This window comes from Sphingomonas sp. UNC305MFCol5.2 (assembly GCF_000712135.1).
In the GTDB taxonomy this organism is placed as follows: Bacteria; Pseudomonadota; Alphaproteobacteria; order Sphingomonadales; family Sphingomonadaceae; genus Sphingomonas.
The window spans coordinates 1-56611 of record NZ_JOOE01000001.1 but is presented as its reverse complement, the minus strand read 5'-3'; the positions used below and the strand labels follow the sequence as shown (position 1 = coordinate 56611).

53 protein-coding genes and 1 tRNA gene (1 of these 54 cut by a window edge) are annotated in these 56611 nt (G+C 65.5%); 26 read left to right on the top strand and 28 right to left on the bottom strand.

What is annotated here, in order from left to right:
* The 5 genes from BR78_RS0100260 to rutB form a co-directional block, all read right to left on the bottom strand.
* Positions 1-1409, bottom strand: partial view of an AAA family ATPase gene (locus BR78_RS0100260; RefSeq protein ID WP_231478059.1) — the 5' portion only. The gene continues 547 nt to the left of window position 1, outside the view; 1409 of the gene's 1956 nt are visible here — the first part of the coding sequence; the start codon lies at positions 1407-1409; its stop codon lies beyond the left edge, outside the window.
* Positions 1410-1663: 254 nt separating this feature from the next.
* Positions 1664-2725 carry a pyrimidine utilization protein A gene (gene rutA, locus BR78_RS0100255; RefSeq protein WP_029934134.1) on the bottom strand — a complete coding sequence of 354 codons (1062 nt, stop codon included), beginning with the start codon at positions 2723-2725 and terminating at the stop codon, positions 1664-1666.
* A gap of 2 nt (positions 2726-2727) precedes the next feature.
* The gene (gene rutD, locus BR78_RS0100250; protein WP_029934131.1) at positions 2728-3501 is read right to left on the bottom strand and encodes a pyrimidine utilization protein D; all 774 of its coding nucleotides are present in this window, start codon (positions 3499-3501) and stop codon (positions 2728-2730) included.
* Complete coding sequence (gene rutC / locus BR78_RS0100245; protein WP_029934129.1) at positions 3498-3881, bottom strand: pyrimidine utilization protein C; 384 nt, start codon at positions 3879-3881, stop codon at positions 3498-3500. Before rutC ends, rutD begins: the two co-directional genes overlap by 4 nt.
* A gap of 2 nt (positions 3882-3883) precedes the next feature.
* Complete coding sequence (gene rutB, locus BR78_RS0100240) at positions 3884-4618, bottom strand: pyrimidine utilization protein B (protein WP_051683132.1); 735 nt, start codon at positions 4616-4618, stop codon at positions 3884-3886.
* Between the two features lie 122 nt (positions 4619-4740).
* On the opposite strand from rutB, the gene BR78_RS0100235 reads away from it, so the two are divergent.
* Positions 4741-7368: a M1 family metallopeptidase gene (locus BR78_RS0100235; protein ID WP_029934125.1), complete on the top strand. Its 2628-nt coding sequence runs from the start codon at positions 4741-4743 to the stop codon at positions 7366-7368.
* Positions 7369-7404: 36 nt separating this feature from the next.
* Here BR78_RS0100235 and BR78_RS0100230 read toward each other — a convergent pair whose 3' ends face one another.
* A complete protein-coding gene (locus BR78_RS0100230) occupies positions 7405-8988 on the bottom strand; it encodes a long-chain fatty acid--CoA ligase (RefSeq protein WP_029934123.1) in 1584 nt (527 codons plus the stop codon).
* A 145-nt stretch (positions 8989-9133) separates the two neighbouring features.
* Positions 9134-12613, bottom strand: coding sequence for a DNA polymerase III subunit alpha (dnaE, locus tag BR78_RS0100225; RefSeq protein ID WP_029934122.1), 3480 nt, complete (start codon positions 12611-12613; stop codon positions 9134-9136).
* Between the two features lie 243 nt (positions 12614-12856).
* Between dnaE and BR78_RS0100220 the strand changes: the two genes are divergently transcribed.
* Complete coding sequence (locus tag BR78_RS0100220; protein WP_156022163.1) at positions 12857-13276, top strand: hypothetical protein; 420 nt, start codon at positions 12857-12859, stop codon at positions 13274-13276.
* A gap of 4 nt (positions 13277-13280) precedes the next feature.
* Here BR78_RS0100220 and BR78_RS0100215 read toward each other — a convergent pair whose 3' ends face one another.
* The 6 genes from BR78_RS0100215 to BR78_RS0100190 all read right to left on the bottom strand — a co-directional run bounded on the left by BR78_RS0100215 (position 13281) and on the right by BR78_RS0100190 (position 19847).
* Positions 13281-13760 carry a glutathione peroxidase gene (locus BR78_RS0100215; RefSeq protein WP_029934120.1) on the bottom strand — a complete coding sequence of 160 codons (480 nt, stop codon included), beginning with the start codon at positions 13758-13760 and terminating at the stop codon, positions 13281-13283.
* On the bottom strand, positions 13757-14428 hold the full coding sequence (gene lepB, locus BR78_RS20720; protein ID WP_051683131.1) for a signal peptidase I: 672 nt from the start codon (positions 14426-14428) through the stop codon (positions 13757-13759). The genes BR78_RS0100215 and lepB overlap by 4 nt, the downstream gene beginning before the upstream one ends.
* Complete coding sequence (locus BR78_RS0100205; RefSeq protein ID WP_029934117.1) at positions 14425-15018, bottom strand: GNAT family N-acetyltransferase; 594 nt, start codon at positions 15016-15018, stop codon at positions 14425-14427. Before BR78_RS0100205 ends, lepB begins: the two co-directional genes overlap by 4 nt.
* Positions 15015-15689: an ABC transporter ATP-binding protein gene (locus BR78_RS0100200; RefSeq protein WP_029934115.1), complete on the bottom strand. Its 675-nt coding sequence runs from the start codon at positions 15687-15689 to the stop codon at positions 15015-15017. The genes BR78_RS0100205 and BR78_RS0100200 overlap by 4 nt, the downstream gene beginning before the upstream one ends.
* A complete protein-coding gene (locus BR78_RS0100195) occupies positions 15682-16932 on the bottom strand; it encodes a lipoprotein-releasing ABC transporter permease subunit (protein WP_029934113.1) in 1251 nt (416 codons plus the stop codon). Before BR78_RS0100195 ends, BR78_RS0100200 begins: the two co-directional genes overlap by 8 nt.
* 443 nt (positions 16933-17375) lie before the next feature.
* Positions 17376-19847, bottom strand: coding sequence for a TonB-dependent receptor (locus BR78_RS0100190; protein ID WP_081855642.1), 2472 nt, complete (start codon positions 19845-19847; stop codon positions 17376-17378).
* A 249-nt stretch (positions 19848-20096) separates the two neighbouring features.
* Between BR78_RS0100190 and BR78_RS0100185 the strand changes: the two genes are divergently transcribed.
* Positions 20097-20564 carry an Hsp20 family protein gene (locus tag BR78_RS0100185; RefSeq protein WP_029934109.1) on the top strand — a complete coding sequence of 156 codons (468 nt, stop codon included), beginning with the start codon at positions 20097-20099 and terminating at the stop codon, positions 20562-20564.
* Positions 20565-20680: 116 nt separating this feature from the next.
* Here the strand turns inward: BR78_RS0100185 and BR78_RS0100180 are convergent, their stop codons facing one another.
* Positions 20681-21355, bottom strand: coding sequence for a peptidylprolyl isomerase (locus BR78_RS0100180; protein WP_029934107.1), 675 nt, complete (start codon positions 21353-21355; stop codon positions 20681-20683).
* A gap of 132 nt (positions 21356-21487) precedes the next feature.
* On the opposite strand from BR78_RS0100180, the gene BR78_RS0100175 reads away from it, so the two are divergent.
* The gene (locus BR78_RS0100175) at positions 21488-22201 is read left to right on the top strand and encodes an ankyrin repeat domain-containing protein (protein WP_029934105.1); all 714 of its coding nucleotides are present in this window, start codon (positions 21488-21490) and stop codon (positions 22199-22201) included.
* 5 nt (positions 22202-22206) lie between these two features.
* On the opposite strand, the gene BR78_RS0100170 is transcribed toward BR78_RS0100175, so the two are convergent.
* Positions 22207-23838: a CTP synthase gene (locus BR78_RS0100170; RefSeq protein ID WP_029934103.1), complete on the bottom strand. Its 1632-nt coding sequence runs from the start codon at positions 23836-23838 to the stop codon at positions 22207-22209.
* A gap of 95 nt (positions 23839-23933) precedes the next feature.
* Positions 23934-24320, bottom strand: coding sequence for a preprotein translocase subunit SecG (gene secG / locus BR78_RS0100165; protein ID WP_029934101.1), 387 nt, complete (start codon positions 24318-24320; stop codon positions 23934-23936).
* 195 nt (positions 24321-24515) lie between these two features.
* Here secG and BR78_RS0100160 point away from each other — a divergent pair, with 195 nt between their 5' ends.
* The 8 genes from BR78_RS0100160 to eda all read left to right on the top strand — a co-directional run bounded on the left by BR78_RS0100160 (position 24516) and on the right by eda (position 31953).
* Positions 24516-24890 carry a MarR family transcriptional regulator gene (locus tag BR78_RS0100160; RefSeq protein ID WP_443027660.1) on the top strand — a complete coding sequence of 125 codons (375 nt, stop codon included), beginning with the start codon at positions 24516-24518 and terminating at the stop codon, positions 24888-24890.
* A 52-nt stretch (positions 24891-24942) separates the two neighbouring features.
* Entirely contained in the window at positions 24943-25200 is a 258-nt protein-coding gene (locus BR78_RS0100155; protein WP_037565841.1) for a hypothetical protein, read from the top strand.
* A complete protein-coding gene (gene argC, locus BR78_RS0100150; protein WP_029934094.1) occupies positions 25197-26138 on the top strand; it encodes an N-acetyl-gamma-glutamyl-phosphate reductase in 942 nt (313 codons plus the stop codon). Before BR78_RS0100155 ends, argC begins: the two co-directional genes overlap by 4 nt.
* Positions 26139-26240: 102 nt before the next feature.
* Positions 26241-27698, top strand: a complete 1458-nt coding sequence (gene zwf, locus BR78_RS0100145) for a glucose-6-phosphate dehydrogenase (RefSeq protein WP_029934092.1) — start codon at positions 26241-26243, stop codon at positions 27696-27698.
* 49 nt (positions 27699-27747) lie between these two features.
* Positions 27748-28455: a 6-phosphogluconolactonase gene (gene pgl, locus BR78_RS0100140; RefSeq protein WP_029934090.1), complete on the top strand. Its 708-nt coding sequence runs from the start codon at positions 27748-27750 to the stop codon at positions 28453-28455.
* On the top strand, positions 28455-30278 hold the full coding sequence (gene edd, locus BR78_RS0100135; RefSeq protein WP_029934089.1) for a phosphogluconate dehydratase: 1824 nt from the start codon (positions 28455-28457) through the stop codon (positions 30276-30278). Before pgl ends, edd begins: the two co-directional genes overlap by 1 nt.
* Positions 30279-30376: 98 nt before the next feature.
* Entirely contained in the window at positions 30377-31345 is a 969-nt protein-coding gene (gene glk, locus BR78_RS0100130) for a glucokinase (protein ID WP_029934088.1), read from the top strand.
* Positions 31342-31953 carry a bifunctional 4-hydroxy-2-oxoglutarate aldolase/2-dehydro-3-deoxy-phosphogluconate aldolase gene (gene eda, locus BR78_RS0100125; RefSeq protein WP_231478058.1) on the top strand — a complete coding sequence of 204 codons (612 nt, stop codon included), beginning with the start codon at positions 31342-31344 and terminating at the stop codon, positions 31951-31953. Before glk ends, eda begins: the two co-directional genes overlap by 4 nt.
* Positions 31954-31963: 10 nt before the next feature.
* Here eda and BR78_RS0100120 read toward each other — a convergent pair whose 3' ends face one another.
* On the bottom strand, positions 31964-32371 hold the full coding sequence (locus BR78_RS0100120) for a winged helix-turn-helix transcriptional regulator (protein WP_029934085.1): 408 nt from the start codon (positions 32369-32371) through the stop codon (positions 31964-31966).
* A gap of 56 nt (positions 32372-32427) precedes the next feature.
* Between BR78_RS0100120 and BR78_RS0100115 the strand changes: the two genes are divergently transcribed.
* A complete protein-coding gene (locus tag BR78_RS0100115) occupies positions 32428-33036 on the top strand; it encodes an NAD(P)-dependent oxidoreductase (protein WP_029934083.1) in 609 nt (202 codons plus the stop codon).
* A gap of 32 nt (positions 33037-33068) precedes the next feature.
* On the opposite strand, the gene mltG is transcribed toward BR78_RS0100115, so the two are convergent.
* From mltG to fabD, 7 genes are all read right to left on the bottom strand, one after another.
* On the bottom strand, positions 33069-33986 hold the full coding sequence (gene mltG / locus BR78_RS0100110; protein ID WP_081855641.1) for an endolytic transglycosylase MltG: 918 nt from the start codon (positions 33984-33986) through the stop codon (positions 33069-33071).
* 73 nt (positions 33987-34059) lie between these two features.
* The gene (gene fabF, locus BR78_RS0100105; RefSeq protein ID WP_029934079.1) at positions 34060-35319 is read right to left on the bottom strand and encodes a beta-ketoacyl-ACP synthase II; all 1260 of its coding nucleotides are present in this window, start codon (positions 35317-35319) and stop codon (positions 34060-34062) included.
* A 160-nt stretch (positions 35320-35479) separates the two neighbouring features.
* Entirely contained in the window at positions 35480-35728 is a 249-nt protein-coding gene (locus BR78_RS0100100; protein WP_025494681.1) for an acyl carrier protein, read from the bottom strand.
* A 99-nt stretch (positions 35729-35827) separates the two neighbouring features.
* Positions 35828-36355: a hypothetical protein gene (locus tag BR78_RS0100095; protein ID WP_029934077.1), complete on the bottom strand. Its 528-nt coding sequence runs from the start codon at positions 36353-36355 to the stop codon at positions 35828-35830.
* 23 nt (positions 36356-36378) lie between these two features.
* Positions 36379-37116 (bottom strand): 3-oxoacyl-[acyl-carrier-protein] reductase, encoded by a 738-nt coding sequence (gene fabG, locus BR78_RS0100090; RefSeq protein WP_025494677.1) that lies wholly within the window; start codon positions 37114-37116, stop codon positions 36379-36381.
* 27 nt (positions 37117-37143) lie between these two features.
* Positions 37144-37560 (bottom strand): GxxExxY protein, encoded by a 417-nt coding sequence (locus tag BR78_RS0100085; protein WP_029934075.1) that lies wholly within the window; start codon positions 37558-37560, stop codon positions 37144-37146.
* A 49-nt stretch (positions 37561-37609) separates the two neighbouring features.
* Positions 37610-38545 carry an ACP S-malonyltransferase gene (gene fabD / locus BR78_RS0100080; RefSeq protein ID WP_029934074.1) on the bottom strand — a complete coding sequence of 312 codons (936 nt, stop codon included), beginning with the start codon at positions 38543-38545 and terminating at the stop codon, positions 37610-37612.
* Between the two features lie 199 nt (positions 38546-38744).
* Between fabD and BR78_RS0100075 the strand changes: the two genes are divergently transcribed.
* From BR78_RS0100075 to BR78_RS0100050, 6 genes are all read left to right on the top strand, one after another.
* Positions 38745-39119: an RcnB family protein gene (locus BR78_RS0100075; RefSeq protein WP_029934066.1), complete on the top strand. Its 375-nt coding sequence runs from the start codon at positions 38745-38747 to the stop codon at positions 39117-39119.
* A 129-nt stretch (positions 39120-39248) separates the two neighbouring features.
* On the top strand, positions 39249-39764 hold the full coding sequence (locus BR78_RS0100070) for an SPOR domain-containing protein (RefSeq protein WP_029934064.1): 516 nt from the start codon (positions 39249-39251) through the stop codon (positions 39762-39764).
* Between the two features lie 255 nt (positions 39765-40019).
* Complete coding sequence (gene rpsF / locus BR78_RS0100065) at positions 40020-40409, top strand: 30S ribosomal protein S6 (protein WP_029934062.1); 390 nt, start codon at positions 40020-40022, stop codon at positions 40407-40409.
* A 14-nt stretch (positions 40410-40423) separates the two neighbouring features.
* Positions 40424-40648, top strand: a complete 225-nt coding sequence (rpsR, locus tag BR78_RS0100060) for a 30S ribosomal protein S18 (protein ID WP_010543816.1) — start codon at positions 40424-40426, stop codon at positions 40646-40648.
* Positions 40649-40660: 12 nt separating this feature from the next.
* Positions 40661-41269 carry a 50S ribosomal protein L9 gene (rplI, locus tag BR78_RS0100055; RefSeq protein ID WP_029934058.1) on the top strand — a complete coding sequence of 203 codons (609 nt, stop codon included), beginning with the start codon at positions 40661-40663 and terminating at the stop codon, positions 41267-41269.
* A gap of 255 nt (positions 41270-41524) precedes the next feature.
* The gene (locus tag BR78_RS0100050; RefSeq protein WP_051683129.1) at positions 41525-42220 is read left to right on the top strand and encodes a CAP domain-containing protein; all 696 of its coding nucleotides are present in this window, start codon (positions 41525-41527) and stop codon (positions 42218-42220) included.
* Between the two features lie 12 nt (positions 42221-42232).
* Here the strand turns inward: BR78_RS0100050 and BR78_RS0100045 are convergent, their stop codons facing one another.
* Positions 42233-42493, bottom strand: a complete 261-nt coding sequence (locus tag BR78_RS0100045; RefSeq protein ID WP_029934053.1) for a hypothetical protein — start codon at positions 42491-42493, stop codon at positions 42233-42235.
* Positions 42494-42601: 108 nt separating this feature from the next.
* On the bottom strand, positions 42602-44416 hold the full coding sequence (mutL, locus tag BR78_RS0100040; protein WP_029934051.1) for a DNA mismatch repair endonuclease MutL: 1815 nt from the start codon (positions 44414-44416) through the stop codon (positions 42602-42604).
* A 147-nt stretch (positions 44417-44563) separates the two neighbouring features.
* Here mutL and BR78_RS0100035 point away from each other — a divergent pair, with 147 nt between their 5' ends.
* The 7 genes from BR78_RS0100035 to BR78_RS0100005 all read left to right on the top strand — a co-directional run bounded on the left by BR78_RS0100035 (position 44564) and on the right by BR78_RS0100005 (position 54052).
* Positions 44564-45604: a rod shape-determining protein gene (locus tag BR78_RS0100035; protein WP_025494655.1), complete on the top strand. Its 1041-nt coding sequence runs from the start codon at positions 44564-44566 to the stop codon at positions 45602-45604.
* Between the two features lie 12 nt (positions 45605-45616).
* Positions 45617-46522 (top strand): rod shape-determining protein MreC, encoded by a 906-nt coding sequence (gene mreC, locus BR78_RS0100030; RefSeq protein WP_037565835.1) that lies wholly within the window; start codon positions 45617-45619, stop codon positions 46520-46522.
* Complete coding sequence (gene mreD, locus BR78_RS0100025; protein WP_331280222.1) at positions 46519-47031, top strand: rod shape-determining protein MreD; 513 nt, start codon at positions 46519-46521, stop codon at positions 47029-47031. The genes mreC and mreD overlap by 4 nt, the downstream gene beginning before the upstream one ends.
* A gap of 1 nt (position 47032) precedes the next feature.
* Entirely contained in the window at positions 47033-49069 is a 2037-nt protein-coding gene (mrdA, locus tag BR78_RS0100020; protein ID WP_029934044.1) for a penicillin-binding protein 2, read from the top strand.
* Entirely contained in the window at positions 49066-50184 is a 1119-nt protein-coding gene (rodA, locus tag BR78_RS0100015) for a rod shape-determining protein RodA (RefSeq protein ID WP_029934042.1), read from the top strand. Before mrdA ends, rodA begins: the two co-directional genes overlap by 4 nt.
* Before the next feature lie 111 nt (positions 50185-50295).
* Positions 50296-50371: transfer RNA gene (locus BR78_RS0100010), tRNA-Lys, on the top strand.
* A 429-nt stretch (positions 50372-50800) separates the two neighbouring features.
* A complete protein-coding gene (locus BR78_RS0100005) occupies positions 50801-54052 on the top strand; it encodes a DUF3857 domain-containing protein (protein WP_051683128.1) in 3252 nt (1083 codons plus the stop codon).
* Positions 54053-54532: 480 nt separating this feature from the next.
* On the opposite strand, the gene BR78_RS21475 is transcribed toward BR78_RS0100005, so the two are convergent.
* Positions 54533-55039, bottom strand: coding sequence for a hypothetical protein (locus tag BR78_RS21475; protein WP_156022162.1), 507 nt, complete (start codon positions 55037-55039; stop codon positions 54533-54535).
* 308 nt (positions 55040-55347) lie between these two features.
* Positions 55348-56611: RHS repeat-associated core domain-containing protein (locus BR78_RS21145; RefSeq protein ID WP_197021244.1), on the bottom strand; the 1264-nt coding region annotated here is incomplete at its 5' end.

Genomic DNA, 56611 nt, shown 5'->3' with positions numbered 1-56611 from the left:
CCGGTCTTGCCCGTGCCCGGCGGGCCGGTGAGCAACAGCGAGATGTCCGCCGGCGCGCCCGGCGCCGCGATGCTGGCGAACAGGGCCGCGATATCGCGGTCTGCCTCGAACAGCGACAGATCGACTTCGCCGTCTGCCACCGGCACCGGCGTGCCCCGCCGCAGTGCGAGGACGAGCGACTCCGCGGCGCGCCCGATATCCTCCGGCCCGCCGGCGAGCTGCCCTGCCCGCGCCGCGACGCGGAGCACCGACGCCGCTTCGGGCGCGGCACCGACCAGCGCCCGCACCGCCTCGGGGAAGGCGACGCCTTCCTCGCGGCCGATGCGATCGAGCATGCCGAGCCCCGCCGCATGCGACGGTGCCCCGAGGTGCAGGACATAGCTCATCCGCCGGACGATCGCGGGATCGAGGTTGCCGATCGCGTTGGTCGTCCACAGCACGGGGACCGGATTGGTCTCGACCAGCCGGTTGACCCAGAGCTTGGATCCCTGACGGCCGCGCATCCAGTCGCCCTTGCCGGGCTGCACGTCGCCGATCAGATCCTCCATCTCGTCGAACAGCAATGCCGCGCCGCCGCGCTCCGCGAGCATGCGGTGCGCGAGGCTGAGGGCGTTGACGCGGTCCCAGCGGGAAGGCTCGTCGCCATCCTCATCCGCCTCGCCAACGCTGTAGAGCGGCACGTCCGCCGCCGCCGCGAGCGTGCGCGCGAGCTCGGTCTTGCCGGTTCCCGGGGGGCCGTGGATCAGCACGTTGACACCGGCCGCGCGCTCGCGGACCGCGCCGGCGAGCAGCCGGACGAGGAAGCCGATATCGGCCTCGCGCCCGATGAAATCGCCGGGGACGAGCCGCGCCTGCTGGCGCGGGCCGACGGCGATCTCGAGCAGCCCCTCGGCATCGCTCGTCGGGCGCTCGATCAGCCGATCGACGGTCCAGCCGATGTCGAGCTCAACCCCGCCGCCGCGCCGCGTGTGAAGGCGCACGAGACCGAGCCGCAGCGGCTGCGATCGGCGCAGCGCGTGGGGCTCGATCCCCGCCAGCTCGGCGAGCATCTGCGAGAGGTCGTACTCCTGCTCGGCGAGGACGAGGCCGAGCGCGCGGGCACGCGGGCAGCGTTCGATCGCTACGGCAATGACGAGCACGCAGCTGTCCGCCGCGTCGAAGCGCAGCGCTTCCGCCAAACGCGCCGCGACCTCGAGCGGGCGCGCGGGATCGCCCGGCGCCGCGTCTGCCGCCGGCGGAGCGCGCAGATCGCGCCAGCCGAGCTTCGCCTTCTCGACGCGCTCGCCGAGCAGCCAGCGCGCATGCGGACGCGCCCAGCCGAGCACCGCCTTGCCCAGCGGCGACGTGCCGGGAACGTCCCGGCCGATCCGGCGCAACATGCCCCGGACGATTTCCTGTTCGTGCATCATAACCCAATCCCGGCCCGGCGAGACGGCGCGCGGACGCGCAGCTTCGCTCAGGGCGTTTCGTTCGTTTGTGGGATTTTCCGCGGGAGAGCAGCTGCCCTCTCCGCGACGCCTGGGTCAGGCGTTTACGGGAGAGTGCGGAGGCTTCCCGGGGCGATCCCCGATAGTGCGTGGAAGTCCAGCAATTCTCTTCTCCAATTCCCCGGGCGGACCCGCGGGATGCGGGGCCCTAGCCTAATCGTTCCGGGTGCGCAAGATCAGCGCTTGCGGCTCTTCATCAGCGGCTGGATGCGCGTGCCGAAATTCTCGACGCCTTCGAGAAAGTCGTCGAAAGTGAGCAGCACGCCGCCGGTATTGGGCACTTCGGCCATCTCGTCGAGCATCCGCGCGACGCTTTCGTAGCTGCCGACCAGGGTGCCCATGTTGATGTTGACTGCGCCTTCGGGGGCGGCGAGCTGGCGGACATTGGTGGTGGCATTGTGCTTGTCGGCCGCGCCCTGGTCCTTGAGCCAGGCGATCGCGTCGATATCGACACCGTCATTGTACGACCTCCATTTGGCCATCGCCTCCTCGTCGGTCTCGGCGGCGATGATCATGACGAGGACGAAGACCGAGACGTCGCGTCCGGTCTTTTCGGTCGCGGCCGCGAGGCGCTCGTTGTTGAAGGCGAAGGCAGTGGGCGTGTTGACGCCCTTTCCGAGGCAGAAGGCATAGTCCGCCCATTTGGCCGAGAAAGCGAGGCCCTCGTCCGAGCTGCCGGCGCAGATGATCTTCATGTCGCCCGTCGGCGTGGGGCGGACGAGGCAGTCGTCCATCTGGTAATAGTCGCCTTTGAAATCGCTGCGGCCGGTCTCCCAGAGTTCGCGCAGGATCTGCGCATATTCGTCCAGCATCTTGTAACGATTGCGAAAATGCTCGTCACCGGGCCACAGGCCCATCTGGCTGTATTCGGGCCGCTGCCAGCCGGTGATCAGGTTGAGCCCGAAGCGGCCATGGCTGATGCTGTCGATCGTGTTGCACATCCGCGCGGCGAAGGCGGGCGGGATCACCAGCGTGGGGCAAGTGGCGTAGATCTTGATCTTTTCGGTGACGGCGGCGAGCCCGGCCATCAGCGTGAAGCTTTCGAGGCCGTACTCCCAGAACTCGGTCTTGCCCCCGAAGCCGCGCAGCTTGATCATCGAGAGGAGGAAATCGAGGCCGTGCTTCTCGGCGCGGATCGCGATCTCCTTGTTGAGATCGAAGCTCGGCATGTATTGCGGCGCGTTCTCGCTGATCAGCCAGCCATTGTTGTTGATGGGCACGAAGACACCGACTTGCATGGCTATTCCCCCAGAAATTCGAGCACGAGGCGGTTAAAGGTGTCGGGATCGGTCACGTTGCAGGCGTGGCCGCCCCAGTCCATCGTCGCCAGCCGCGCGCCCGCGATGCCCTCCGCCAGCCGCTTCGAGCAGTTGCTGGGCACGAGCATGTCATCGTCGGCGGCGAGCGCAAGAGTGGGTGCGACTATTTCGCCGAGGCGCGCGTCCACATCGAAGGCGGCAAGCGCTGCGATGCGCTTCTCATAGGTTTCGGCGCCTGCGAAATAAGCGAGATGAGCCTCGTCCTCCGCGGTCAGCCGATCCGAATGCTCCGAGATCCAGTTGGCAGGGTAGAGGAAAATCGGCTGCGCGCGCAGATAGGCACGCGGGCCACTGTCGCGGAGCAACGCCAGCCGCGTCTCGAAGCAGCGCAGGAAATGCGGATCGGGTGCCGGCCAGCCGTTGACGAGGACGAGCCGGTCGATGCGTTTTGGTGCGGCGAGTGCTGCCGCCAGCCCGGCAACCGCGCCGGCGGCATGGCCGAGGATGCTCGCGCGCTCAAGACCGAGCCCGGCGATCAGCGCGAGGATATCGTCGCCCAGTTGCTCGACCGTCACCGTCCCGGGTAGTGCCCGATCGCTGCGCCCGGTGCCGCGATGATCGTAGAGGATGACGCGGTGCTGCTCGGCAAGCGCGGGCAGGTTCGGCAGCCAGTAATTGCCCGAGCCGCCCAGCCCCGCCGAAAGGATCAGCGGAGGCCCGCTGCCATGTTCCTCCCAGTAGAGCCCGTCGATCAACCGATGTGCGCCACGCTGGCGATCTCGACGAGGCAGTCGGGCTTCACCAGATCGCATTTGATGCAGTAGCGCGCGGGCTTGGCGCCCGGGAAATACTCGGCATAGACCGCGTTGAACGCGGCATAGTCGGCGAGATCCTTGAGGAAGATGTGGTTCATCGCCACGTCCTCGAGGGTGGCGCCGGCGGCCTCCAGTGTGATCTTGATGACGTCGAGCACGTGGCGGGTCTGCGCCGCGGCGTCGCCGACATGGAGCACCACGCCCCCCTCCCCCAGCGCAAGCACCCCCGAGACATAGACGGTGTTGCCCGCCTTTGCTCCGGCCGAATAGGGCGCGATGGGCGTGGGGAATTGCGGCGGGTTTACGGGCATGAAGGGCATGGTCACTCCTTGGGAATCTGGCCGAAGCTGCCGCAGAAATCGGCGGTAGTGCTCACCCAGCCGAAGAACTTCTCGACATTGTAGATCGTCGCCTCCTGCATCATCGGCGGGCCCAGATGGTGCGTCGCGTCTTCCAGCATCACGCCGAAATATTCGAGATGGAAGCCGTCACGCAGGGTGCTTTCGACGCAGACGTTGGTGGCGATGCCGACGAAGACGATCGTCCTTATGCCGCGCGAACGCAGCACACTGTCGAGCTGCGAATTGAAGAAGGCCGAGTAGCGCGTCTTGCCGATGACGATGTCGCCATCCTGTGGCTTGAGCCCCTCGACCAGATCATAGTCCCAGCCGCCACGCGCGAGCAGTTTGCCAGCCAGTTCGGGGCGCTTGCGCATCGTCTTGAGCGCGTTGGACTTGTGCCAGTTGGGCGAGCCGGGCCCGCCGGCCTCGACATAGTCCGGGTCCCAGCCATTCTGCAGATAGACCACCTGTACGCCCGCGCCGCGCGCGACTTCGAGCACCTTGGCGATCTGGCCGATCGTGCCCGCCGCGCCCGAAATGTCGAAGCCGGCCTGGTCGACATAGCCGCCGGGCGAGGCATAGGCGTTCTGCATGTCGATCACGACGACCGCGGTCTCGGACGGCACCACGCGGATCGGTTCGGGCCGCGCAGGCAACGTCACCGCGGCTTCGCTCGCCGCCGCCGTCCCCACCGTCACGCCGCTCGCCTGATCCATTGCACGCCTCGTTTTGCGGCTGCGAAGGTGAACCAAGCACAGGCCGCCCGCAAGGCCCCCGGTGTGACATTGCCATAATGCACTCCCCCGCTTAAGCATCGGCATCCCTTCAAGGAATCCCGATGCGCGTCTTCCTGCTTGCGCTCTGCGCCTTCGTTGTCCCCGCTTCCGCCCTCGCCCAGTCCGCCCCGCCGCTACCGACCGGCAAGCTCCCCGATACGGTCAAGCCGATCGCCTATCGGCTCGACATGACGATCCTGCCCGAGCGGGAGCGCTTCTCCGGTCACACCGAGATCGACGTGGAACTGAAGCAGCCCGCGGCCGCGATCTTCATGCACGGACGCGACCTCAAGGTGGCGAAGGCGGTGGTCAGGATCGGCAAGCGCGAGACGCCGGTGACCTTCACCCAGAAATCGCCCACGGGCCTCGCCGAAGTGGATTTCGGCCGCACGATCCCGGCAGGCAAGCTGACGCTCAAATTCGATTACGATGCGGCCTTCGCGGATGGCCCTTCGGGGCTGTACCGGATCAAGGTAGGTGACGACTGGTATAGCTGGTCGCAGTTCGAGTCGATCGATGCGCGCGCTGCATTCCCATCATTCGACCAGCCCGGATACAAGACGCCCTTCACCGTCTCGGTCACCACCAGACCCGGCCTTGTCGCCGTGAGCAACGCGCCCGAGCAGGGCAAGCCGCTGACCGCGGGCAAATTGGTAAAGCATCGCTTCGCGGCGACCGAACCGCTGCCGACCTATCTGGTCGCCTTGGTCACCGGCCCGTTCGTCACGCTCCAGGGCACCGTGCCTGCGACCCCGCAGCGCAAGCAGCCGCTGCCGCTGCGCATCGTCGCGACCAAGCCCTATGCCGGGCAGATGCAATATGCGCTCGACGGATCGAAGAAGATCGTTGCGTTGCTCGAGCATTATTTCGACCAGCCCTTCCCCTATCCCAAGCTCGACCAGATCGGCTCGCCGGTAATGCCCGGCGCGATGGAGAATGCCGGCGCCGACATCTATGGCGACGGCATCCTGTTCCTGGACGAGAGCGCGCCGACCGAGGACAAGCAGACCTTCGGCATGGTCGTCGCGCACGAGCTTTCGCACCAATGGTTCGGCGACGTCGTCACGCCTGCCTGGTGGGATGACATCTGGCTCAACGAGAGCTTCGCCAACTGGATGGGCTATCGCATCGGCAACGAATGGCGGCCCGATCTCAACATCGGCGTCTCGGCGATCGACGAGGCGTTCGACGCGATGCAGATCGACGCGCTCGGTGCCGGCCGGCCGATCCACGAGAAGATCACCAGCGACGCCAATATCGACGCGGCGTTCGACCAGATCACCTATGGCAAAGGCGGCCAGGTGGTGGCGATGATCGCCGCCTATCTGGGCGAGGAGAAGTTCCGCGACGGCGTGCGGCTGCACATGCAGCGCTACCATCACGGCAACGCCACGACCGATCAGTTCTTCGATTCGCTCGCCAGCGCCGCGCACGATCCGCGCGTGCTGGCATCGCTCAGGAGCTTCGTCGACCAGCAAGGCGTGCCGGTGGTGACGCTGAAGCGCGACGGCAACGGGCTGACCGCGAGCCAGTCGCGCTATGCCTATTTCGGCAGCAATTTGCCTGCCACCCAGTGGATCGTTCCCGTCTGCGTCCGCCGTGCGGCGGTGCGCAGCTGCACGCTGCTCGACAAGGCCGAAGGCGCGATCGAGGCGAAGGGCGACGGCGTGATCGTCCCCAATGCCGGTGGCTGGGGCTATTATCGCTTCGATATGGATCCGGCGGGGTGGAATGTGCTGATCGCCGCCGCGCCGACGCTTCCCGAAGGCGAAGCGCTCGCGGTCACCGACAGCCTGTGGGCGTCCTTCTATGCGGGCAAGGCGACGTTCCCGCAGTTGATGGCACTCACCCGCTCCATGGCGGCGCACCCGGCCTCCAACGCCGCGCTCGACAACGGCTCGCGGCTGCGCGGGATGCTGCGGCGCGGGCTGATCAGCGACGCCGCGCTGCCGGTCTATCGGAAGCTTATCGCCGACATCTATGGGCCCAAGCTTGCCGAACTCGGCTTCGATCCGGCGGTTGGCGCCTATGGATCGGACACTCCGGACAAGAAGAAGTTGCGTAGCGACATGGTCCAGCTCGTCGCGGGCGCGGGCGGTGATGCGGCGGTGCGGGCCAAGCTGATTGCGGCCGCCGACGCCTATCTGGCCGGCGACGCCAAGGCGCTCGACCCGCAATTCGCCCAGCTCGCTTTGTCGCTCGACGTGGAGGAAAAGGGGGTTCCGCTGGCGAAGACCCTCGCCGAAAAGGGTCTCGCGGGGCAGGATCCGACGCTGCGGCAGGTCGCGTTCCAGGCGATCGGCAGCTCGGGGAACCCCGATGTCGCGCGCTGGTTCCTGAACGACTTCAAGGATTCGCGCCTGCCGCAGGTCGGCCGGCTCTATGCCACCGCGAGCTTCCTCGGCTCGTCGAAGACCCGCGACATCGCCTCGGACTATATGCTGACCAATTTCGACACCTTCTCCAAGGCGGCGGGCGGCGGCGGCATCTTCTCGGCGCGCGCGGCGCAGATGTTCAACGTGCTGTGCACCAACGAGGCAGCCGCGGCAGTGGACGCCAAGCTGCGCCCGCAGCTCGCGAACGACAGCACGCTCGATCTCGACCGCGCGCTGGAAGCGATCCGCAACTGTGCGCGGTTCAAGGATGCGAAGGCGAGTGAGGTGAGCGCGGCGGTGCTGGCGGGCAAGTAACCAACAAGACTCCCCTCCCTGCAAGGGAGGGGAACGCTAGGCCGCCGCGAGCTTGAAATCCTTGTACTGCGCGCGGATCGCAGTCTTGAGCAGCTTGCCGGTGGCGGTGTGCGGCAGGCTTTCGACGAAGTGTATCTCGTCGGGCAGCCACCATCTGGCGACCTGCTTCTCCAGATGCGCCTGGATCGCCTCGGCCGTCACTGCGCTGTCGGGTTTGCGGACCACCAGCAGGATCGGGCGCTCGTCCCATTTGGGATGGAACACCCCGATGGCCGCGGCCTCGGCGACGCCCGCGCAGCCGACCGCGGCGTTTTCGAGCTCGACCGAGCTGATCCACTCGCCGCCCGACTTGATCACGTCCTTGGCGCGATCGGTGATCTGCATCGTTCCGTCAGGGTGGAGGACTGCGACGTCGCCGGTGTCGAACCAGTTGTCGGGATCGACCGCGAGCTGTTCCTCGCCGAAATATTGCTTGATGATCCACGGCCCGCGGACCTGGAGGCGGCCCGAGCTCTTGCCGTCGCGCGGTTGCTCGGCGCCTTCTTCGTCGACCACGCGCAGCTCGACTCCGAAGGGCACCTTGCCCTGTTTCGAGACCTGATCGACCTGCTGCTCGAAGGTCAGATCGTCGAAATCGGGCGACGGCGCGCCCATCGTACCGATCGGCGAGGTCTCGGTCATCCCCCAGGCGTGGTTGACGCGGATGCCCATCTTCATCAGCCGCTCGATCATCGCGCGCGGCGCCGCCGAGCCGCCGATGGTGACGATCTTCAGATGCTCGGGCGCGGCACCGGTCGCATCCATATACTGGAACATCGCGAACCAGACGGTGGGCACCCCCGCACTGTGCGTCACCTTTTCGCGGTTCATCAGCTCGCACAGTACCTTGGGCTCGTTGACCGCCGAGAAGACGAACTTCGCGCCCACCGCCGCGCCGGCAAAGGGCAGGCCCCAGCCGACCGCGTGGAACATCGGCACGATCGGCATCGCGATCGACTGGGTGGAAAGGTCGAACTCGGCGGGCTGGAGCTCGGTGATCGCGTGGATCACAGTCGACCGATGGGTGTAGAGAACGCCCTTGGGATTGCCGGTGGTGCCGCTGGTGTAGCAGAGCATGCACGGCTCGCGCTCGCCGCCCTCGACCCAGGCATAGTCGCCGGTCTCGGCGCCGATCAGCGTTTCGAACGCGCCGTCGTCGAAGCAGATATAATGGCGGATGGTGGTCCATTGCGGCTTGAGCTTGTCGACGATGGGCTGGAACGCCTGGTCGTAGAGCAGAACCTGGTCCTCGGCATGGTTGGCGATGAAGGCGAGCTGATCCTCGAAGAGGCGCGGATTGATCGTGTGGATAACCCCGCCCATGCCGATCGTGCCGTACCAGGCGACGAGATGGCGGCTGTGGTTCATCGCCAGCGTCGCGACGCGCTCGCCGGGTTTCACGCCGAGCCGTTCGAGCGCCTGTGCGAGGCGGCGGGCGTCGCGCGCGATACCGGCCCAGTTGGTGCGGGTCTCGGTGCCGTCGGCCCAGCGTGTGACGATCTCGCGCGGCCCATGCTCGCGCGCGGCGTGATCGAGCAGGCGCATCACGCGCAGCTCGAAATCCTGCATCCCACCCAGCATCGCTCTTCTCCAGCTCTTATTTTTGAGGAGAGGGTATGCCCGGAGAGGCGCCGGTGTCGAGAGGCAGTGGCGGGCGGCAATGATTCGTTATCGACGAACGCTCCTTCGTCACCCCGGCCTTGTGCCGGGGTGACGACCGAGCTGATTACGCCGCCACTGCCAGCATTGCCGCGGTACTGGCGAATTCGGCCGAGCGGATTCCGGGTAAGCCGGAGATGCGCGCGAGCAGTTCCTCGTCGATGCGGAAGTTGCGGCCGAGGACGAGCTCTGCCTGCCCCTCGGCGCTCAGCGGCGCCCAGAGCCGGACCGTGCACCGCCCGCCGCGCGCCTCGCCGATCATCTCGGCCAATCGGGGCAACGCATTGGCATCGTCGATGACCAGATCTACGAGCAGCCGCGCGACATTGGCGATGCTCTCGAACGGCTGGACGCGCTTGACCGACACACGCGGCGTATCCTCGCCCGGGCGCTTGTCGAGCTCGACGGTAAGCACCGCGCAGCCCCCGGCGCGCGCGGCTTCTTCCATGTCCGCGGCGGCGAGATCGTCGAAGCAGGTGGTGAGCACCTGCCCGCTCTGGTCCGAGATCGTCGCCATCAGATAGCGGTTGCCGCGCGCCGAGGTGCGCCAGCGGGCATCCTCGATCAACGCCGCGATGGTGGCACCGACGCGGGCGCCGTCCGGGATCGGAACCTCGTTCAGCGAGGCGATTTCGCGCGCGCCCTGGCTGCGGACGAGGTGCGCATAGCGATCGAGCGGGTGCGCCGAGAAATAATAGCCGAATGCGTCCTTCTCGGCGGCGATCTTGTCGGCGAGCGACCAATGCGCGCTGCGCGGCAAGTTGATCGCGCCGCCGCTGGGCTCGGATTCGCCGAACAGGCCGCCCTGCCCGCTCGTCCGGCTGTCATGCGTGCGCTGGGCGACCGCGAGGATCGTCTCGGCCGCGGTATGGACGCCGGCGCGATTGGGCTCGATCCCGTCGAACGCGCCCGCCGCGGCGAGCGTCTCGACCTGGCGCTTGTTGAGCAGGCGCGGATCGACGCGCTTGGCGAAATCGTCGAGCGACTGGAAGCGGCCCTTGGCGTCGCGCTCCTCGACCAGCAGCTCCATCGCGCGCTCGCCGACGCCCTTGAGCGCACCGAGCGCATAGCGGACCGCGAGACCTTCGTTGTGCTTCTCGACATGGAAATCGGCCAAGCTGGCGTTGATGTCGGGCGGCAGGCACTCGATGTTCAGCCGGCGCATGTCGTCAGCGAAGATCGCGAGCTTGTCGGTCTGGTGGATGTCGTACGCCATCGACGCGGCGAAGAATTCGTGCGGATGGTGGGTCTTGAGCCACGCGGTCTGATAGGCGAGCAGCGCATAGGCCGCGGCGTGCGACTTGTTGAAGCCGTAGCCGGCGAATTTGTCGATCAAGTCGAACAGCTCGTTGGCCTTGGCGGCCTTGATGCCGTTCACTTTCTCGCAGCCTTCGACGAAGATCGCGCGCTGCGCGTCCATCTCGGCCTTGATCTTCTTGCCCATCGCGCGGCGGAGCATGTCGGCGCCGCCCAGCGTGTAGCCGGCGAGAACCTGCGCGGCCTGCATCACCTGCTCCTGATAGACGAAGATCCCGTAGGTCTCATTCAGGATCGGCTCGAGCAGCGCGTGCGGATAGACGATCTCCTCGCGGCCGCCCTTGCGGTGACCGAAGCTCGGGATGTTGTCCATCGGGCCCGGGCGATAGAGCGAGACGAGCGCGATGATGTCGCCGAAATTGGTGGGACGTACGGCCGTAAGAGTACGGCGCATGCCTTCGGATTCGAGCTGGAACACGCCGACGGTGTCGCCGCGCTGGAGCAGGTCATAGACTTCGGGATCGTCCCAGCCGAGCGTATCGAGATCGACTTCGATGCCGCGATCGCCGAGCAATTCGACAGCCTTCTTGAGTACCGACAGCGTCTTGAGGCCGAGAAAGTCGAACTTCACCAGCCCCGCCGCCTCGACATATTTCATGTCGAACTGCGTGACGGGCATGTCCGAGCGCGGATCGCGATAGAGCGGGACCAGTTCGGCGAGCGGACGATCGCCGATCACCACGCCGGCGGCGTGGGTGGACGAGTGGCGCGGCAGGCCTTCGAGCCGCATCGACAGATCGATCAGATGGCGGACGTCGCTGTGGTTCTTATACTCGGCGTTGAACTCGCTGACGCCGTTCAGCGTGCGCTCGAGCGTCCACGGATCGGTCGGGTGATTGGGGATCTGCTTGGCGAGGCGATCGACCTGGCCGTAGCTCATCTGGAGCACGCGGCCGACGTCCTTGAGCACCGCGCGCGCCTTCATGGTCCCGAAGGTGATGATCTGCGCCACCGTGTCGCGGCCGTATTTCTCCTGGACGTAGCGAATCACTTCGCCACGGCGGGTTTCGCAGAAATCGATGTCGAAATCGGGCATCGACACGCGCTCGGGATTGAGGAAGCGTTCGAACAGCAACCCGAGCTTCAAGGGATCGAGATCGGTGATCGTCAGCACCCAGGCGACCACCGAGCCCGCGCCCGAGCCGCGGCCCGGACCGACGGGGATGTCGTGCGCTTTGGCCCATTGGATGAAGTCGGCGACGATCAGGAAATAGCCGGGGAATCCCATCTGGATGATGACGTCGAGCTCGAACTCGAGACGATCGACATAGGCCTGACGCTGATCGGGCGCAGTGATTCCGGCCTTTTCCAGCCGCTTTTCCAGCCCCGCGTGCGACAGCGTGCGCAGCATCGTCGCCTCGCCTTCGCGGTCGCCGGCGAGGCTGGGAAGGATCGGCTTGCGCTTGGGTGCGGCATAGGCGCAGCGCTGGGCCACTACGAGCGTATTGGCGATCGCCTCGGGCAGGTCGGCGAACAGCGACTTCATTTCGTTCGCCGGCTTCATCCACGCGTCGGGGGAGGAACGCGGGCGATCGTCGCTGGCGATGTACGAGGAATTGGCGATGCACAGCATCGCGTCATGCGCCTCGTGGAAGCTGTCCTCGGCGAAACAGCAGGGGTTGGTCGCGACCAAAGGCAGGTCGCGGGCATAGGCATAATCGAGCAGCTTCGCTTCGGCCTTGCCCTCGACTTCGTTCAGCCGCCGCACGATCTCGACATAGAGCCGGTCGGGGAACAGCGCCTCGATCTGGCGGGCATAGGCCTCGGCGGCGCTGTCCTGCCCCTCAGCGTAGAGCCGCGCGAGCGCGCCTTCGGCGCCGGCGGTGAGGCAGAGCAGCCCATCGGTACGCCCCTCGAGCATGTCGAGCGTGACGTGCGCCTCCTCCTCGATCGGCCGATCGAGATGCGCCGCCGAGACGAGATGGCAAAGATTGAGATACCCCGTCTCGTCCTGCGCGTAGAGCGCCAGCCAGTCGATCGCGACCGGCGCGCCTTCGGCCAGCTCGGGGCGCTTGACCGCGAGCAGCGTGCCGACGATCGGCTGCACGCCCGACTTCTTGCACGCGTCCGAGAAGGACATGGCGGCATAGAGCCCGTTGCGGTCGCTCACCGCCACCGCGGGGAAGCCCAGCTCGCGCGCGCGCTTCGCGATCGCCTTGGGTTCGATCGCGCCTTCGAGCATCGTGTAGGAGGAGAAGACCCTGAGCGGTACGAATCCCGAGTGCGCCATCGCGATACCCTAGGCGCGCGCCGGCGGCTTTGCCAACGCAGGCGCTCCGCTATCCACAGCTTTCCAAATAGTGACCGGTAACATCCGTACAAATCCCTTGGTGGGAGACGCTTACCGGAACCGACCTGAATGGCGACTCACCCTCAACCTGGCCGAAAGGATGGTTAACGACGATCAACCTTTCGATCGCGATGCTCCCGTTCCGGGTGCGCGTCGCGGTCCGATGCAGGAGCCACGCTCGCGATGACTATCCTTTGCTCCGTGATGGACCATGTGCCTGCGACCAGACGCCATCACAATCAGGGGCTGGAATTCAGCATGTGCCATCGCTGCGGCTGCGATCTGATCCGCAGCGAGGAAGCGGGGGAATGGACGCTGGTGCCTCAGGGCTTCCGTGTCGTGTGGCGCGAATTCGGTCGCTCGGACGACGCTGCGGTCGCGCAGCGCATGCACCGCGTTTCGCCGCCGCGCCGTCGCGCACCGCGCAACGCCCGCCCTGCCCCGCGCCGCGATCCGCGCGGCCGTCCACTGGCGGGCGCCACCTCGATGGTCGCGATGCTCACCAAGCTCGGCAAGCTCGTCGCGGGCGACGAAAGCGAGAAGTCGATAATGGCGAAGAACGGGCAATATGTGATCTGCCTGCCCGGGCCGGCGCTGCGCTGATCGACTAGAGCAACTTCTCGATATCGCCGGCAATGTCCTTGGGCGACGTCGTCGGCGCATAGCGATCGACCACCTTGCCGTTGCGGTCGACGAGGAACTTGGTGAAGTTCCACTTGATCGCCTTCGAACCCAGCAGCCCCGGCGCCTCGCGCTTGAGATGCTCGAACAGGGGCGCGGCATCGCCGCCGTTGACGTCCACCTTGGCGTAGACCGGAAAGGTCACGTCATACGTGAGCGAGCAGAAGTTCGCGATTTCCGCGGCGTCTCCCGGCTCCTGCCCGCCAAACTGGTTGCAGGGAAATCCCAGCACTGAAAAGCCGCGGTCCTGGTACTGGCGCTGCAGCGCCTCGAGATCGGCATATTGCGGGGTGAACCCGCATTTGGATGCGGTGTTGACGATCAGCAGCACCTCGCCGGCATGATCCGCCAGCGTCGTCTCACTGCCATCGGGTTTGCGCACTGGGATTTGCGTTATCTCGGTCATTTCGCGTCTCCTCCGATCGCGTCGAGCCGACGCGCGACTGTGCCCCGCTTCGGCGACCAGGGAATGAAGTCCGCTACGCCGAAGACATCGCTCTCGGGCACCATTCCGATACCGTAGTTCTCGCGCGAATAGCGGCTGTCGGCGCTGTTGTCGCGATTGTCTCCCAGCAGGAACAGGTGGCCTGCTGGCACGACTCTTTCCTCGACATTGTCGCCCGGAGTGGTGCCAGAGTCGAGGATCAGATGCGGCTTAGCCTCGCCGGGGAATTGCTCGATCAGGCGCTGTTCCTGCCCGTCGGATTCGGTCGGCTGCGGTTGTCCAACAGGTCGTTGGGCGATCGGCTTGCCATTGAGGAACACGATGCCGTCCCGCACCGCGATCCGATCGCCGGCGACCGCCGCGATCCGGTCGACGCGCACCTGATCGGACAGGCGGAACAGGATCACCGTTCCGCGCGCGAGATCGCCGGGGCGCACCGCTCGGGGCATGAGCCGATCGTTCACCTCCAGCGTCGGCCGCATGCTTTGCGAAGGAGTGTAGTAGGTCTTCAACTGCCTGCCCGGCTCCAGCACGAAGCGGGCGAGCGGCCAACTCGCCACGATTGCCGCGATCAGCACCAGCACACCGAGCGAGATGCTGGCGATCGACCATTTGGCTCCCGTGCTCAAGCGCGCGCCTCGTGCCGCACCATCAGCAGCTCGAGATTGCGGCGTACCCCCGGCCATTCGTGCGCGAGGATGCTGTAGACCACGCTGTCGCGCAAATGGCCATTCAGGATCAGATGCCCGCGCAGCACTCCGTCGAGCCGGGCCCCAAGCCGCTCGATCGCGCGGCGCGAGGCGTGGTTGAGGAAATCGGTGCGGATCTGCACGCAGTTCACGCCGAGCACATCGAAGGCATGGCCGAGCAGCATGTATTTGGCCTCGGTATTGAGGCCGGTGCGCTGGACGCGTGGCGCATAGAGCGTGCCGCCGATCTCGACGCGGCGATGCGTCTCGCTCATCCGCAGGAAACGCGTGACGCCCGCGATGCGCCCATCGGCGTCGAGCACGGTGAACGGCATGTTGCGCCCCGCCGCCGTGTCGAACATCACGCGATCATACCAGGCGTCGAACGTATCGGCGGTCGGCACGGTGGTGTGGAACAGGGCGTGGAGGCCCTCAAAGGCAAGGAGCAGCCCGTCGCGATCCTCACGGACCATCGGGCGCAGCGTCACATGGCGGCCCTTCAGCGTCGGCGTCTCCCGCCAGGCACTCACTCCAGCCGGCCCTCGTGCAGGCGGACCACACGATCCATACGCTCGGCGAGCCGCTCGTTGTGCGTCGCGACCAGAGCGGCCGAACCCTCGTCGCGCACCAGCTTGAGGAACTCGGCGAAGACACGGTCGGCGGTTGCCTCGTCGAGATTGCCGGTGGGCTCGTCGGCGAGCACCAGCGCCGGCCGGTTCGCCAGCGCGCGGGCGACCGCGACGCGCTGCTGCTCGCCGCCGGAAAGCTGGTTCGGGCGATGCGTGAGTCGCTCCGCAAGGCCGAGCGCCGCCAGCAGCTGACCGGCGCGCGCGTCCGCTTCGGCGCGCGTGGCGCCGTGGATCATCTGCGGCAACACGACATTCTCGATCGCACTGAAATCGGGCAGCAGATGGTGGAACTGGTAGACGAAGCCGAGGCTGTTGCGGCGGACTTCGGTGCGGCCGCCCGCGGGGAGCTTGGCCGCTTCCTTGCCGGCGACGCGGATCGAGCCTTCGAACCCGCCCTCGAGCAGGCCAACTGCCTGCAGCAACGTCGATTTGCCCGAACCCGAGGGGCCGAGCAGCGCGACGATCTCGCCGGGCATGACGTCGAGATCAACGCCGCGCAGCACCTCGATCACTGCTTCGCCCTGCTGGAAACTGCGCTTCAGTCCGCGCGTCTGGAGGGTCGGCTCATTCATAACGCAGCACCTGCACCGGATCGGTGCTCGCCGCTTTCCACGCGGGATAGAGCGTGGCGAGGAAGGTGAAGATCATCGCCATCACGCAGATGCCGATCGTCTCGAACGGATCGGTCTTGGCGGGCAATTCAGTGAGGAAGCGCATCGACGGATCCCAGACCTGCTGCCCGGTCACCAGCCCGATGAACTGGACGACCTGCGCGCGGAAGGTGATGAACAGGAAGCCGAGCAATCCGCCCGCCGCGACGCCCAGCGCGCCGATCGTGGTGCCCACGGTCACGAAGATGCGCATCAGCCCGCCACGCGTCGCGCCCATCGTCCGGAGCACCGCGATGTCGCGCGTCTTGGAGCGCACCAGCATGATCAGCGACGAGACGATGTTGAACGAAGCGACGACGAGGATGATCGAGAGCACCGTGAACGACACGATCCGATCGACCTGCAGCGCCTCGAACAGCTCACGGTTCATCTGGCGCCAGTCGACGATCTGGCCGCTGCTACCCACCTTGTCGACGAGGGGCGAGACGATCCGCTGGACATTGTCGGGATCATTGGTGTCCATCTCGACCATGGTGACCGCATCGCCGAGCAGCAGCAGGGTCTGCGCATCTTCGATCGGCATGACCACGAAGATCTTGTCGAAATCATAGACGCCGACCTCGAAGATCGCCGTCACGGTATAGCTGACCGAGCGATACATGGTGCCCATCGGCGTCGCGGCGCCCGCCGGATTGATGATCGTGATCTTGCTGCCCACGGTCGCGCCGAGCGACTCGGCGAGGCGCGAGCCGATCGCGATCTGCTCGCCGCCCGGCACGAGACGATCCAGCGAACCGATCACTTCCTTGCCCTTGAGCGCGGGATTGTTGCGGATATCCTCGACGCGCATGCCACGGATCTGGGCGAATTCGACGCGACCGTTATAGCTCGCGAATAGCGGCTGCTCGATCAGCGGCGTCGCGCTGATCACGCCGGGTGTCGCCTTGGCCTGCGCGACGATCTGGCGCCAATCGCGCAGTTGCCCTGCATAGCCCTGGACGACGGCATGGCCGTTCAGCCCGGTGATCTTGTCAAAGAGTTCGGCGCGGAAGCCGTTCATCACGCTCATCACCACGATCAGGGCGGCGACGCCCAGCATGACGGCGACAAGGCTGAATCCGGCGACGACGGCGATGAACGCCTCGCTGCGGCCAGGCAGGAGATAGCGGCGGGCGATCATCCGCTCGTAACGCGACAATAGCATGCGGTCGGGGGGCCTGACGTGAGTGCTCGGAGTCGCTCTAGGGCAAGGCGGTGGCGGCTGGCAATGCGCCTGTGAAAATCCCGGTATATCCGCTATGTTGCCGATTCAACACAGGGTGACACCAATCTGCGCCTACTCCTTGTAAACCCGGTGACAAAAGCGGCCGGCCGACGTAGCAAACCAACGTCGAAACGCAGGCAGCAAATGGCCGTGGTTCGGGGAGGGCTTCGCCCCGCTCGTAGGCAAGTACGAGCGCGCGGGCAGAGCCTGACAAAGGGGGCTGACGAGCAGTCGTCACGCAGGCGCCCGGATCGGAAACGGTCCGGGCGTTTGCCGTTTTGGAGCCTCCCGCTTCGTTTTCTTTGGAAAGAGGGAGGCGGTGCGGGCGCCGCCTCCCTCCCCCAGCGTCCCCCGGCCATGGCGAGACGCTAGCGCGTAAACGATCAGAAGGCCTTGCTGATCGTCAAACCATAAGTGCGCGGATCGCCCGGGTTGCCGGCCACCAGGCCAGTGTTGCCCGGGGTCGTCGCGAGCAGCTCGAAATATTCCTGGTCGAAGGCGTTGCGGACCCAGCCGAAGACATTGAAGTCGTCGGTGCGGAAGCCCAGGCGGAAGTTCGCCAGCGTATATCCCTCGATGTCGGTGTAGATCGACCGCGAGGCGTTGGACGAGAATTTGGAGCGGTAATTGGCGTCGCCGGCGACGTAGAACTCGCCGTCCAGCCCGAGCAGCTTGGCGGGCACGTTATATTCGGCGCCGTACGAGAACGCCCATTTGGAGATGCCGGGCAGCCATTGTCCGGAGATGTCGCACACCACCGGGCTCAACTGGCCCGGCACGCCGGGGGTGCCGCCAGGGCTGCCGACCGGCGCCGCGGTGCCCCCCGAGCGCTCGGGCGGGCACGGCGCGTTGGCGAATTCGACATATTTGTGGTCGGTAAAGGCGCCGTTGACATAGGCGTTGAACCGTTCGGTCGGGCGGATCGAGAAATCGGCCTCGACGCCGCGGACGCGAACCTCGCCGGCATTGGCGAGATAGCCGCGCAGCGTCGAAGTCGAGCTGTTGTTCACGATCGCCTGGTAATCCTTGATGATCGTCCAGTAGCCCGAGACGTTGAACGTCGCCTTGCGGTCCCAGAACTGCGATTTCACGCCGAGCTCGAAATGGTCGACCTTCTCGGGATCGATCTGGGCGAGATCGGTCTGCACCACCCCGTTGACCACCGGCACGCCGTTGAGGTTGAGGCCACCCGATTTGAAGGTGTGGGCATAGGTCGCGTAGAGCAGCACGTCGCGCGACGGCTTGTACGACGCGGTAAGATCGTAAGTGAGGTTCCAGGCGCGATAGGCCTCGTCCTGGAACGCCTGGGGCTGGATCGCCTCGCGCTGGGCAGCCTGGCGCGGGGTGCCGCCGCTATAGGGCACCAGATTGCCCTGCGCATCGCGAACGATGCTGACATAGCTGCCGACCTTGTCGTCATAGTTGATGCGCACGCCCGGCGAGAGCGTGAAGGCGTCGCTCACGTCCCAATTGACCTTGGCGAACAGCGCGCCGCTGAAGTTCTTGAGCAGGATGTCGTTGCTCGCGGTCAGCCCGTCGAGCACGGTCGGATCGTTGGAAAGCGGGTTGCTGGGGGCCAGCAGCCAGCGGCTTGCCGCCGATCCCTGTTGCTGCACACCGGTGGTGTGGATCTTCTGGTAGAAGCCGAACAGGCCGACGACATAGTCGAAGCCCTTGCCCTCGCCGGCATAGCGGAATTCCTGAGTGAACTGGTCCTGCCGCGTCGGATTCTGCGAGCGCGTGGTGATCGGCAGACCGGTGAAGTCGCGATCGTTCGCCGGGCCCCAATCCCAGAAGCGCCACGCAGTGACCGAAGTCAGCGTGCCCGAGCCGAGATTGAGCTCGCCGCGCAGCGAGGCGCCGCCGAGCACGTTGAGCGCGTTGAGATCGGCGTCGAGATCGGTCAGCCGGTCGAAAGGATTGGTGCTCGGCACTGCGTAATTGAGCGCCGCGGTCAGCGCCGGATATTGCCGGTTCGCCGCGCGCTGGGTGGGGCCGTAGCGCACATAGATCTGCGCGCAGCATTCGGGATCCTGGCGATTATAGTCGCCCGACAAGGTGAGGCTCAGATTGTCGCTGGCATGCCAGAGCAGCGCGCCGCGCAGGCCGATATTGTCCTGCTCGTTGACGTAATTGTCGCTGGCGACGTTGAAGATCGTGCCCTTGCGGCTGGTGGTCGAGATGCCGAGCCGCACCGCGACCTTGTCGGAGAGCGGCCCGGAGACCGATGCCTTGGCCTGCTTGAAGGCGAGGTTGCCCAGAGTCACTTCGGTGCGCCCCTCGAAATTGAAGCTGGGGGCCTTGCTGGTGATGCTGATCGCGCCGGCGACGGTGTTCTTGCCGTACAGCGTCCCCTGCGGGCCGCGCAGAGTCTCCACCTGCTGGACGTCGAGAAAGTCGAGCGTGGCGACTGCGACGCGGCTGAAATAGACTTGGTCGATATAGACGCCGACGCCCTGATCGATCCCGTCATTGGTGAGGCCGAGCGGCGCGCCGAGGCCGCGGATGTTGACCGACGAGTTGCGCGGGTTCGACGAATAGAATTGCAGCGCGGGCTGCAGCTGCTGGAGGCGCTGGACGTTGAAGCTGCCGGTGCTGTCCAGTTCCTTCACGCCGACCACCGAGATCGGGATCGGCACGTCCTGCACCTGCTCCTCGCGGCGGCGCGCGGTGACGACGATGTCCGAAGCCGCCGAGCTGCGCTGGACATCCTCGGGGGTGCGGTCCTGTTCGCCGGGGATGCTGGGTGCGTCCGTGCCCGGGGCAGTGACGGTCGGCACCTCCTGCGCAAGCGCGGCGCCGGCGGCGAAGGGCGAGACCCCGAGAAGCAGCAGTGAGAGCGAAGAACGGCGCATCAACATCCCCTTGGTTCCAATACCCCTAATGTCGATGGATTTAATGGGTATTAGCCAGCAAGCGAATCTTTGGGAACCCGAAGCTGGGTTTCTCCGCCGCGCGCGGTGCCCGGTTCAGCGCATCTTGAATAAACCACAAGCCGAACCACATTCGTTTTGCCACGGTGCCTGGTGGGCCTGGCAAGCAGCGCCGCGGATTTCCGGGCGCTGCACAAAGAGACGTTCAACTTGCTCACAGGAGAATTTGAAATGCGTCAGTTCGACTTTACTCCGTTCCGTCGCTCCACCGTCGGCTTCGACCGCCTGTTCGACTTGCTCGAAGCCAGCGCGCGTCAGACGGCCAGCGAGAACTACCCTCCGTTCAACCTCGAGCGCCTTGCCGAGGATCATTATCGGATCACACTCGCCGTCGCGGGCTTCAAGCCCGACGAGATCGACGTGACCGCCCAGCAGAACCTGCTGCTGGTCCAGGGCAAGAAGACGAACGAGAACGAGAACAACCAGGGCGCGTTCCTGCATCTCGGCATCGCCAATCGCAGCTTCGAACGCCGCTTCGAACTTGCCGACTTCGTCCGCGTCGAGAGCGCGAACCTCTCTGACGGACTGCTCGTCATCGAGCTGGTCCGCGAGATTCCCGAGGCGATGAAGCCGAAGAAGATCGCTGTGAACGCCGGCAGCCAGCCCGCGACCGCGATCGAGCATCGCGACGCGGCATAAGAACCACCACGGCTCGCGGCGCTTTTCTCCCTTTGGGCGCCGCAGCAGGGGCGCTCGGGCATTGCCCGGGCGCCTCTTGTGCTTCTCAAATCCTCCCTCGCAAAACAGGGGAGGATTTAGTTGGGCTGGATCCAGCGCGTGGGGCCGATCAGCCAGGGCTTGACCCGCCCGGTCGGCCGGGGCGCCCCGTCGAGCCGCACCGCGCGGAGGATCGCTATCGGCTTCGGCTGGATCATCTGGCCGCGCATCGGGCCCCTGCCCCCACCCGTCGGCTGGGCGAGAATCTTGCGGACGACGTCCATCCCTTCGACGACCCGACCGAACGCCGAATAGCCGTTGCGGCCGCTGCCGCGGGCGTCGAGCGACGGATTGTCCCCGACCATGATCGAGAAATTGCCGGTAGCTGAATCGATGTTCGCGCCGTGCGCCATCGACACCGTACCATCGACGTGGCGGATGCCGGTCACATTGGTCGGCTCGAGCGGCGGCGACGGCAGGACGCGCCGGGCATCGCTGGCGATTCCGCCCTGGACGAAGCCGAACTTCGGGTTCCCCTGCCGTCGCGACGCCCTGTAGAAGCCGGTGCCGTCAAGGCGGCCGTCATCGACATAAGCGAGGAAATTGGCGGTGGTCTTCGGCGCGTGTTTTGCATCGAGCGCGAGAATGACGTTGCCCGCGCTGGTCTCGATCCGCACCCGGACCATGCCCGAAATGGGCCGATCCTGCGCGGGAGCAGAACCGATAGCAGCCGGAAGCAACAGGGCCGCGAGCGCGGCAAGCAAGATACGCATCCGGTGCCGTTAGCCGATGCTGCAACGCGGCGGGAAGGGTTTTTGTCGCCCTCGCCGCGGGTCCCCCTGGCACGATTCGCCGTGGAGACTCGTGCCGTTTCGCCGAAAGGCGGATCGAGGTAGGATGCCATCATGGTTTCGAAGACGAGCTTGCGCGAGTCGGTGCGGGCGCATCGTTGGCAGGAAGTCGGGCAGGGGCTGACCGAACGGCCCGACTTGACCGAAATCACCGATGAGCGCGGGCGAAACTGGCTGCACCACGCATGCATGAGTCCCGGCGAGGACGAGCCGAGCGTCCGGACTGCGGAGGTGCTGCTCGCAGCCGGCCTCGGGCTCGACGCCCCCGCATTCACCGAAGGCACGTGGCGCGCGACGCCGCTATGGCACGTGATCTCGCGCGGACGGAATCTCACACTGGCCAAGCATCTACTCGAGCGTGGCGCCGACCCCAATCATTGCCTGTTCGCCGCAGTCTGGAACGAGGACTGCGACGCGATCCGGCTGTTGCTCGCGCATGGCGCGGATATCGAGGAGGGTGCGGATCGCGGCGATACGCCACTGCTCGGCGCGGTGGCGTGGAGCAAGTTCGGCCCTGCCGGCGAACTGCTGGAAGCAGGCGCCGATCCCAACGTCCGCAACGCCCAAGGCGCCACCGCGCTGCACCTGATGCTCAAAAAGGGCAGCGCGCCCAAGCATTTCCTGCTCTTCGCCCGGCACGGCGCACGAAGCGACATCGCCAATGCCGAGGGGCTGACCGCGGATACGCTGCTGCGCCGCAAGCGCGACCCCGGCTATCGCGCGGCGGCGGATAGGATGGCGCGCGCTGACGTCTATCCGAGGCGCTGAGCGCCCTAGACCAGCCGGCTCTGCTTGACCGCCGCTTCGATGAAGCTCGCGAACAGCGGATGCGGATCGAATGGCTTGGATTTCAATTCCGGATGGAACTGGACGCCGACGAACCATGGGTGATCCGGCCGTTCGACGATCTCGGGCAGCGATCCATCGGGCGACATGCCCGAAAAGACGAGACCGCCCTTTTCGAGCAATGGCTTGTAGTGGGTGTTGACCTCGTAGCGGTGGCGGTGACGCTCGCTGATCTCGCTGGCGCCGTAGATCGAGCCGACGACGCTGTTGCCGCTGAGCTTCGCCGGATAGGCGCCGAGCCGCATCGTGCCGCCGAGATCGCCGCCTTCCTCGCGCTTCTGGATGCCCTCGGCGGTCATCCATTCGGTGATCATGCCGACCACCGGCTCCTCAGTCGGGCCGAATTCGGTGGTGGAGGCGTTTTTCAGCCCCTGATCGCGCGCGGCATCGACGCATGCCATCTGCATGCCGAGGCAGATACCGAAGAACGGCACGCCGCGTTCGCGGGCAAAGCGCACGCCGGCGATCTTGCCCTCGCTGCCGCGCTCGCCGAATCCGCCGGGCACGAGAATGCCGTGCATCGGCTCGAGCTTCGAAGCGATCTCCTCCTCGTCCTTCTCGAACACTTCGGCGTCGAGCCAGCGGATGTTGACCTTGACCTGGTTGGCGATGCCGCCGTGCACCAGCGCCTCGTGGAGCGACTTATAGGCATCGGGGACGCCCATATATTTGCCGACCACGCCGATCGTGACTTCGCCCTCGGGATTTTCGAGACGGCGCATGATCTGTTCCCAGCGGTCGAGCCGGGGCGGCTCGCCGGGATCGATTCCGAACGCCTTGAGGACCTCGGAGTCGAGGCCTTCCCGATGATATTGCATCGGCACCGCGTAGATGCTTCGGGCGTCGAGCGCGGGAATCACCGCCGAGGCCGGGACGTTGCAGAATTGCGCGATCTTGGCGCGCTCTCCAGCCGGGAGCTCGCGCTCCGAGCGGCAGACCAGAACGTCGGGCTGGACGCCGAGCGCCGCCAGTTCGCGCACGCTGTGCTGGGTCGGCTTGGTCTTCAGCTCGCCCGCGGCGGAGATGTAGGGAACCAGAGTGACGTGGATGCTGACGGTCTGGCCGCGGCCGAGATCGTTCCTGAGCTGGCGGATCGCCTCGATGAAGGGAAGCGATTCGATATCGCCCACCGTGCCGCCGATTTCACACAGGACGAAATCGAGATCCTCGGTCTCGTCCTGCGCGAACGCCTTGATCGCGTCGGTGACGTGCGGGATCACCTGCACCGTCGCGCCGAGATAATCGCCGCGGCGCTCGCGCTCGATGATCGTCTTGTAGATTCGCCCGGACGTGACGTTGTCCGACTGGCGCGAGGCGACGCCGGTGAAGCGCTCGTAATGACCCAGATCGAGATCGGTCTCGGCGCCGTCGTCGGTCACATAGACTTCACCATGCTGGTGCGGCGACATCGTGCCGGGATCGACGTTGAGATAGGGATCGAACTTGCGGATGCGGACCCGATAGCCCCGGGCCTGGAGCAGAGCCGCGAGGCTCGCTGCCATCAGACCCTTGCCAAGCGAGGAGACCACGCCGCCGGTGATGAAGATATACCGCGCCATGGGAGAAAACGCCTAACGTCATTGGCCGCGCGCCGACAAGCGCGCGACTCACTTATTTTTTCAATCGTGCTCTCCATTGCCGGAGAGCTGCGGGGTTATTGCGCGAGCGGAACCGAGCCGTTGGCCGGGCCCGCGGCGTTCGCGGGAGCCGCCGGCGCAGCGCTGTTGCCGGCCGCGAAAGGCACCGCCGGCGCGCTGGTCGGCACCGTGACCGGTGCGGCAGGCGTACGCTGGAGCGACGTATCGATCGTCGTCGAGTGCCGAGTCGCAGCGATGAAGGCGAGGAGGATGCTCATCGCGATGAACAGCGTGGCGAGAATTGCAGTCGCGCGAGTCAGAAAGTCCGCGGCGCCGCGTGCCGACATCAGTCCCGAAGGGCTACCGCCCGAGGTCAGCCCGCCACCTTCCGAGCGCTGCATGAGGATCACGGTCACGAGAAGTGCCGCGATGATGGTGTGGACGACGAGCAGAAAGGGGAACATTGAGACCGGACCTGTTGCGAAAGCGGCGACATAGGGGAGCGGCGGCCGGGGATCAACCTGCGTCTATCCAGGGTCAATTTCGGAGTGCGGCACCGACCAATAAGACACACACGGTAACATTTCGCCAACGCACTGAAACCACTGGGCCCAAGCTGCGTTTGTGTGATGTCCCCGGACGGGACCGGGGACGTAACGATGAGAAATGCCGTGAACGCGATGCCGGACCAATCGCTATCGTCGTGGAAAAACACGCTGATCGATTATGTGCGTTCGGGCGAGCCCGATCTTACCAATCGACAGATGGCCCTCCTGATGCTTGTGTATCTCGACCCGGGGCCGCATACGGTCCGCGGATTGGCGCGGGCGCTCAACGTGTCGAAGCCCGTAGTTACCCGCGCCTTGAATCGCCTGGGGACGCTCGGCTATCTGCGCCGCCAACGTGACGATACCGACAAACGCAACATCTTCGTTGCGCGTACCGCTGAAGGGGCAGATTTTCTTGCAGAGTTCGGGCACTTCCTCGCTGGCGACAACATCAGCCAGCCAGCCGCCCGCAGGGCCAACGCGTAAGCGCTTTTCGCTTAAGGGCCGCTCTGCGATCATCGATTCGCGTGTCGACGCCGTGCGTCGCGATCTTGCCGACGTGCGGCTCGCGGACAGAGTGTTCGCCCCGCATTATGCCGCGCCGATGCCGCGCACGCTTTCCGTTCCCGCCGATCTCCGCATCAGCGCCGCCGTCGATTCCGAGGTACTGGCGAAGCTCGCCGCGGGCGACGCGTTCGAAGTGCTCGAACTCGCGGGGAGCCACGCCTGGGGCGTGGCTCCCCGCGCGGGGCTCGTCGGCTATATTCCCGCTTCCTCGCTGGCGGATCCGCAATGACTATCCGTATATTCATCGATGGTGCCGTCGGCACGACCGGGCTTGAGATTCGCGAGCGGCTGGATGGCCGCGCGGGTATCGAGCAGCTGATCCTGAACGAAGCTGACCGCAAGGACCCGGCGAAGCGCGAGGACGCGCTCAATTCGGCCGATTTCGTCATCCTCTGCCTGCCCGACGATGCGGCGCGCGATGCGGTGGCGATGATTCGCGCCGACAAAGTGCGCGTGATCGACGCCTCGACGGCGCACCGCATCGCGCCCGATTGGGTCTATGGCTTTGCCGAGCTCGAGCCCGGTCAGACGAATGCGATTGCCGAAGCCCGCTGGGTGAGCAATCCCGGCTGCTATCCCACCGGCTTTCTCGCGCTGGTTCGCCCGCTGGTGCGCGCCGGACTGGTGCCGCTCGACCATGTCTTCTCGGTCAACGCCGTTTCGGGCTATTCGGGCGGCGGCAAGTCGATGATCGCCGAGTTCGAGGATCAGAATTCCGGCAGCTTCACCACGACTGCATTCCGCGGCTATGGCCTGAGTCTCGAGCACAAGCATTTGCCTGAAATGCAGAAGCACGCGCGGATCGAGCATCCGCCGATCTTCCAGCCCGCGGTGGTGCACACTTATCGCGGCATGGTCGTCGAGGTGCCCTTGCCCCTCCACACCTTCACGCGGCGTCCGTCGCTGGAGGCGATCGAGAACGCGCTGCGGGATGCGTACAAGGACAGCCCACTGATCCGCGTGCTGCCCGGCGACGTTTCGACGGTGTCGATCGAGGAGGATGCGGGGACCGACCGGCTGAGCGTCCGGGTGTTCGGCAATGCCGAGCGCGGCCAGGCGCGGCTGGTGGCGACGCTCGACAATCTGGGCAAGGGCGCGGCCGGCGCCGCTGTGCAGAACCTCAATATCATGGCCGGACTCGACCCGACCGCGGGGCTCGTTCTCTAAAACGCCGTCATTCCGGCTTTCGCAGGGATGACGGGCTAACCGGCTTGATCTTTGGCGCCCGTTGGTGTCTCGCGTTCGAATACAGTCGACGAGAGGCCAATAATGCACCAACCCGTGGGCAAATTGCTGCTGTTCGGAGCCACCGGCGATCTTGCGCAGCGGATGCTGCTGCCGTCGCTCTATGCGCTGCACGCCGACGGACTGCTGCCGCCTGGACTGACCATTACCGGCACCGCGCGCTCCGAAAAGGACGACCAATCCTATCGCGAATTCGCCCGCCACGCGCTGGATGAATTCCTCCCCGCCGACCGCAAGGATGACAGCGCTGTCGGGAGCTTCCTCGAACGGCTTTCCTATCAGCCGCTCGACGCCTCCGATATCAACGGCTTCGCGGCGCTGGCCGAGAAGGTCGGCGACATCTCCGGCGGATTGGCGATCTTCCTGTCGACCGCGCCGTGGCTGTTCGGCCCGACGATCGAGGGCCTCAAGAGTGCGGGCCTGGCGGGCGGCAATGTCCGCATCAGCCTCGAGAAGCCGCTGGGCAAGGATCTCGCTTCCAGCTGCGAGATCAACGATCTCGTCGCCGACGCCTTCCCTGAGGAGCGGACTTTCCGGATCGATCACTATCTTGGCAAGGAGACGGTGCAGAACATTCTCGCGCTCCGCTTCGGCAATTCGCTGTTCGAGCCGGTGTGGAACGCACAGGGGATCGATCACGTCCAGATCACCGTCTCCGAGACGGTTGGCCTCGAGGGCCGCGCAGGCTTTTACGACGAGACCGGCGCGCTGCGCGACATGGTGCAGAACCACATGCTCCAGCTCGTCGCGCTGATCGCGATGGAGCCCCCTGCCCGCTTCGACGGCACTGCGATCCGCGACGAGAAGGTCAAGGTATTCCGCTCGCTGCGGAAGATCAGCGCGCAGGAAGCCCCGCAGCTCACCGTCACCGGGCAATATGGCGGCGGCGCGGTAAAGGGCGAGATCGTCCGCGATTATACCAGCGATCTCGAAAAGCCGTCCAACACCGAGACTTTCGTCGCGATCAAGGCGCATATCGACAATTGGCGCTGGCAGGGCGTGCCCTTCTATCTGCGTACCGGAAAAAGGCTGGCCGAGCGGCGCTCCGAGATCGTCATCCAGTTCAAGCCGGTGCCGCACTCGATCTTCGCCGATCGCGGCGGGATGCTGCAACCCAATACGCTGGTGATCCGGCTCCAGCCCGAGGAATATGTCCGGCTGCTGGTGATGGCAAAGCAGCCCGGTCTCGACCGCGAGGGCGTGCGGCTGCGCGAAGTGCCGCTCAATCTCAGCCTCGACACCGAATTCGCCAGCACGCCTCGCCGCATCGCCTATGAGCGGCTGCTGCTCGACCTGATCGAAGGCGATCCGACGCTGTTCGTCCGCCGCGACGAGGTCGAGGCGCAATGGGAATGGATCGACGGCATTCGCGCCGGCTGGGACGCCAACGACATGAAGCCCAAACCCTATGCGTCGGGCAGCTGGGGCCCATCCGCCTCGATCGCGCTCACCGAGCGCGACGGGGTGACGTGGAACGAATGACCCTCGCACCCCATATTGTGACGAACCCACCGAACACGCAGGAGCATACATGACGACCGAAATCGAATGGTGGGACTATGACGACGCCGATGAGATGGCCGCCGCTGTCGCGGGCGACGTGCAGTTCATCATCGAAAGCGCGATCGACGCGCGCGGGGCTGCCGTTGTCGCGCTCGCAGGCGGCAAGACGCCGTTGCCGATCTACGAGAAGCTGGCCCAGGCCAAGCTCGACTGGAAGCGCGTGACGATCGTCCCCGGCGACGACCGGCTCGTACCGCTGGGCGATCCGCTCTCGAACGTGACTGCGATCGGCAAGGTCTTCATCCCGAAGGGCGCACGCGTCATCCCGCTGATCAGCGCCACGGTCGCCGATTACAAGGCCGCCGGTCGCGCGGCCGATGCGATCCTGCAGGATCTGCATTGGCCGCTCGATCTGTGCCTGCTCGGCGTCGGCGGTGACGGGCATTGCGCCTCGATCTTCCCGGGGCCCGATTTCGACGAGGCGTTGAACGGTCCCAAGGAGCGCCGCGCAACCGGAGTCATGCCCGATCCGCTTCCGCCCGAAGCGCCGGTCGCCCGCGTCACGTTGAGCAAGGCGGCGATCGTCTCGGCGCGCGCGCTGATGATCGCGGTTACCGGGCAGGCGAAGCGCGACGTGCTGGAGCAGGCCATCGAACAGGGTGCATCTTCCAATTATCCGGTCGGACGCGTTCTCGCCGACGTCGAGCTGCCGGTCGACATCCACTGGAGCGCCTGATGGCCAGTTTGCATCCGGAAATCGCCGCAGTCACCGATCGCGTGATCGCGCGCTCAAAGGAGCGCCGCGCGGCTTATCTCGACCTGATCCGCCGCGAGCGCGAAAGCGGCGCGGACCGGCCGAAGCTCGGCTGCGCCAACCTCGCGCACGCTTATGCCGGCACCGACGAGCAGCGCGACCTGATGACGCCGGCGAACCGGATGAACATCGGCATCGTCACATCGTATAACGACATGCTCTCCGCGCACGCGGTCTATTATCGCTATCCCGAGCAGATGAAGGTCTGGGCATTGGAGGCCGGCGCCACCGCGCAGGTCGCCGGCGGCGTGCCCGCGATGTGCGACGGCGTGACGCAGGGCTATGCGGGGATGGAGCTGTCGCTGTTCAGCCGCGACACGATCGCACTCTCCACCGGCATCGCGCTCAGCCACCGCGTGTTCGAAGGCGCGGCCCTGCTCGGCATCTGCGACAAGATCGTACCCGGACTGCTGATCGGCGCGCTTCGCTTCGGGCATCTGCCGATGGTGATGATCCCTGGCGGACCGATGCGCTCTGGCCTTGCCAACAAGGAGAAGGCAGCGGTCCGTGAGCGCTATGCCGAAGGCAAAGTCGGCCGCGATGAGCTGCTCGCCGCCGAGATCGCCGCCTATCACTCGAAGGGCACCTGCACCTTCTACGGCACCGCCAATTCGAACCAGATGATGATGGAGGCGATGGGGCTCCACATGCCCGGCGCTGCCTTCGCCAATCCGGGGACCAAACTGCGCCAGGAGCTGACTCGCGCCGCCGTCAAGCGGCTGGTCGAGATCGGCTGGAACGGGAACGACTATCGCCCGATCGGCCATGTCGTCGACGAGAAGGCGATTGTGAACGCCGCGATCGTGCTGCTCGCCACCGGCGGATCGACCAACCACCTGATCCACGTCCCCGCCTTTGCGCGCGCAGCCGGCATCCTGATCGATTGGGATGATTTCGACCGGCTCTCGCGCACGGTGCCGCTGCTTACCCGTGTCTATCCCAACGGATCGGCCGACGTGAACGGCTTCGAGGATGCCGGCGGCCCGAGCTTCGTGATCCGCGAGTTGCTCAAGGCCGGGCTGATGCACGGCGATACGCTGACCGTCGCGAAGGACGGCATGGCCGCTTATGGCCGCAAGCCCGACATCGCCGACGATACGCTCGTCTGGCACGATCACCCCGAGAAGAGCGGCGACGATACCATCGTCCGCACGATCGACGCGCCTTTCTCGCCCGAGGGCGGCTTCCGAATCCTCAAGGGCAATCTCGGTCGCGCCTGTATCAAGGTCTCGGCGGTCGAGCGTGATCGCTGGACGATCGAGGCGCCGTGCCGGGTGTTCGCCGACCAGAATGAGGTGCAGGCGGCGTTCAAGGCCGGCGAGCTCGAGCGCGACGTGGTGGTCGTGGTCCGGTTTCAGGGTCCCCGCGCCAACGGCATGCCCGAGTTGCACAAGCTCACACCGCCGTTGGGCGTGCTCCAGAATCGCGGGTTCCGGGTGGCTTTGGTCACCGACGGGCGGATGTCCGGTGCGAGCGGAAAGGTGCCGTGCGCGATCCATTTGTCGCCCGAGGCACTGGGCGGCGGACCGATCGGCAAGCTGCGCGACGGCGACATGGTGCGTGTCTGTGCCGAACAGGGCGTTCTCGAAGCTCTGGTCGATCCGGCCGAGTGGGCGGCGCGCGAGCAATGCGTGGCGCCGCCACAGGCGGAAGGCACCGGCCGCGAGCTGTTCGCGATGATGCGCCATCACGCCAGTGAGGCCGAAATGGGGGGATCCGCGATGCTGGCGGAGGCCGGACTCTAGACACCCGCTTTACAACACGCGGCCCAACGCAGAGAAGGGCGGCGCACCCGTATGCCAACGTTGACAGGCGGCGGGCATGAGAGGTTCAGGGAGAAGGCATGGAAGTCGTCACGGTCGATATCGGAGGGACTCACGCCCGCTTCGCGGTTGCCGAAGTCGCCGAGGGTCGCGTCGTCTCGATCAGCGAGCCGGTGACCCAAAAGGTCGCCGAGCATCCGAGCCTGCAGCTCGCCTGGCAGGCGTTCGGCGAGACGCTCGGGCGCCCCTTGCCCAAGGCGGCGGCGATCGCAGTCGCCTCCCCCGTCGGTGGTGAGGTGATCAAGCTCACCAACAATCCGTGGATCATCCGCCCCGCGTTGATCCCGGAACGGCTTGGCGCCGATACCTGGACGATGGTCAACGATTTCGCGGCGATCGGTCATGCCGTCGCGCAGCTCGGGGACGACGATTTCCTGCATTTATGCGGGCCCGAAATGCCCCTGCCCGATCGTGGATCGATCACCGTCTGCGGGCCCGGCACCGGACTGGGCGTCGCGCAGGTGTTCCGCCACAAGGGCGGCTACGACATCATCGCGACCGAGGGCGGGCATGTCGATTTCGCCCCGCTCGATCCGATCGAGGACGCTTTCGTCAAGCGGCTGCGGCGCGAATTTAACCGCGTGTCGACCGAGCGGATCGTTGCGGGCCCCGCGATCGTCGCGATCTATGAGACGCTGGCCGAGCTCGAGAAGCGGCCTGTACCGCGCCATAACGACAAGAAGATCTGGGAACTGGCGTTCGAGGGCGAGGACAGCCTCGCCGTCGCCGCGCTCGACCGCTTCTGCCTCAGCCTCGGCGCGGTCGCCGGCGACCTCGCGCTGACGCACGGGCCGACAGGCGTGGTGATCGCGGGCGGTCTGGGCTTGCGTCTCAAGGACCATTTGCTGCAATCGGGCTTCGGCGAGCGCTTCGTTGCCAAGGGCCGGTTCCGGAACCTGATGGCGTCGATCCCCGTCAAGCTGATCACGCATCCGCAGCCGGGCCTCTACGGCGCCGCCGCGGCCTTCGCCCAGGAGCACGCACTTTGACGACGATCCAGGACATCATGCGCACCGCCCCGGTAATTCCGGTGCTGGTGATCGAGGACGCGGCGCACGCCCGCCCGCTCGCCGAGGCGCTGGTGAAGGGCGGGCTGCGCGTCCTCGAAGTCACGCTGCGCACTGGCGCGGCGATCGAGGCGATCGCGGAGATGAAGAAGGTCCCGGGCGCGATCGTGGGCGCCGGCACCGTGGTCAATACCGAGCAGTTCAAGCAAGTGATGAACGCCGATGTCGAGTTCATCGTCTCGCCAGGCCTGACCGAGCGGCTGGGCGATCCGATCGTCGCCAGCGGCGTACCGTTCCTTCCGGGCATCGCCAATGCCGGCGACATCATGCGCGGGCTCGATCTGGGGCTGACGCACTTCAAGTTCTTCCCCGCCGAGACTTCAGGTGGTTTGAAGGCACTCAAGGCGCTGGCCGCGCCTTTCTATCAGGCCCGCTTCTGCCCGACCGGCGGCGTGAACCTTGCGACGGCGCCGGAATGGCTGGCATTCGATCCGGTGCTGTGCGTCGGCGGCAGCTGGGTCACGCCCAAGGGCGCGAGCCTCGAGCAGGTCGAGACGCTGGCGCGCGAAGCGGCGGGGCTGGCGCGCTGACGATCCGGGTTCAGTGCAGCGCCTCGTCATAGACGCGCTGGGCTACGGATACGTCCTCCATATGGGTCTCGGCCCAGTCGATCATCGACTGCAGCGATCCGATCAACCCACGGCCGAGCGGCGTGATCGCATAGGTGACGGTCACCGGCACTGTCGCCACCACCGTCCGGCTCACCAGTCCGTCGCGCTCCAGTGAACGCAGCGTCTGGCTGAGCATCTTCTGCGATACGCCATCGACCCGCCGCCTGAGCATGTTGAAGCGCATCGCCTCCTGCCCCAGCAACAGCAGGATCAGCACGCTCCATTTGTCGGCGATGCGATCCAGCAGTTTGCGCGTCGGGCAGTTCGCCGCATAGACATCGCCGCGCGCACCGGTTTCCTCGAGGGAACCATCTATCGTCAAAGTGCCTTCTTGCATGACCGATACCCATATTCGACTTGGTATCCGTTGGAAACCAAGAAAGGAAATCGGATATGAAGGTAGCAGTTCTCGGCGCGAGTGGGCGCGCGGGCTCGGAGATCACCAGGGAATTGGCGGCGCGCGGCCATGAGGTGATCGCGATCGCGCGCAAACCCGAGGCGATCCCGCAACTGCCGGGTGTCACCCCGCGCGCGGGAGACGCCGCCTCCCCCTCTGCGCTGGCCCAACTGATCCGCGGCACCGACGCCGTGATCAGCGCGCTGCACTTCGACGTCTCCGCCGCCACGCTGCTCGCGGCGCTGCGCGAAGCCGATGTGCCACGCCTGCTCGTCACCGGCGGCGCCGCCAGCCTCGAAGTGGCCCCCGGCAAGCGTGTGATCGACGACCCTGCCTTCCCGGAGGAGTGGAAAGGCGCGGCGCTCGGCGGCATCGCCTTCCTCGACTCCCTGCGTGCGGAGACGGAGATCGACTGGACCTTCTTCTCCCCCGCCGCTTTGATCTTCGAAGGGCCTCGCCTCGGCACCTATCGCAGTGGCAATGACCAATTGGTCACCGACGCGCGCGGCGAAAGCAAGATCAGCTTCGCCGATTTCGCCATCGCGATGGTCGATGAACTGGAGCAGCACCGCCACAGCCGCGCCCGCTTCACTGCGGCATACTGACCACCCCTCAGGGCGCGTCGCACCGGCGCGCCCTACATCTCCCCGCGCGCTCTCCGCAGTGCGTACCATTTCTGCACGTTGGCGTTGTGCTGTTCGAGCGTGTCGGCGAACACATGGCCGCCATCGCCCTTGGCGACGAAATACAACGCAGTCGATTGCGCGGGATCGAGCACCGCATCGATCGATTCGCGGCCCGGATTGGCGATCGGCCCGACCGGCAGGCCGGTCATCGCATAGGTGTTGTACTGGTTCACTGCGCGCACTTCCGACTGCAGAATACGCCGGCCCAGCGGCTTGCCCCTGGTGATCGGGTAAATGATCGTCGGGTCGGCCTGGAGCATCATGTTCTGCCTGAGCCGGTTCGAATAGACCGCGGCGACCATCCGCCGCTCCTCGGGCTTCCCCGTCTCCTTCTCGACGATCGAGGCGAGCGTCAGCGCCTGTGCCGGCGTCGATACTGCGATCCCCGGCTTCCGCCGCGCCCAGGCCTGCGTGAGATATTCGCGCATCGCCTTCTGCATTCGCGCCAGCACCGCCGCGCGGGTCTCGCCGCGATTATAGGCATAGGTGTCGGGCAGCACGCTGCCCTCGACCGGCACCGCGACCTGCCCGCTGAGCCCGTCGGCCTTCATCAGTGCCTCATGGACGAGGATCGAAGGCACGCCTTCGGCAACCGTGATCTTGCGCTGCAGCGTCTTGCCGCCCTGCAGGTCCTTGAGGATGTCCGACTGGCTCTCGCCCGCGAGCAGGCGATATTCGCCCGCCTTGATCTGCCTGCCGCCGCCGAAGACCCGCGCGAGCAGCACGAACTGCCGCGCCGAACGGATCGCGCCCGCTTTCTCCAGCTCGGTCGCGGCCCCGCTGAGCGTCGCGCCCTGCGGGATCAGCACGGACATATTCGTCCGGGAAGGACCGCTGCCCGCCCAGAGCTGAAGCACGCCCAACCCCATCGCCGCGACCAGCAGCAGGACGATGAGGATCGCGCAGCCGCTGGTCCGCCGCGAACGCCGCGGGGGCACGGCTTCAGACAGCCTTCATTACCAGGCTGGCGTTGGTGCCGCCAAAGCCGAAGCTGTTGTTGAGCACGGCCTTGATCTTGCGTTCCTTGGCCTTGTGCGGGACGAGGTCGACGCCCGCGCAATTCTCGCTCGGATTGTCGAGATTGAGCGTCGGCGGGGCGACCTGGTCGCGCATCGCGAGGATGCAGAAGATCGATTCCACTGCGCCGGCGCCGCCGAGCAGATGGCCGATCGCCGACTTGGTCGAACTCATCGACAGCGTACCGATATTGTTGCCGAACAGTCGCCGCACTGCTCCCAGTTCGAGCTCGTCGCCGAGCGGCGTCGAGGTGCCGTGCGCGTTGATGTAATCGATGTCCGCAAAGTCGAGACCTGACTTCTTCATCGCCATCTGCATCGAACGGAACGCCCCCGAACCCTCGGGATGCGGCGCGGTGACGTGATAGGCATCGCCCGACAGGCCGTAGCCGATGACTTCGGCATAGATCTTGGCGCCGCGCTTCTTCGCATGCTCATATTCCTCGAGCACCACCACGCCCGCGCCTTCGCCCATGACGAAGCCGTCGCGGTCCTGGTCCCAGGGGCGGCTGCCCTTGGTGGGATCGTCGCGGAAACTGGTCGAAAGCGCGCGCGCCTGGCCGAAGCCGGCGATCCCGATCGGGCAGACCGCGCCCTCGGCCCCGCCTGCCAGCATGATGTCGGCATCGTCCATCGCGATCATCCGCGCGGCGTCGCCGATCGAATGCGCGCCGGTCGAGCAGGCCGTCACCACCGCATGGTTCGGGCCCATCAGGCCGTATTTGATCGAGACCTGGCCCGAAATGAGGTTGATCAGTCGGCCGTGGACGAAGTGCGGCGAGACACGCTTGGGGCCCTTTTCGGCGAGCACCAGCGATTCGCTCTCGATGCCCGGGAGGCCGCCGATACCAGCGCCGATCGAGCAGCCGGCGCGGAAGCGCGTCTCTTCGTCCATGTCGAGCAGACCGGCATCCTCGATCGCCTGTCCGGCCGCGTCGATGCCGTAGATAATGAACGGATCGACCTGGCGCTGGATCTTGTGATCGACGCGCTTGCCCGGATCGAAGCCATATTCGTGATCGGCCGGCTTCACTTCGCAAGCGTAATTGCTGTGGAAGTCGGTCGCGTCGAAGCGCGTGATCGTGGCCGCGCCGGATTTGGCGGCGATGATGTTCTTCCAGGCCGTTTCGACATCGGCACCCAGCGGGGTGACGAGCCCAAGGCCGGTTACGACTACGCGGCGCATGGCATTCTCTCCGTCAAACTTCTCGAACTTTGCGCACAGGAGGCATCAAACAAGTGCCTCGTTACGAAAACGAAACGGCTCCCCGCCCTCTCTTTCGAGCCCGGACGGGAAGCCGCTATATGGCAGTGCCGGCCCATCCGGGCAGGTCGCCGGAGGGCGATCAGCCCTCCTGGTGCTCGTTGATGTACGAGACCGCATCGCCGACCGTGGTGATCTTCTCGGCCGCGTCGTCGGGGATCTCGACGCCGAATTCCTCCTCGAACGCCATGACCAGCTCGACGATGTCGAGGCTGTCCGCACCCAGATCGTCGATGAAGCTCGCTTCGGGCTTCACTTCGCCGGCATCGACGCCCAGATGGTCGACGACGAGCGCGGCAACGCGCTGGGTGATCTCTTCCTGGTTGGCCATAGTCCCTGTTTTCCTTTGTCTGGGCTCTGAATTCTGTGTGAACGCACCTAGAATGCCGGGGGTGCCGTTGCAAGGGGGCACACCCCGAGACCGTAACGTTCAGGCCTGCGAAAAATCGAAGCTCGCATATTGGATGGTGCTGAGGAAGGCGAAATATTCCGCCAGCAGCTCGGCATTCTCGCGGGTCTGCTTCGCTTCCTCGGTCACCGATCCCTTGACCAGCTCCTGGCTCTCCGCTGGCGTGAGGGGGCGATTGCGGGCGTCCTCGGGCAAGGCCTGGAACCGATCCTCCAGCGCCGCGGCATCGAACCCCCGCTCGCCGATGACGCGCTGGGCAACGGGCATGCCGAGCCTGGCGAGCGTATATATCCGCGCGGCCTTTATCGCCGCTTCGGACCAATTATGCTCGAGCCCGCAGGCCGCAGCGGCGCTGGCGATGCTGCCGCCGACTGCCGGATCGTAGCTCGGCCGCTTGCCGCTTTCGGCCATGTTGCGCGAAACGTCGGCGTGGAGCTTGGCCGTGACGGCGGGATTCAGCTTCCCCGCGACGCAATCGATCGTCGCGAGATCGGCGGCGTAGGCGGGTGCCGCGAGCGCCAGCAGCGCGGCAGTTGCGAGGATACGCATGACGGTCACTCCAGCCGCGGGGCTCAGAGCATCGCCATCCCGCCGTTCACATGCAAGGTCTGGCCGGTGACATATCCCGCTTCCTTGCTGGCGAGATAGACCACCGCCGCGCCGATATCCTCGCCAGTGCCGAGATCGCCGGCGGGAATGCGCGTGAGCAAGGCGGTCTTCTGCGCTTCGGGCAGCACGTCGGTCATCGCCGAGCGGATGAAGCCGGGAGCGACGCAATTCACCGTGATGTTGCGGCTGGCGAGCTCCTGCGCGAGCGCCTTGGACATGCCGACGAGGCCGGCCTTCGACGCTGCGTAATTGGCCTGGCCCGGATTGCCGGTCGCCCCCACCACCGACGTGATCGAGATCATCCGGCCGAAACGCGCCTTCATCATCGGCTTGGCGGCGGCACGCATCAGGCGGAACGCGGCCTCGAGGTTGACACGGATCACCGTGTCCCACTCCTCGTCCTTCATCCGCATCGCGAGATTGTCGCGCGTGACGCCGGCATTGTTGACGAGGATGTCGAGCTTGCCCAGCGCCTCGACCGCCTGCGGGACGAGCGCATCGACCGCGGCACCGTCCGACAGGTTGCACGGCAACGCGACATGATCGCCGCCGAGTTCGGCGCGAAAGGCCTCGAGCTTTTCAGCGTTGGAACCGGACACCGCCAGCCGCGCGCCCTGCGCGGCGAGGCCCTTGGCGATCGCCGAACCGATCCCGCCCGAAGCGCCGGTAACGAGGGCGGTCATGCCTGTGAGGTCGAACATTGTGGTCTCCGGAAGAGTGAGAAGAAGTTATTGGTTCACGCGGAGGCGCGGAGACGCGGAGGGGGAATAGTCGTTGACGACCCGCCTGAGCCCCTCCTTCAGCGTTGCGCCGCCGAAGTTGATCAGCAGCCCTACGGGCTGTTTCGTTAGACGCAAATAGGTCAGGAGCTGCTTGCCGTGCGCGGCGCTCAGACGCTCCACCGATTTGATCTCCACCAGCAAACGGTCCTCGACGAGTAGGTCGATACGAAAGGCAGCTTCGAAACGGAGATCGTCAAACTCGATATCAATCGGCAGCTGACGTGCGACACGGTAGCCCATCGCCGCCAGCTTGCTGGCAAGAATCGCTTCGTAGACGCTTTCGAGCAGACCCGGGCCGAGTTCGCGATGCAAGCGCAGCGCTACATCGACAACATCGCCGCTGATCTGCTCGATATCCTTCAAGCCTTATTCTCCGCGTCTCCGCGCCTCCGCGTGAACCACTCTCTTCTATCTACAACGCCTTGGCCAGTGCTTCGATGTCGTCCATGGTGACGAGGCTGCTGGTAGTGGTGTCGGGGGTGATGCGCTTGACCATTCCGGCGAGGACCTTGCCGCCGAACTCGACGAATTCGGTGACGCCAGCCCCCTGCATCGCCAGCACGGATTCGCGCCAGCGCACCATCCCAGTGACCTGCTCGACCAGCAAAGTGCGGATCGTCGCGGGATCGGCGACCGGGGCGGCGGTGACGTTGGCGTAGACGGGGACGAGCGGCGACTGGATCGCGACCGCGGCGAGTGCTTCCTCCATCGCGTCGGCGGCGGGCTGCATCAGTGGGCAGTGGAACGGCGCCGAGACCGGCAACAGCAGCGCGCGCTTGGCGCCCATTTCCTTGGCGAGCGGCAATGCGCGCTCGATCGCGGCGAGATGGCCGGAGATCACTACCTGGCCGGGATCGTTGTCGTTGGCGACGGTGCAGACTTCGCCCTGCGCCGCTGCGTCGGCGATCGACTGTGCCTTGGCGAGATCCGCGCCGAGCAGTGCCGCCATCGCGCCGACGCCGACCGGGACCGCCGCCTGCATCGCGTTGCCGCGCGTACGCAGCAGCCGCGCAGTGGTGGCGAGATCGAACGCACCCGCGGCGCAGAGCGCGGTATATTCGCCGAGGCTGTGGCCGGCGACGAAATCGGCCTTGTCGGCGAGGCGGATGCCGCCGTCCTTTTCGAGCACGCGCAGCACCGCGATGGCGTTGGCCATGATCGCCGGCTGGGCATTGGCGGTGAGCGTGAGCTGGTCCTCGGGGCCTTCCGCCATCAGCTTCGACAGCTTCTGGCCGAGCGCCTCGTCGACTTCCTGGAAGACTTCGCGCGCATGCGGGCTCGCGGCGGCGAGCGCACTGCCCATGCCGACGGCCTGGCTGCCCTGTCCGGGGAAGATGAACGCGCGCATTTGCCTCTCCTTGGTGAAGGCGCGCGGGTTAGTGCCGTTGCGCAATGCGGGCAAGCCTGTCCGCTCCCAACCTGAACGAACCCGTCCGGCCCGCGACAATTGGTGACCATTTTGCCACTCGCCCGGGACAGGGCTGCGACAAGCGACTCCTAGATAGGTCTCAACGCCGGAAACGGCGCGAACAGAATGGAGTGAAGTCATGAAGAAGATCATTCTCGGCCTGGTCGCCGCTTCGATCGCCGCCACCCCGGCAATGGCCGCCGCGGCGCCGCAGCAATATCGCGGCTACGACGCACCCCGCCACGAGGTCCAGCGCGACGATCATCGCGGCTATGGCTACCAGCACGATCGCGGTTACCGGAACGATCGCGGCTACCAGAACCGCAACTGGCAGCGCGGTCAGCGCTTCGACAGTCGCTATGCCCGCAACTACCGGCAGATCGACTATCGCCAATATCGCGGCCTCCGCGCTCCCCCCCGTGGCTATCGCTACGTCCAGTCGGGCAACGATGCGGTGCTGGTCGCGATCACCAGCGGGATCATCGGCGCCGTGTTCGCCAACATGATCCGCTAAACCGCCGGCCTGTCACCGGCACGAGACGGCGGGGCCTTCGGGCTCCGCCGTTTTCGCGTCTCTTTTCGGGACCGGGTGGCAATGATCGGGGCTCGTGCGTTAACAGTCGTTAACCGTAACGAGTCGCGTGTGACCGATACCGATTCCTCCTTTCCGATCGCATTGCGCAGGCGCCCGCGACGAGTCTGGCTGCGCCTCGCGCTGGCCAGCCTGCCGATCGTCGGCGCGCTTCCGATCCTCGGCATCGCACAGGCGTCGCGGCAAGGCCCCCGCCCCGCCAGCATGATTGCACCCGACGCTCCCCCTCGCGAACCGCGCCGCCATGTCGACAGGCCGGCCACCGTCACTTTGGGTGCGCTGATCGAAGCGCAGCGCCGCGCACGCGCGCAGCGTCTCGCTTTGGCCGCGGTTGCGGACCTGCCGCCAGGCGAGGCATGGCAGGCGCAATTGGGGGCGTTCAGCTCCGCCGATGCCGCCGAACGCCAGCGCGCGCGTCTGATCGAGGCCGGCGTGCCCGTGACGGTCGAGCAGGTCGGATCGCTGCACCGGCTGCAGAGCCTGCCCGCAATGCGGCCCGAGACCGAAGGGCTCTGCACACGGGCGCAGGCGAGCGGCATCGATTGCTTCGTGCGGCGGACGATCTAACCCTAAGCGTGCTCCGGCGCAGGCCGGAGCTCTGGCCGCCCGCCCCGCCCTCTCTACCCAGCGCTCCGGCCTGCGCCGGCGCACAGTGGATATAAGTGCAACCTGTCTTGGCGCTTGCATTTCCAGCGCTTTGCTCGCATAGGCGCCCCGGTCGGGGTGGAGACGTGTCTCCGCCCGATTGCTTTTGAGACGACAGCCGGAGGGGCGCTGCACATGGGGTGCGCGTCAGCGATCGGCCAACAGTGAGAAGAACATATGGCTCTTTACGAGCACGTGTTCCTTGCGCGCCAGGACCTGGCACAGGCGCAAGTGGACGCATTGGCGGAAGCCGCCACCAAGATCGTCGAGGACAATAAGGGCAAGGTCGTCAAGACCGAGACCTGGGGCCTTCGTTCGCTCGCCTATCGCATCGCCAAGAACCGCAAGGCGCACTACGTGATGCTCGAGATCGACGCGCCCGCGGGCGTGGTCGCCGAGCTCGAGCGCCAGACGCAGATCAACGAAGACGTCATCCGCTACATGACCGTCAAGGTCGATGGGCTGGAAGAAGGTCCGAGCGTGATGATGCGCAAGGGTCAGGACCGCGAGCGCGGCCGTGGCCGTCGTGATCGCGACGATGCCGGCACCGGTTTCGGCGGCGAATAAGGAGCATATAGATCATGGCACGCCCATTTTTCCGCCGCCGCAAGAGCTGCCCCTTCTCCGCGAAGGACGCTCCCCGGATCGATTACAAGGACGTCCGTCTGCTCCAGGGCTTCGTGTCCGAGCGCGGCAAGATCGTCCCCTCGCGTATCACTTCGGTGAGCGCGAAGAAGCAGCGCGAGCTGGCCCAGGCCATCAAGCGCGCCCGTCACCTGGGCCTGCTGCCCTACATCGTCAAGTAAGGAGCAGAGCACATGGAAGTCATCCTGCTTGAGCGCGTCGAGAAGCTCGGCGCCATCGGCGACGTGGTGAAGGTCAAGGACGGGTTCGCCCGCAACTTCCTTCTCCCCAACAAGAAGGCGCTCCGTTCGAACGCCGCCAACCGCAAGGTCTTCGAGGCCAATCGCGCGCGCATCGAAGCCGAGAACGCTTCGCGCCGCAGCGACGCCGAGAAGGAAGCCGGCAACTTCAACGACGTGTCGGTCACGCTGATCCGTCAGGCATCGAACACCGGCCAGCTCTACGGTTCGGTCGCGGTGCGTGACCTGGTCGAGGCGATCACTGCCGACGGCCACAAGGTCAACAAGGCGCAGATCGTGCTCGATCGTCCGATCAAGTCGATCGGCGTGTACGAGGTCAAGGTTGCGCTGCACCCCGAGGTATCGGTGACCGTCAAGGTCAACGTCGCCCGCTCGCCGGAAGAGGCCGAGATGCAGTCGCAGGGCGTCGACGTGATGTCGGCGATGTTCGAGAAGGACGAAGCCGGCTTCACCGAGGATTACGATCCCAATGCCGAGCCGGGCGCGACCGCCGAAGTCCAGGCCGCTCCGGCCGAGGGCGAGGACGAGAACGCCGAGGGCTGAGGCTTTCGCCGCACAAAGAAAAGGGCCGCTCCGGAGCATCCGGGGCGGCCTTTTTCGTGTCTGGCTTGCGTTCGACCGACAAGGTGCGAAGGGCCCGCACGTCGCGGCGTTTGCACACGGGCAAAATGGGCGCTACCGGTCGGCTTACGGTTAACTCCGGACTATCCGCACGCTTTATCAGGCGGTTAGGACGGGCGCCGTCACCATCCATGACCGGCGCGCGTATGCGACGGGGTTCCAGGGGGGAACTGTACTTTGCGTATCAGGCATTTCGCCGCTGCCGCGCTCGCGGCCTGCTCAGCCCTGCTGATTGCCGCTACCGATAGCGAACCCCGGGGCCGATCGCTCGAGGCGCAAGTGCTCGAACGGATCAACGATATTCGCCAGGATCCCCGCGCTTATGCCGACGAACTGCGCGACTATCGCCGCTATTTCGACGGCGACATGCTGTTCCTGCCGGGCGAGGAAGGCACCTGGACGCGCGAAGGCGTTTCGGCGGTCGACGAAGCGATCCGCTTTCTCGATCGCCAGACCCCGCTCCCGCCGCTGGAGCGCGGCGACCTGCTCGCGCTCGCTGCGCAGGATCATGCCGACGATCAGGGCATGATCGGCGCCATGGGCCATGTCTCGCGCGACGGATCCGGCCCCGGCGAGCGCGTCCGCCGCCGCGGCGGCGACATCTTCGTCGGCGAGAGCATTTCCTATGGCATGGCCGATGCCGACGCAGTGGTCCGCCAGATGATCGTCGACGACGGCGTGGCCGGCCGCGGCCATCGCGCGCTGCTGTTCAGGAACGACTTCCGCTTTGCGGGCATCGGCTGCGGAGAGCACCGCCGTTATGGCTCTATTTGCGTCGTCGATCTCGCCGCGACGCCCGATGGCCGGCCGGACATGGCGCGATGGGCCGCGCGCGGCGCGCCCTCCGCGCCGATTCGCGCCCGCGCCCGCTAAGGCAGATGCCGGTTATTGCGTGAGCTGTCCGCCGCGGTTCTGATTGTCGCGAAAGGCCTGGTTCTGCTTCTCATACTGCCCGTTGAGCTTGGCCCATTCGGCCTTGGTCAGGCACATCCGCTTGCCCATGATCGTGCCCGTGGGAACGACCAGACGGCAAATCTTCTTCTCCTTGACCGGCGCAGCCGGATCGGCCGCCGGCGCATCCTGCGCAATGGCGGCGTGCGAAAACAGGCACGTAACAGCAACGGTCGCGAACAAGCGGAACGACATTCCCCACCCCCGAAAGATAGTAAAGCAACCCCGTAACATACTGTATTAGACACGTATAGCGGCCCGCTCAGAACAAGCGGCACAGAAGGTATGCAATCGCTCTATGCGCTATTTGCGTCCGAACAATTTCTCGATGTCGCCATGCGCCAGCTTCACCCAGGTCGGGCGGCCGTGGTTGCACTGGCCCGAATGCGGCGTGACTTCCATTTCGCGGAGCAATGCGTTCATCTCGGCGACCGAAAGGATGCGCCCCGCGCGCACCGAGCCGTGACACGCCATGGTCGACGCGACGTGATCGAGCCGCTCCTTCAAGGATAGTGCCTCGTCGAAGCTGGCGAGCTCGTCGGCAAGATCGGTGACGAGGCCGTGGACGTCGCCCTGTCCCAGAGCCGCGGGCGTCGCGCGGACGAGCATCGCCCGCGGACCGAAGCGTTCGAGCTCGAGACCGAACTGCGTCAGTTCCCCGATGCGGGCTTCGAGGCGATCGCAGGCAGGCTCGTCCAGCTCGACGACTTCGGGGAGGAGCAGCGCCTGGCTGGCGACGCCGCCGCCCTGCATCGCCCGGCGCATCCGTTCGAGGACGAGACGCTCGTGCGCGGCATGCTGATCGACGAGGACGAGGCCGTCCTCGGCTTCGGCGACGATATAGGTCTTCGCGACCTGCCCGCGCGCGACGCCGAGCGGGAAGTCGATCGTCTGCGGCACTGGCGCATGCGCGGCTTCGGCGCGGGCCAAAGGCGGCGGCGTGAAGAAGGTCGGGCGGCGATCGTGGAGCGCGAGGCCGGAATGGTGTGTAAGGTGTGACCCTTCGGAGAGGTACGGGGCCTCGCCGAGCGGGTCGCTTACGGCACTGCCCCACCCCGCCCCCTCCCCTGAAGGGGAAGGGCTTTCTGCGGTCCACATCCCCAAAGCGGCCTCGCTCGGACGCTGGACGCTGCGGTGGCCGGCTTCGTCGAGGGCGCGGCGCAGGCCGCTGACGATCATCCCGCGGGCGAGCGCAGGATCACGGAAGCGGACTTCGGTCTTGGCGGGGTGGACGTTGACGTCGACCTGGTCGGCGGGAACATCGAGAAACAGCGCCACCACCGGATGGCGATCGCGCGCGAGCATCTCGGCATAGGCACCGCGTACCGCGCCGGCGAGCAGACGATCCTTCACCGGGCGGCCGTTGACGAACAGATATTGGTGATCCGCCACGCCGCGATTGAAGGTCGGCAGCCCGGCGACTCCGCCCAGCACGAGACTCTCCCTCTGAAAGTCAATCGCGACACTGTTCCCTGCGAGATCGCGATCGGTGAGCGCTGCGACCCGCTCGGGCCGTGTCTCGCCGCCCTGTACCGAGAACACCCGCCGCCCGTCATGCTCGACCGAGAAGGCGATATCGGGCCGCGCCATCGCAAGCCGCTTCACGACATCGAGGCTGGCGCCATATTCGGCGCGCGCCGATCGCAGGAATTTCCGGCGCGCCGGCACCCGCGCGAACAATTGCTCGACGCGGACGCGCGTGCCCGGCGGCAGCGCGGCCGGTCCCTCGGCGACCAGTTCGCCATTGTCCACGATGCGCGACCAGCCGTCGGCACCGCGCAACCGGCTCTCGATCGTCAGCCGCGCCACGCTGGCGATCGACGGCAACGCTTCGCCGCGAAAACCCAACGTCGCAACGGTTTCGATCGCGTCGTCGGGCAGTTTGGAGGTGGCGTGGCGCTCGAGCGCGAGTGCCATATCGGCGGGATTCATGCCGGAACCGTCATCGATGACCTCGATCAATTCGGTGCCGCCGGCGACCAGGCGGACGGCGATCCGGGCGGCGCCAGCATCGATAGCGTTTTCAACCAGTTCCTTCAGCGCGCTGGCAGGGCGTTCGACCACCTCACCGGCTGCAATTCGGTTGACAAGATGCTCGGGGAGACGGCGTATTGACATGGCAGTCTGTCTAGCCCAACGGGCGGCATCCCGCGACCCGCAAGCGCATGCATCGAGACGGATTATTATCCGTTCCGGAAGGGTCAGGGCTAAAATCTGGTGCGAACAGCCGGCGGCGGGCGCCCGATCGGCAGGACGGAACAACGAATGGCTTTTTCCCGTTTTTTCAAATTCATGTCGCACGACATGGCGATCGATCTGGGCACCGCGAACACCGTCGTCTATCTTCGCGGACGCGGCGTCGTCCTCAACGAGCCGTCGGTCGTGGCGGTCGAGACGCTCAACGGCGTCAAGCGGGTCAAGGCCGTCGGCGACGACGCCAAGCTGATGATGGGCAAGACGCCGGGCTCGATCGAGGCGATTCGCCCGCTTCGCGACGGCGTGATCGCCGACATCGATGTCGCCGAGCAGATGATCAAGCACTTCATCCAGAAGGTCCATGGCCAACGCCGCTTCATGCGCTGGCCGCAGATCGTTATCTGCGTTCCCTCGGGCTCGACTTCGGTCGAGCGCCGCGCGATCCGCGACGCCGCGTCGAACGCCGGCGCTTCGCAGGTGTGGCTGATCGAGGAGCCGATGGCGGCCGCGATCGGCGCCGACATGCCGGTCACCGAGCCGATCGGCTCGATGGTCGTCGACATCGGCGGCGGCACCACCGAAGTCGCGGTGCTCTCGCTGCGCGGCCTCGCATATTCCACCTCGGTCCGCGTCGGCGGCGACAAGATGGACGAGGCGATCGTCTCTTACGTTCGCCGCAACCATAATCTGCTGATCGGCGAAGCCACGGCGGAGCGGATCAAGCAGGAAGTCGGCGTCGCCAAGCCGCCGGCTGACGGCATCGGCGCGACGATCCACATCAAGGGTCGCGACCTCGTCAACGGCGTGCCCAAGGAAATCCAGATCAACCAGGGCCAGATCGCCGAGGCGCTCAGCGAGCCGGTCGGCACGATCGTCGAAGGCGTGCGCATCGCTCTCGAGAACACCGCGCCCGAACTGGCCGCCGACATCGTCGACCAGGGCATCGTGCTCACCGGCGGCGGCGCCCTGCTCCAGGGGCTCGACGAGGTGCTTCGCGACGAGACGGGCCTGCCCGTAACGGTCGCCGAGGATCCGCTGACCTGCGTTGCTCTTGGCACCGGACGCGCGCTCGAGGATCCGATGTTCCGCGGCGTGCTCATCCAGGTCTAAGGGCGCAAGGGGATGGCGCCGCCACGGAACCGGCGCCCCGGATTTTCGCGGCGGGCGCAATACGGGCTCTTCATCGGCTATGTCGGCGCAGCCGGCGGCGCGCTGATCGGCGCGGCGTTGCTGTTGCTCTCGACGTTCAATCCGCCCGCCTTCGCGGCGGTGCGGAGCATGTTCGCCGAAGTGACTACCCCGGTCGCCTCGGGGTTCCACTGGGTGCGGCGTAGCCTGGGGAGTATCCCCCAGGGAATCGGCAGCTATTTCAATGTACACGGCGAGAATGCTCGCTTGAAGAAGCAACTCGCCGACAATGCGCTTTCGGTGTCGCGCGCGCAGACGCTCGATCAGGAAAACCGGCGGTTGCGCGAGCTGGTCAAGCTGCGCGACGTGACCACCGACGCGATCGTGGCGGCACGGCTGGTCAACAGCTCCTCGTCGAGCACCAGGCGCTACGCCACACTCAACGCCGGATCATGGCAAGGCGTGAAGCGCGGCCAGCCGGTGCGCGACCCCAGCGGACTGATCGGCCAGATCATCGAGACCAGCCCCAACAGCGCGCGCGTGTTGCTGCTCGTCGATGCCGAGAGCATCGTGCCCGTGCGCCGCACGCGCGACGGGCTTCCCGCGATCGCTTCGGGACGCGGCGACGGGCTGATCGACATCCGCTCGGCCAGTGTATCCACAATGGGCTTTCGCGCCGGCGACGTCTTCGTCACTTCAGGGACGGGCGGCGTCTTCTCGCCGAACATCCCCGTCGCGCGCGTGGTCCGCACTCAGGGGGACATCGCGATCGCCCAGCCCGCGGTCAACCCCGACGCGCTCGACTTCGCATTGGTCCAGCAGACCTTCCTGCCCGAGCCGGTTGCAACGCCGACGCCCTCCCCTTCGCCCAGTCCCGCGCAATCCGGGGCTACGCCGTGAGCCCGATAGAATTCATCCCGATGGGCCATGCCGAGAAGCCGCCACGCGCGCTTTGGCTCGCGCCGTTGTCGGTGATGCTCGGCTCGCTGATGACCTTGTTCCCCGTGATAGCGGTGGTGCCGTTCCTGCCGCCGTTCGGGCTGATGATCCTGCTCGGCTGGCGAATGGTGCGCGGCGATTCGATGCGCGTCTGGGTGCCGGTGCTGCTCGGCTTCTTCGACGATATGGTGAGCGGCCAGCCGCTCGGCTCGGCCATGCTGTTATGGACATTGTGCGTGCTGGCGATCGACGTGCTAGATACACGATTGGTATGGCGCGATTTCTGGCAGGACTGGCTGATCGCTTCGGGCGCCATCGGCTTCTGCCTGATCGCCGGGCGGCTGGTCGCGTCGCCGCTCGGCTCGCATGTCGACACTGCGTTGCTGTTGCAGGTGGTGACCTCCGCGGCATTGTTTCCGCTGATCTACCGGCTCTGCGCCTGGTTCGACAGCGACGTGAGGAAGCGTTGAGGTGCTGAAAGTCACCGAGGCGTCGCAGGCATATAGTTTCTCGCGGCGCGCGTTGCTGATGGGAGGCGCGCAGGGCGCCGTCGCGCTGGCGCTCGCCGGGCGCATGACGTGGCTCGCAGTGTACGAGAACGAGCATTATCGGCTCATGGCTGAGGACAACCGCGTCAGCCAGACGCTGAGCCCGCCGCGCCGCGGCTGGATCATCGATCGCAACGGCCAGCCGCTCGCCAACAACCGCACCGATTTCCGCGTCGATCTGATTCCCGATCGGCTGGAACGGCGCGAGGAGACGCTCGCCGCGCTCCAGCAGATTCTGGAGCTCATCCCCGAGGACATGGCGCGCATCGCCACCGACCTCAAACGCGCCCACGGTTTCAAGCCGGTGCAGGTCAAGGAAAGGCTCGACTGGGAGCGCTACGCCAAAGTGCTCGTCCGGCTGCCCGAATTGCCGGGGGTGCAGGCGACGCAGGGATTCACGCGCAACTATCCGCTCGGCGCCGGGGTGGGCCATCTGATCGGCTATGTCGGCGCCGCCTCAGCCGAGCAGTATAAGGAATCCAAGGACCCGCTGATGGTCACGCCCGGGTTCAAGATGGGCAAGGACGGGCTCGAAAAGACACTAGAGGGCCGGTTGCGCGGCAAGCCCGGCGCCAAGCGCGTCGAAGTCACTGCGCGGGGCAAGTTGGTGCGCGAACTGACGACGCGGCCCGACGTGCCGGGGAAGACCGTCAAGCTCACCATCGACGCAGGGCTGCAGGAATATTGCGCGCGGCGGCTGGCCGACAATTCGGGCTCGATCGTCGTGCTCGACTGCCTGACCGGCGACGTGCTCGCGATGGTTTCGATGCCCGGCTACGATCCCAACAGCTTTTCCGACGGCATCAGTCAGAGCGAATGGAAGATGCTTTCGGGCGACGACCACGTGCCCTTGATGAACAAGGTGCTGCAGGGGCTCTATCCGCCGGGCTCGACCGTCAAGCCGATGCATTCGCTGGCGATCCTGCGCGCGGGGATTTCCCCGCAGGCGACGGTACATTGCAGCGGCGCGCTGCAGGTCGGGAACCGTGCGTTCCACTGCCACAAGCGCGGCGGGCATGGCGCGGTCAACATGGAACGCGCGGTCGCGCAGAGCTGCGACATCTATTTCTACTCGATGGCGCGCGAACTCGGCTATGATCACTTCGCCAAAACGGTGCGCGAGATGGGCCTCGGGCAGCGCTTCGACCTGCCCTATACCAGCCAGCGCTACGGCACCGTGCCCGACAGCGCGTGGAAGATGAAGAAGTACAAACAGCCCTGGACGATCGCGGACTCGGTCAACGCGTCGATCGGACAGGGCTATGTCCTCGCCAATCCCCTCCAGCTCGCGGTGATGGCGGCGCGGATGGCACAGGGCCGCGCGATCGTCCCGCGCCTGCTGCTCGACGAGCCGCATCAGCCGGCGCCCTCGCTCGGCCTCGACCCCCAGCACATCCAGACAGTCCGCCAGTGCATGTGGGCGGTGGTGAATGGCGGCGGCACCGGGGGCAAGGCGCGGCTGCCGATCCCCGGGATCGAGATCGCCGGCAAGACCGGCACCGCGCAGGTCCGCGCGATCACCAGCGCCGAGCGCAGCTCGGGCGTGCTCAAGAACGCCTCGCTGCCGTTCAAGCTGCGCGACCACGCCTTGTTCGTGTGCTTCGCGCCGTGGGACAATCCGCGTTATGCCGCGTCGATCGTCCTCGAGCATCACGGACACGTCAATCCGGTCACCGATGTGGCCCCGACGGCGCGCGACATCATGACCTTCCTGTTCGATCGCGAGAAGGCGATGGCGTCGCTGCACGCGCTCGAGAAGGGCTGGGGCGGCACCTATACCGAGCGCATGGCGAAGAAGGCCGAGGCGTTCAACGCAGCGCAGGCCGCCGCGCGCGCCGCCCCTCCCCCGCCCGTCCCCGAGGACGCCGAAGCCGCTGCGAGCAACGTCGTCTCCGAAGCGGCCAACGCCAATGTACCGGCCGGCGACGTCGCCGGCAGACCCGTGGAGCGCGACGAATGAGCACGCTCGGCCTCGGAATGGTCCCGGCCCCGCTGGCGCAGCTGCCGTGGAAGATCCTGTTGCTCGTCCTGGCGGTCGGCTGCTTCGGGCTCGTCGTGCTCTACTCGGCCGCGGGCGGCAGCCTCTATCCCTGGGCCTTCTCGCAGGGGGTGCGCTTCTTCGTCTTCTTCGGCATGGCGATCGTGCTGTCGCGCGTGCCCGAAGGCTTCTGGGCGCACGCCACTTTCCCGATGTACGCGGTGATCCTGCTGATGCTGCTCGGCGTCGAGGCGCTCGGCGCAGTCGCCGGCGGCAGCCAGCGCTGGCTCGACCTCGGCATCATCCGACTCCAGCCTTCCGAGCTGATGAAGCCGGTGATCGTGCTGACGATGGCGCGCTTCTACGAGATCCTGCCGGCGAGCGAGATCCGCAAGTTCGGCGCGCTCTGGCCCGGCGCGGTGCTGATCGGCCTGCCCGCCGCGCTGGTGATGCTCCAGCCCGACCTCGGCACGGCGCTGATGATCACGGGCGGCGGCGTCGCAGTGATGTTCCTCGCCGGAATCCCGCTGCGCCTGTTCATCGGCGGCGGACTGGCGCTGGCGGCGGCGGTTCCGCTCGTCGTCAACTTCGTGCTCCACGATTATCAGCGCAATCGCGTGCTCGTGTTCCTCGATCCCGAGAGCGATCCGCTCGGCACCGGCTATCATATCAGCCAGTCGAAGATAGCGATCGGATCGGGCGGCATCTTCGGCAAGGGCTTCCTCAACGGCACCCAGAGCCATCTCGATTATCTGCCCGAAGGCCATACCGATTTCGCCCTCGCGACGATGATGGAGGAATGGGGGCTGATGGGCGGCCTGTTCATCATCCTGGCCTTCGGTTGCCTGATCGGCTGGGGCATCGGCGTGAGCATGCGCGCCAAGAGCCGGTTCGGCCGGCTGACGGCGGCGGGGCTCTCGGCGACGATCTTCTTCTACACTGCGATCAACATGGGGATGGTGATGGGCCTCGCCCCCGTGGTGGGCATTCCGCTGCCGCTGATCAGCTTCGGCGGCACCGCGCAGATGACCTTCATGATCTGTTTCGGCATCCTGATGTCGATCGATCGCGAGAGCCGCCGCAAGCAGCGCTGGTAAGGGATTTTGCGGGAGGCGCATTTTAGGGTTTGCAATGCGCGAAAGCTTTGCTAACCGCGCCCCTCCAAACGCGGCGGCGCACTCACCAAGAGCGCCGGAAACGCCCGGAATGGACGCATAGCTCAGTTGGTAGAGCAGCTGACTCTTAATCAGCGGGTCCTTGGTTCGAGCCCAAGTGCGTCCACCACCGCAAAATCAGTATGTTAGCCTGTTTTTCTCGGCTTCCGCGAGACGCCTGCTTACTCACACTTAATCGTCACGTAATCATCCGGCCGAATTTCGCATCCTAGAGATTCCTACTACGACGTCCTTGATTGATCCGCAGCGCATGTCTGCATCTGGCCGCCAAGTGAACGCGGTGGGGCCGGATTGCCCAGTTCGAAGCTGCCCATCGGCTAACGCCCCGATTGCGGACATCCGGTCGTTGCCTGAACAAACGGCGCTTCGGGATTGCCGACCGCTAGGCTGAACGGCGGACATAAGGGCGCTCAGGTCCACGGAGGGTTCCGACCCTGCTCGGCTGCCGGGGACTTAGCGCACTCGCTCCGGGAAGCTCAATCTTCGGAGTGCAAACTTCGGAAACCTTGATTAAGCTCGCGCCAAATAGGGGGAATTCGTGCATAAGCTGCTCGTCGCCATTCTTGCGTCCACCATGTTCACGACCGCAGCCCGGGCGGACGACAAGCCGGTGATCGCGCCGGTGCCCGCCTGGGTGAAACCGATCGCAATCCCGCTCGCACCTGCCAAGCCCGACGACGCCAGCATCCGCATGTTGCTATGGGACCAGCAGGTCTCCCTCGAGGCCGGGCGTGAAACGCTCTATTCGCAGGTCGCGATCAAGATCCAGACACCGCAGGGACTGGCGGCGGGCAACATCTCGATACCGTGGCGGCCCGATACCGACGAGCTCACCGTCCACAAGCTGCTGATCCGCCGCGGCGACAAGGTGATTGACGTGCTCGCCTCGGGCCAGACCTTCACCGTCATGCGGCGCGAGACCAACCTTGAGAACGCGACCCTCGACGGCATGCTGACTGCCAATATCCAGCCCGAGGGGCTGCAGGTGGGCGACATCATCGAGTTCGCGACGTCGCTGACCTCGCGCGATCCGGTGATGAAAGGCCATGTCGAACATCTGGCCAGTGGATGGAATGCGATGCCGATCGGACGCATGCACCTGCGGATCGAATGGCCTGCCGACCTGCCGGTGCAGCTGCGTCAGCCTGCCCATCTCGCCGAGGTCAAGCCGGTCCAGTCGGGCAACCGCAAGGCAGTCGAGCTCTCGCTCGATAACGTGCCGCCGTTCAATCCGCCCAAGGGCGCACCACCCCGATTTCTACTCGGCGGCACGGTGGAGGCTACCGACTTCCGCTCCTGGGCAGATCTAGGCGCGCTGCTGGCGCCGTTGTTCGCAAAGGCGGCGGTGTTGCCGGCCGAGGGGCCGCTGCGCGCCGAGCTGAACCGCATCCGCGACGCTTCGCCCGATGCCAAAAAGCGCGCTGAGGCGGCGCTCGCGCTCGTGCAGGACAAGGTCCGCTACGTCGCCTTGGCGATGGGTAGCGGCGGGCTCGTCCCGGCCGATGCCGAAGCAACCTGGACGCGCCGCTACGGCGACTGCAAGGCCAAGACCGCACTGCTCCTCGCGCTGCTCCGCGAGATGAACATCGCGGCGGAGCCGGTCGCAGTCAGCACGGTGTTCGGCGACGGGCTCGACGCGCGCCTGCCGATGGTCGGCTTGTTCAATCACGTGCTCGTTCGCGCCCATATCGACGGCAAGGACTGGTGGCTCGACGGGACCCGCACCGGTGACGCGAGCCTCGACCGGATTGCCGCTCCCGACTTCGGCTGGGGGCTGCCGCTGGTCCCCAAAGGCGCGACGCTGGTCCGTCTGCTGCCGACGCCGCTCGACAAGCCCGGCCATGAAGTCGCGATCCGAATCGACGCCACGGCCGGACTCGCGGTGCCCGCGCCGGTCACCGTCGAGACCGTAATGCGGGGCGACGCCGCGGTTCGGACCAATCTCGGCCTGGCGGATTTGACCGGCGAGGTCCGTGACCGGGCGCTCCGCCAATATTGGAAGAGCGAATATGACTTCATCGAGCCCAAGACGGTAACCGCTAGCTTCGATCCGGCGACCGGCGAGGAGCGCCTGACCCTGACGGGGCTGGCGCGGATGGACTGGAGCAGCGGCTGGTACAGGCTTGACGACTTCTCGCTGGGTTACAAGGCCGATTTCGCCCGCGAGCCGGGGCCCGACAGCGGTGCGCCCTTCGCAGTCTCCTACCCCTATTATGCGCGCGTCACCGAGACGATCCTGCTGCCGCGCGGCTTCGAGAATGCCAAACCCGCGTCGCAACCGGACGTCGACCAGATAATCGCGGGCATCGCCTATCGCCGCACCGCCCGACTGGCCGGCAACGTTCTGACCATCGAGAAGAGCGAGCGGAGCACCGCGCCCGAATTTCCCGCCAAGGAGGCTCCGGCCGCGGAGAAGGCGCTGCGCGAATTGGCCGACAATACGCTCTACGTGCAGCGGCCGGCCGGATACCGGCTGACCGAGAAGGAAGTGGCGCAGACGCTTGAGACCCTGCCGACCACCGCAGAAGGATTTGTCTATCGTGGCAATCTGCTGCTCGACCGCGCGCGCTATGACGAGGCGATCCAGGATTTCGATCGCGCACTGGGACTCGAACCGAAAAACGTGCTGGCGCTGGCCGATCGGGGCATTGCACGCGTGTGGAAAAAAGATCTGGCCGGCGCGACCAAGGATTTGGATGCCGCTGCTGCGATCGATCCGCGCAACGCCGTCGTCTTTCGCGCGCGCGGGCTGATGGCCCAGCAAACCGGTGCCTCCAAGGACGCCGTCGCCGCCTATAGCACCGCGCTCGAGATCGAGCCGGGCAGTGCCTTTGCGCTCGGAAAGCGCGCCGAGGCGTACCGCGCCGCCGGTGATGACGACGCGGCACTTCGTGATTCAGCCGCAGCGCTGAAGCTCGATCCGCGCTGGGCCACCCTCTACCTGCTGCGTGGCAACATCTTTCGGAGGCTCGGCAAAGTCGAGGAAGGGCTCGCCGAGGCGGCTGCGATATCCGCCGCCATGCCCGATGACGCCTATGCCCAGGTATCCGCGGCAGCCCTATACGACGCATTCGGCAATCGCGACGAGGCTATGCGCGCCTTCGATCGCGCACTCGCGATCAAGCCCGACGCCTATATCTATCTCAATCGCGCGGACCACCGGCCGAAGGAAGACGAGGCAGGTCGCCGCCAGGACATCGAGGCGGCGATGCGGCTCGAGCCCGATTCGGTGGATGCACTCGCCACGATGGCGCGGCTGCAAACCGACATCGGAGACCATGCCGGCGCGGTTGCCACCTATTCGAAAGCCCTTGCCAAGGAGCCTTCCGATGCCGGGCTGCTATCCGCGCGGGGGATCGCCTATGCGCGCTCCGGCAACGGCAAGCTCGCCGAGAAGGACTTTGCGGCAGCGGCGAAGTCCGCCGATCCGGTGGCGCTGAACAATCTCTGCTGGGCGAAGGGCACTGCTGGAATCGCGCTTGAGAGCGCGCTCGCGGATTGCAACGCCGCTCTGACGAAGGAGCCTGAAGTCGCAGGCTTCATCGACAGCCGAGCACTGGTCTATCTTCGGCTCGGCCGTATCGACGAGGCGATCGCCGACTATGACCGGGCGCTCGCAAAGGCACCGACCATGACATCATCGCTCTTCGGCCGGGCGCTCGCCTGGGCGCGCAAGGGGGATAAGACACGGTCGGCAGCCGACGCCGCCGCGGCGCAGCGCAACGATGCGAAGGTCATCGAGCGGTTCAAAGGCTACGGACTCGAACTCGGCGAGCCCTTGGCGAAATAAGCGTCTATTGCCAATCGAACGTCCGCAACTAAGAGCTCAAGCCGCATCACGATAGGGCGGAACCCAGTCCGGACGTGAACGGCGAATTTCAGAGCCTCGGATTAGACTCAGGACGGCAACAAATGGGCCGAAAGCCGACGGTCTGCTTTCGGACGAGCAACCGAAAAAGCCGCCGTGGCGTCGAGGGCCGGTCGCAGCTTCCAGTTCTCGAAGTGCTAAGGTCAATCTACGGCAGGCGACGTCCTTCCGCCCGGCAGTCATAAGGTAGATCGGATTCGGAACAGAAATCGGGCCAGTGGCCGCTCGATCGCCAATATTGAAGAAGGCCTAGATGTCGAGCCAGCGCCAAGAAGCGCGGATCGCGATGCGCACGAGAGAGTTGCCAGTCCGCTAGCGCTCCACATCGACGCCGGTGCCCGACACATAGCGGTTGATGATCGCCTAGGTTCTCTAAAATGCCGTTCGCCTACCGATAACAATTCATCCACTGACCAGTCTGGCGAGCGAGACGTCCCAGGTGTGAAATAGGCCGGCGCATTTTGCGGTGCGTGAAAAGTCTTCCGTGTGTAGGCGAACGCGATCGCCCGGAAGCCATTTGTCGAACACGACGCTGATTGCATCGTAGCTTGCCGGACAGGATTTGCCGGCGCGGTTGAGCGCAAATCTTTTAACCAGTCGCGAACCACCAATGCGCGTTCGCCCTAACTGGATGATCTCAATGTCCAGCACCTGCCCGGAACCATTTCCGAAATTGAGCAGCCCATAATTCTCAGAAGGAGAAACGACAACACGCGACGGTGTTCCTGCTGAAAGCCTATACCGCTTGTTGTCAGCCATTAAATAGAGTTCATTTCTCCCATCAAAGGAGGCACTTATTTTTTTCGACAGCTGCACTTTGGTGATCCTTCCTCCATCCGAAAGATCAACGGAACCAGGACCGTTAATAAGGAGTGAGACCGCCGTGATCGCTAGTTTGAAGAGGGGCATGTCACACCCTGATCGGTAAATGGAATGGTGGCGCGAGTTGTTATGTATCCGGTAGGCGCATCAGCTGACTACAGAGGTTGACTATCTACGTGTACTGTCTTTCAACCCGAATTTTCTGCGCAGAAAATCCCAGACTATTGAAGATATCCAAGCTCCTCCAGCGACGGCCACGAAAAAACCAATATAAAGTAATGCCGGGTAGTCGTGCCCGTTCTCGGAAAGCTTCAAGGCAAGCCAAATCGTCGCCATGCCAAGCGTAAAAGGCAGAATGGATACCAGGCATCCATTTTTACGAGATAATCTTGTCATTAGTTGCTACACCTAGGTCGGTCCGGGACACCAACGTAATCCAATGCAGTGTTGACTGCACTTCGCGCTGCATCTTCATATAGAAAACTGGCCGGCGCCCAGCCTACAAGGAATTCGGTTCCAATGGATCTTATAGATGCCCCACCCAGAAGTGCGGTAGTAAATCCAGTGGCTGTCATCATCCGCCCTTGCGTTCCGATCATACCTCCAACTGCGACGACCTCGCCACCTAGCAGAACGCCACCGGGGTTATAGGTCATGGCGCTTCCGCCCGCGATACCTACACCAATAAGGGCAACTCCGTCACCAATCTTGGTAGCTTGCTGACCTACTTTGAGCGCCGACGATCCAAGTGCTTGCGCGGCTTTCTGCATTTCGCTGCAGGGAGGGGGTTGATCGATTGGCGCTGTACCAGACGTCACCAAAATCCGATTGATCCCTCCTGAACCCAAATTTATGGGCGTCGTCGTAAGTGGGTACCCAAAAACGGACACACCATCGTTGCTTGGACCGCTTCCACTGACTCGGGGCCCGGTTATATTTCCCCCGCCCCCCTCGCAGAATTGGGTATTCGTCTCCGTATCTAGGTAACATTGGGTTCCATACGAGTCAGGATCCATCGGGAGAGGGACAATGTCTAGTCCGAAAGGATCTGTAAAGTTGACTGGGTCTCCGCCGGTATACCCGTAGATGTTCATCCCACCGCCATATCCGATCGGATCGGTCTGCATGAAGCGGCCCAGCGTGGGCGAGTAGATGCGGGCCTTGTAGTAATACATGCCGAGCTCGGGCAGCCATGCCTGGCCGGTATACTGGAAGCGGCCTATGTTGGTCGATGCGGGAATGCCATATTCGTCGTAGCGGTTGACCGCGATCGCGTTGCCCGAGCCGTCACTCACCGCCACTACCGAGCCGCGCTCGTCGGCGTGCAGCCAGCGGCGGTCGCTCGTGCCCGAGCCTTCGTACCATACCACCGGCTCGTCGGTACCGGGACCGGGCACATAGCGGCGGTTGATCACGAAGGCGGTACCGTATTCGGAGATCATTTGGCTTCCGGACCAGCTGAACCGGGTGTCAGCGCCAGCGGTGTTGAAGCGAAGAAGTTGGCCGGCTGCCGGTTCATAGGCCATGGTGATCCCAGGGGCCGATTGCATTCGATTGTCGGTGGAGTAGGTGTAGGCAGCGCTTCCTGAACTGGTCAGGTTGCCGCGTCCGTCATAGCCAAGCGCCGTCGCGCCAGCTGTCGTCATCTGGTTGAGGCCG

What these genes read in the sequence shown, in the direction of transcription:
- BR78_RS0100160 (WP_443027660.1), top strand. Translation starts at nt 24,516, where the DNA reads ATGAGAAATGCCGTGAACGCGATGCCGGACCAATCGCTATCGTCGTGG.
- rutB (WP_051683132.1), bottom strand. Translation starts at nt 4,618, where the DNA reads ATGGATCAGGCGAGCGGCGTGACGGTGGGGACGGCGGCGGCGAGCGAA.
- glk (WP_029934088.1), top strand. Translation starts at nt 30,377, where the DNA reads ATGGAAGTCGTCACGGTCGATATCGGAGGGACTCACGCCCGCTTCGCG.
- rodA (WP_029934042.1), top strand. Translation starts at nt 49,066, where the DNA reads ATGAGCACGCTCGGCCTCGGAATGGTCCCGGCCCCGCTGGCGCAGCTG.
- BR78_RS0100195 (WP_029934113.1), bottom strand. Translation starts at nt 16,932, where the DNA reads ATGCTATTGTCGCGTTACGAGCGGATGATCGCCCGCCGCTATCTCCTG.
- edd (WP_029934089.1), top strand. Translation starts at nt 28,455, where the DNA reads ATGGCCAGTTTGCATCCGGAAATCGCCGCAGTCACCGATCGCGTGATC.
- fabD (WP_029934074.1), bottom strand. Translation starts at nt 38,545, where the DNA reads ATGCGCGCGTTCATCTTCCCCGGACAGGGCAGCCAGGCCGTCGGCATG.
- fabF (WP_029934079.1), bottom strand. Translation starts at nt 35,319, where the DNA reads ATGCGCCGCGTAGTCGTAACCGGCCTTGGGCTCGTCACCCCGCTGGGT.
- BR78_RS0100175 (WP_029934105.1), top strand. Translation starts at nt 21,488, where the DNA reads ATGGTTTCGAAGACGAGCTTGCGCGAGTCGGTGCGGGCGCATCGTTGG.
- dnaE (WP_029934122.1), bottom strand. Translation starts at nt 12,613, where the DNA reads ATGGCGCACTCGGGATTCGTACCGCTCAGGGTCTTCTCCTCCTACACG.
- BR78_RS0100115 (WP_029934083.1), top strand. Translation starts at nt 32,428, where the DNA reads ATGAAGGTAGCAGTTCTCGGCGCGAGTGGGCGCGCGGGCTCGGAGATC.
- rplI (WP_029934058.1), top strand. Translation starts at nt 40,661, where the DNA reads ATGGAAGTCATCCTGCTTGAGCGCGTCGAGAAGCTCGGCGCCATCGGC.
- BR78_RS0100220 (WP_156022163.1), top strand. Translation starts at nt 12,857, where the DNA reads ATGACTATCCTTTGCTCCGTGATGGACCATGTGCCTGCGACCAGACGC.
- BR78_RS0100170 (WP_029934103.1), bottom strand. Translation starts at nt 23,838, where the DNA reads ATGGCGCGGTATATCTTCATCACCGGCGGCGTGGTCTCCTCGCTTGGC.
- BR78_RS0100190 (WP_081855642.1), bottom strand. Translation starts at nt 19,847, where the DNA reads ATGCGCCGTTCTTCGCTCTCACTGCTGCTTCTCGGGGTCTCGCCCTTC.
- mutL (WP_029934051.1), bottom strand. Translation starts at nt 44,416, where the DNA reads ATGTCAATACGCCGTCTCCCCGAGCATCTTGTCAACCGAATTGCAGCC.
- fabG (WP_025494677.1), bottom strand. Translation starts at nt 37,116, where the DNA reads ATGTTCGACCTCACAGGCATGACCGCCCTCGTTACCGGCGCTTCGGGC.
- BR78_RS0100045 (WP_029934053.1), bottom strand. Translation starts at nt 42,493, where the DNA reads ATGTCGTTCCGCTTGTTCGCGACCGTTGCTGTTACGTGCCTGTTTTCG.
- BR78_RS0100230 (WP_029934123.1), bottom strand. Translation starts at nt 8,988, where the DNA reads ATGCTGGGTGGGATGCAGGATTTCGAGCTGCGCGTGATGCGCCTGCTC.
- BR78_RS21475 (WP_156022162.1), bottom strand. Translation starts at nt 55,039, where the DNA reads ATGCCCCTCTTCAAACTAGCGATCACGGCGGTCTCACTCCTTATTAAC.
- zwf (WP_029934092.1), top strand. Translation starts at nt 26,241, where the DNA reads ATGCACCAACCCGTGGGCAAATTGCTGCTGTTCGGAGCCACCGGCGAT.
- argC (WP_029934094.1), top strand. Translation starts at nt 25,197, where the DNA reads ATGACTATCCGTATATTCATCGATGGTGCCGTCGGCACGACCGGGCTT.
- BR78_RS0100120 (WP_029934085.1), bottom strand. Translation starts at nt 32,371, where the DNA reads ATGCAAGAAGGCACTTTGACGATAGATGGTTCCCTCGAGGAAACCGGT.
- rutA (WP_029934134.1), bottom strand. Translation starts at nt 2,725, where the DNA reads ATGCAAGTCGGTGTCTTCGTGCCCATCAACAACAATGGCTGGCTGATC.
- BR78_RS0100185 (WP_029934109.1), top strand. Translation starts at nt 20,097, where the DNA reads ATGCGTCAGTTCGACTTTACTCCGTTCCGTCGCTCCACCGTCGGCTTC.
- secG (WP_029934101.1), bottom strand. Translation starts at nt 24,320, where the DNA reads ATGTTCCCCTTTCTGCTCGTCGTCCACACCATCATCGCGGCACTTCTC.
- BR78_RS0100095 (WP_029934077.1), bottom strand. Translation starts at nt 36,355, where the DNA reads ATGCGTATCCTCGCAACTGCCGCGCTGCTGGCGCTCGCGGCACCCGCC.
- BR78_RS0100035 (WP_025494655.1), top strand. Translation starts at nt 44,564, where the DNA reads ATGGCTTTTTCCCGTTTTTTCAAATTCATGTCGCACGACATGGCGATC.
- pgl (WP_029934090.1), top strand. Translation starts at nt 27,748, where the DNA reads ATGACGACCGAAATCGAATGGTGGGACTATGACGACGCCGATGAGATG.
- BR78_RS0100215 (WP_029934120.1), bottom strand. Translation starts at nt 13,760, where the DNA reads ATGACCGAGATAACGCAAATCCCAGTGCGCAAACCCGATGGCAGTGAG.
- mltG (WP_081855641.1), bottom strand. Translation starts at nt 33,986, where the DNA reads ATGGGGTTGGGCGTGCTTCAGCTCTGGGCGGGCAGCGGTCCTTCCCGG.
- rpsR (WP_010543816.1), top strand. Translation starts at nt 40,424, where the DNA reads ATGGCACGCCCATTTTTCCGCCGCCGCAAGAGCTGCCCCTTCTCCGCG.
- rutC (WP_029934129.1), bottom strand. Translation starts at nt 3,881, where the DNA reads ATGCCCTTCATGCCCGTAAACCCGCCGCAATTCCCCACGCCCATCGCG.
- rpsF (WP_029934062.1), top strand. Translation starts at nt 40,020, where the DNA reads ATGGCTCTTTACGAGCACGTGTTCCTTGCGCGCCAGGACCTGGCACAG.
- mreC (WP_037565835.1), top strand. Translation starts at nt 45,617, where the DNA reads ATGGCGCCGCCACGGAACCGGCGCCCCGGATTTTCGCGGCGGGCGCAA.
- BR78_RS0100180 (WP_029934107.1), bottom strand. Translation starts at nt 21,355, where the DNA reads ATGCGTATCTTGCTTGCCGCGCTCGCGGCCCTGTTGCTTCCGGCTGCT.
- BR78_RS0100075 (WP_029934066.1), top strand. Translation starts at nt 38,745, where the DNA reads ATGAAGAAGATCATTCTCGGCCTGGTCGCCGCTTCGATCGCCGCCACC.
- BR78_RS0100200 (WP_029934115.1), bottom strand. Translation starts at nt 15,689, where the DNA reads ATGAATGAGCCGACCCTCCAGACGCGCGGACTGAAGCGCAGTTTCCAG.
- BR78_RS0100235 (WP_029934125.1), top strand. Translation starts at nt 4,741, where the DNA reads ATGCGCGTCTTCCTGCTTGCGCTCTGCGCCTTCGTTGTCCCCGCTTCC.
- BR78_RS0100100 (WP_025494681.1), bottom strand. Translation starts at nt 35,728, where the DNA reads ATGGCCAACCAGGAAGAGATCACCCAGCGCGTTGCCGCGCTCGTCGTC.